General features: G+C 42.1%; 36 protein-coding genes (1 of these 36 only partly in view). 8 read left to right on the forward strand and 28 right to left on the reverse strand.

The genetic code is table 11. The features are described 5' to 3' along the window. The 8 genes from C0V77_RS06155 to nusB form a co-directional block, all read right to left on the reverse strand. Window positions 1-370, reverse strand: the beginning of a protein-coding gene (locus C0V77_RS06155; RefSeq protein ID WP_101725442.1) for an LD-carboxypeptidase. Its footprint begins 542 nt before the window's first position; only the first 370 of its 912 coding nucleotides appear in the window; its start codon is at window positions 368-370; its stop codon lies beyond the left edge, outside the window. A gap of 25 nt (window positions 371-395) precedes the next feature. Further along, window positions 396-1,355 (reverse strand): ion channel, encoded by a 960-nt coding sequence (locus C0V77_RS06160; protein ID WP_101725443.1) that lies wholly within the window; start codon window positions 1,353-1,355, stop codon window positions 396-398. A 77-nt stretch (window positions 1,356-1,432) separates the two neighbouring features. Then, window positions 1,433-1,738 (reverse strand): DUF721 domain-containing protein, encoded by a 306-nt coding sequence (locus tag C0V77_RS06165; protein ID WP_101725444.1) that lies wholly within the window; start codon window positions 1,736-1,738, stop codon window positions 1,433-1,435. A gap of 116 nt (window positions 1,739-1,854) precedes the next feature. Continuing rightward, window positions 1,855-2,508, reverse strand: a complete 654-nt coding sequence (locus tag C0V77_RS06170) for a hypothetical protein (protein ID WP_143706018.1) — start codon at window positions 2,506-2,508, stop codon at window positions 1,855-1,857. A gap of 77 nt (window positions 2,509-2,585) precedes the next feature. Beyond that, complete coding sequence (gene yajC, locus C0V77_RS06175; RefSeq protein ID WP_101725446.1) at window positions 2,586-2,864, reverse strand: preprotein translocase subunit YajC; 279 nt, start codon at window positions 2,862-2,864, stop codon at window positions 2,586-2,588. Window positions 2,865-2,905: 41 nt separating this feature from the next. After that, window positions 2,906-3,358, reverse strand: a complete 453-nt coding sequence (locus C0V77_RS06180; protein WP_101725447.1) for a DUF1573 domain-containing protein — start codon at window positions 3,356-3,358, stop codon at window positions 2,906-2,908. 29 nt (window positions 3,359-3,387) lie between these two features. After that, window positions 3,388-3,708, reverse strand: coding sequence for a YtxH domain-containing protein (locus C0V77_RS06185; RefSeq protein WP_101725448.1), 321 nt, complete (start codon window positions 3,706-3,708; stop codon window positions 3,388-3,390). 95 nt (window positions 3,709-3,803) lie between these two features. Next, entirely contained in the window at window positions 3,804-4,940 is a 1,137-nt protein-coding gene (nusB, locus tag C0V77_RS06190; RefSeq protein ID WP_101725449.1) for a transcription antitermination factor NusB, read from the reverse strand. Window positions 4,941-5,248: 308 nt separating this feature from the next. Here nusB and C0V77_RS06195 point away from each other — a divergent pair, with 308 nt between their 5' ends. From C0V77_RS06195 to C0V77_RS06210, 4 genes are all read left to right on the forward strand, one after another. Next, window positions 5,249-6,742 carry a S41 family peptidase gene (locus C0V77_RS06195; RefSeq protein ID WP_101725450.1) on the forward strand — a complete coding sequence of 498 codons (1,494 nt, stop codon included), beginning with the start codon at window positions 5,249-5,251 and terminating at the stop codon, window positions 6,740-6,742. 87 nt (window positions 6,743-6,829) lie between these two features. After that, the gene (locus C0V77_RS06200; protein ID WP_101725451.1) at window positions 6,830-8,284 is read left to right on the forward strand and encodes a S41 family peptidase; all 1,455 of its coding nucleotides are present in this window, start codon (window positions 6,830-6,832) and stop codon (window positions 8,282-8,284) included. Window positions 8,285-8,348: 64 nt separating this feature from the next. Further along, complete coding sequence (locus C0V77_RS06205) at window positions 8,349-10,850, forward strand: DEAD/DEAH box helicase (protein ID WP_101725452.1); 2,502 nt, start codon at window positions 8,349-8,351, stop codon at window positions 10,848-10,850. Window positions 10,851-10,900: 50 nt separating this feature from the next. Continuing rightward, window positions 10,901-12,403: a malate:quinone oxidoreductase gene (locus C0V77_RS06210; protein WP_101725453.1), complete on the forward strand. Its 1,503-nt coding sequence runs from the start codon at window positions 10,901-10,903 to the stop codon at window positions 12,401-12,403. A 14-nt stretch (window positions 12,404-12,417) separates the two neighbouring features. Here C0V77_RS06210 and C0V77_RS06215 read toward each other — a convergent pair whose 3' ends face one another. Beyond that, window positions 12,418-13,674 carry an alkaline phosphatase family protein gene (locus tag C0V77_RS06215; RefSeq protein ID WP_101725454.1) on the reverse strand — a complete coding sequence of 419 codons (1,257 nt, stop codon included), beginning with the start codon at window positions 13,672-13,674 and terminating at the stop codon, window positions 12,418-12,420. A 159-nt stretch (window positions 13,675-13,833) separates the two neighbouring features. Then, the gene (locus C0V77_RS06220; RefSeq protein WP_101725455.1) at window positions 13,834-15,120 is read right to left on the reverse strand and encodes a Gfo/Idh/MocA family protein; all 1,287 of its coding nucleotides are present in this window, start codon (window positions 15,118-15,120) and stop codon (window positions 13,834-13,836) included. Between the two features lie 259 nt (window positions 15,121-15,379). Between C0V77_RS06220 and C0V77_RS06225 the strand changes: the two genes are divergently transcribed. Next, window positions 15,380-17,161, forward strand: a complete 1,782-nt coding sequence (locus tag C0V77_RS06225; protein ID WP_101725456.1) for an ABC transporter ATP-binding protein — start codon at window positions 15,380-15,382, stop codon at window positions 17,159-17,161. Window positions 17,162-17,211: 50 nt separating this feature from the next. Here the strand turns inward: C0V77_RS06225 and folE are convergent, their stop codons facing one another. From folE to C0V77_RS06315, 18 genes are all read right to left on the reverse strand, one after another. Further along, entirely contained in the window at window positions 17,212-17,913 is a 702-nt protein-coding gene (gene folE / locus C0V77_RS06230) for a GTP cyclohydrolase I FolE (protein ID WP_101725457.1), read from the reverse strand. Next, the gene (locus C0V77_RS06235) at window positions 17,873-18,292 is read right to left on the reverse strand and encodes a 6-carboxytetrahydropterin synthase (RefSeq protein ID WP_101725514.1); all 420 of its coding nucleotides are present in this window, start codon (window positions 18,290-18,292) and stop codon (window positions 17,873-17,875) included. The genes folE and C0V77_RS06235 overlap by 41 nt, the downstream gene beginning before the upstream one ends. 301 nt (window positions 18,293-18,593) lie before the next feature. Beyond that, the gene (locus C0V77_RS06240) at window positions 18,594-19,085 is read right to left on the reverse strand and encodes a gamma carbonic anhydrase family protein (protein ID WP_101725458.1); all 492 of its coding nucleotides are present in this window, start codon (window positions 19,083-19,085) and stop codon (window positions 18,594-18,596) included. Between the two features lie 109 nt (window positions 19,086-19,194). Beyond that, entirely contained in the window at window positions 19,195-20,385 is a 1,191-nt protein-coding gene (locus tag C0V77_RS06245) for a DUF3179 domain-containing (seleno)protein (RefSeq protein ID WP_101725459.1), read from the reverse strand. Window positions 20,386-20,442: 57 nt separating this feature from the next. Then, complete coding sequence (locus C0V77_RS06250) at window positions 20,443-22,674, reverse strand: TonB-dependent receptor domain-containing protein (RefSeq protein WP_229236210.1); 2,232 nt, start codon at window positions 22,672-22,674, stop codon at window positions 20,443-20,445. Window positions 22,675-22,772: 98 nt separating this feature from the next. Then, window positions 22,773-23,306: a hypothetical protein gene (locus tag C0V77_RS06255; protein WP_143706019.1), complete on the reverse strand. Its 534-nt coding sequence runs from the start codon at window positions 23,304-23,306 to the stop codon at window positions 22,773-22,775. A gap of 231 nt (window positions 23,307-23,537) precedes the next feature. Then, complete coding sequence (locus C0V77_RS06260; protein ID WP_101725461.1) at window positions 23,538-24,107, reverse strand: carboxymuconolactone decarboxylase family protein; 570 nt, start codon at window positions 24,105-24,107, stop codon at window positions 23,538-23,540. A gap of 11 nt (window positions 24,108-24,118) precedes the next feature. Then, window positions 24,119-25,366 carry an MFS transporter gene (locus tag C0V77_RS06265; RefSeq protein ID WP_101725462.1) on the reverse strand — a complete coding sequence of 416 codons (1,248 nt, stop codon included), beginning with the start codon at window positions 25,364-25,366 and terminating at the stop codon, window positions 24,119-24,121. A gap of 21 nt (window positions 25,367-25,387) precedes the next feature. Beyond that, window positions 25,388-26,242, reverse strand: a complete 855-nt coding sequence (locus C0V77_RS06270; RefSeq protein ID WP_101725463.1) for a hypothetical protein — start codon at window positions 26,240-26,242, stop codon at window positions 25,388-25,390. A 35-nt stretch (window positions 26,243-26,277) separates the two neighbouring features. Then, entirely contained in the window at window positions 26,278-28,536 is a 2,259-nt protein-coding gene (locus C0V77_RS06275; RefSeq protein WP_158237892.1) for a CRTAC1 family protein, read from the reverse strand. Between the two features lie 70 nt (window positions 28,537-28,606). Next, entirely contained in the window at window positions 28,607-31,372 is a 2,766-nt protein-coding gene (locus C0V77_RS06280) for a TonB-dependent receptor (RefSeq protein WP_101725465.1), read from the reverse strand. A gap of 50 nt (window positions 31,373-31,422) precedes the next feature. Continuing rightward, the gene (locus tag C0V77_RS06285) at window positions 31,423-31,983 is read right to left on the reverse strand and encodes a carboxymuconolactone decarboxylase family protein (RefSeq protein WP_101725466.1); all 561 of its coding nucleotides are present in this window, start codon (window positions 31,981-31,983) and stop codon (window positions 31,423-31,425) included. A 98-nt stretch (window positions 31,984-32,081) separates the two neighbouring features. Beyond that, window positions 32,082-32,624, reverse strand: coding sequence for a carboxymuconolactone decarboxylase family protein (locus C0V77_RS06290; protein WP_101725467.1), 543 nt, complete (start codon window positions 32,622-32,624; stop codon window positions 32,082-32,084). 2 nt (window positions 32,625-32,626) lie between these two features. Then, the gene (locus C0V77_RS06295; RefSeq protein ID WP_101725468.1) at window positions 32,627-33,697 is read right to left on the reverse strand and encodes a hypothetical protein; all 1,071 of its coding nucleotides are present in this window, start codon (window positions 33,695-33,697) and stop codon (window positions 32,627-32,629) included. 49 nt (window positions 33,698-33,746) lie between these two features. Next, the gene (locus C0V77_RS06300; RefSeq protein WP_101725469.1) at window positions 33,747-35,285 is read right to left on the reverse strand and encodes a phosphatase PAP2 family protein; all 1,539 of its coding nucleotides are present in this window, start codon (window positions 35,283-35,285) and stop codon (window positions 33,747-33,749) included. A gap of 74 nt (window positions 35,286-35,359) precedes the next feature. After that, on the reverse strand, window positions 35,360-36,280 hold the full coding sequence (locus tag C0V77_RS06305; RefSeq protein WP_101725470.1) for a hypothetical protein: 921 nt from the start codon (window positions 36,278-36,280) through the stop codon (window positions 35,360-35,362). Window positions 36,281-36,536: 256 nt separating this feature from the next. Then, window positions 36,537-37,100 carry a hypothetical protein gene (locus C0V77_RS06310; protein WP_143706020.1) on the reverse strand — a complete coding sequence of 188 codons (564 nt, stop codon included), beginning with the start codon at window positions 37,098-37,100 and terminating at the stop codon, window positions 36,537-36,539. A gap of 38 nt (window positions 37,101-37,138) precedes the next feature. Beyond that, the gene (locus C0V77_RS06315) at window positions 37,139-37,750 is read right to left on the reverse strand and encodes a trimeric intracellular cation channel family protein (protein WP_101725472.1); all 612 of its coding nucleotides are present in this window, start codon (window positions 37,748-37,750) and stop codon (window positions 37,139-37,141) included. A gap of 72 nt (window positions 37,751-37,822) precedes the next feature. Here C0V77_RS06315 and dnaG point away from each other — a divergent pair, with 72 nt between their 5' ends. The 3 genes from dnaG to C0V77_RS06330 all read left to right on the forward strand — a co-directional run bounded on the left by dnaG (window position 37,823) and on the right by C0V77_RS06330 (window position 41,238). After that, on the forward strand, window positions 37,823-39,796 hold the full coding sequence (gene dnaG / locus C0V77_RS06320) for a DNA primase (RefSeq protein ID WP_101725473.1): 1,974 nt from the start codon (window positions 37,823-37,825) through the stop codon (window positions 39,794-39,796). Between the two features lie 19 nt (window positions 39,797-39,815). Further along, the gene (gene arfB, locus C0V77_RS06325; protein ID WP_101725474.1) at window positions 39,816-40,223 is read left to right on the forward strand and encodes an alternative ribosome rescue aminoacyl-tRNA hydrolase ArfB; all 408 of its coding nucleotides are present in this window, start codon (window positions 39,816-39,818) and stop codon (window positions 40,221-40,223) included. 118 nt (window positions 40,224-40,341) lie between these two features. Continuing rightward, on the forward strand, window positions 40,342-41,238 hold the full coding sequence (locus tag C0V77_RS06330) for a PE-PGRS family protein (RefSeq protein WP_101725475.1): 897 nt from the start codon (window positions 40,342-40,344) through the stop codon (window positions 41,236-41,238). The last annotated feature ends 104 nt before the right edge of the window (window positions 41,239-41,342 follow it).

The following is a 41,342-nucleotide window of genomic DNA, read 5'->3' on the forward strand; positions in this document are numbered from 1 at the left end:
ATTGAATATGGCTATGAACCGCAGTAATGTCAGAAAAACCGACAATCCATTTTGGATTCTGTTTGAAAAGACTGAAATCTATCTTATCAATAATTCTGGAACTGCCGTAGCCTCCTCGTGCCGAGAAAATGGCCTTGACTGATGAATCGTTAAGTGCCTGCTGAAAATCTGCTGCACGGATATTGTCATTACCGGCAAAATCAAAATATGCCGCTCCTACTAAATCGCCGGTTATAATATCCACTTGCCAGTTCTCGCGCATAAATTCAATGGCCTGCTGGATATCCGCCGGGTCAATCTTACTAGCCAGAGCTAATATGGCCACTTTATCACCTTTACCTAAAACCGGGGGAACAATTAAAGATTTCAAATATGAATGTCAATTTTAAGATATGCTAATAATTCAGTTCGGCCTGCTCATAATCACCGATTTTCTTAAGATCCAGTATATAGGCATCTTCTTCACCTGATTCAATCATTGATGCAAACCTGGCACCCCACACCATTTCATTAGCTGTGTATGAATGTCTGTAGTAAATAGGGTCTGCAAAGGTATCATCAATACCCTGAATTGCTATCATAAATTCGGCATCACCTGCCAATAAAGATTCAGGTGTTTCATTATACAGCGGGCTGTCTTCAGTAAGTGGGTGGACAATCGTCCAGTTAGTCGGGAAAAAATTTACTTTTGATCTTTCAAGCGTTAAACCAGAATACTTCCGGTTAGCCCTGCCTTCTTTTTGCTCAATTTTTGAAAATACTACGCTTACTTCCATATTAATTAGCTGGTTGCTTCGTTCGTTTACAATTCTGAACATCATTGCATTGGTATTCAGGTAAGGAGAAACAAGCAGGTTTTTACTGAACAATATCCGCGGATTAGGTTTTGAAAACCGCCCGTACAACAGACCCGTAACAATTGCAAAAAGCATAAGCCCCATCATAGACTCTATGCTTGCCACCCAGCTGGCAATGAATCCATCGGGCGAAATGCGACCATAACCTACGGTAGTTAATGACTGAGCGCTAAAAAAGAATGCATCCCAGAACTGCGAGTGCGTACTGGTCATGTTAACACCAATAAGGTGTTCTACCCCTATTAAATAATACGCTACCGCAAATAAAAAATTAAGTAAGATATATACCAGAAACACAATGAGGAAAAAGGTTTTCCATTGCATTGTAATGAAACGATTGTAGATATTGAGCCAGGCTTCAAAAGACTGTCCTTTTCGCTTTACGTTAAACTGGCCATCGCCCTTGAGAAGCCTTTTGCGGCGGTCAGTAAATTTGGTACCAAAGCCAAGGTCCTGACGGTTGCGCTCATTTTCGACAAGTATATTCTTTTTGCTCATAGCCTGCCTGCAGCGTGTTTTAGAGTAGTAATGTTTGCATCATAACATTAGCCAACTAAAAAAAAGTTTAAGCTATCCTATAAAAATATAACGTCATCAATAACCGACTCACCCACATCTTTATTAATGAGGTCAATGAGCTTGGTTTTTGCCATAAAAAGTTCCTGCCGGAGGGGGGAAGATTCAAGGCGAAGGTACAGCACTCTGTTTTTAACGTATATTTCTTTGGTTCTGGAAGCTATGATTTTACCCATCATGCGTTCCCAGAAAGCCACCAGATAAGTTTCATTGAATTTTGATTTCAGATTGAAAGTTTTAAGAAACCCTTCGATGGCATCTTTCAGAGGCGTTGATTGCGAGCGTCGAGCGGTTTCTGATGGCATTGTTCAATGAATTTTAAGACTTTAAACAAATAATTTACCGGATGCTTGTAAAAACTACAAACATCTGCTTAGTAAGTTGAAAAAAAATAACGGATTTTACAAGTGAGACAGCATAACTATTTAAGCAACTCGGCCACTTCAAAACTGACGGCAGCTTTTTCAGCACTGGCTTTTAGCATCGGATTCCGGGGAAGAGGAACTCTGATTTTATCATCATAATTAATGGCCAGATTTCTGGCAGGCACTTTCAGATAAAAAGTGTCTTTTAAATCATTAACAGCCGAAGCCGGGCCTTCAATAACAATCTCGGCTGGTGTTACATTTATCAGACTTGCTATTACGAAATTCTTCTCCAGGTCAACGGCAATACTGTCTACTTTCAATACTATGGTTTTTCTTATTTTCTTTTCGAAATTAAAAACCAGCGTATCTGTACTAACAAAATTTACCTTGGTATTGCGGAGTTTTTGGGTAAGTTTTTCTGTAAGCACTGCCGTGTCTAAATGGTTTTGAAGCTCGGGGTTTACGATTTCATATTCTAACGGAGATACATTAAAAAAGAAATTGTCTTTCAGCAGGTTCCATCCGGTGCTTGACACACTCACTTTAATGGTTTTGGGCAATGGGCTTACAGGAATATAGAGCGAATCGTTATACCTGATATCGATTGGGTAGTTAATTCTGGTTGTATAACCCGACTTGTTGAGGGCATTGAGCAGCCAATATACAGAGGCAGCAATAAAACACAAGACTAGTGTCTTAAAATTCATATAATTTAAGATTCCGGCTAAGTAGTTTTTAACCCAAAACCAGAACGGCATTCCGGTTTTGGGTTATATAACCTTTCTTATTTTTTTCTTGCAACTGACGATTTCTCAAAAGTAAGTCTGGCGCCACCACCGGCTGCAATAGTAACGGTTGTTTCATCTTTGGCAACAATTTTGCCGTGCAAACCACCAAAAGTTACAATTTCATCTCCTTCTTTCAATTCTTCAACCATTTTTTTCTGGTCGCTGGCTTTTTTCTGTTGCGGGCGTATCATGAAAAAATAAAATACCGCAACCATACCAACCATCATTATTATAGAAAACATTCCGTTTCCGCCTTGTGCTTGTAAGAGTACCATTTTATATTATTTATTATATTTTCTGTTGAATAAAATTTAGATTATTTAGCCTCTTTCGCCAGCACCTCTGCTGTAAATGAAATAGTTGATTGAGCCGGATTAGCGTTAGAGTAAACCGTAACAAACTTTTTATTTACACCCACCTTACCAGTACTGTTAAAACTTACAACGATGGTATCTTTCTGGCCCACACCTATAGCAGTTTCTGGTTTTTTTGCCACAGTACAACCACATTGCACACCCACATTGAAAATCTGCAAAGGGCTTTTACCAACGTTGGTAAATACAAATTTATGCTCTACTATATCGCCTTCTTTTAATTTGCCGAAATCAAAATTATCTTCTTCAAATGCAATTTTAGGCGCGTTAGCCAAGGCAGCAGCGGTATCAGCCGCAGCAGAGCCTGCTGACTCTTTGGAGTCAACCAGATTACATGAAAAATTAAGACCTGCCAGAATGACTACCGTGCAAACTGATACAAATATTTGCTTCATTTTCTGAAATGTTAAGATTTTCGAATCAATTAATTCTTTGCCTTTATCTGGTTCATTAAAGATTCAACGTCTTCCAATAGCTTCTCTGCTTTCTGGCGTGCCTCACTAACTACTTTTTGCCCTTCAGCCTTGGCGGTGCTGTCGCCACCTACAACTTCCATGGCTACTTCATCGCCTCTTTCAATCAAATCATTGATAAATTTCTGTAATTGCTCACGGTATTTCGACAATCGATACGCCAGTTTATCGCGGGTTATTTCTCCTTTGTCTGGCGCATATAAAATACCTAAAGCAGCTCCGGTTGCTACACCAACTAAAAATGAGATAAAAGTTCTTGATGAATTGCTCATAATATCCTTTTCCCTGAGGGTTTATTTAATGATGGATAATAATTTGATTTAGTTTTCCGCCCCAAAGGTAATCTTTTCGCAGCGGATTATTCAACTTATTTATTGTCTAACATTCCTCTTCCGCTCTTTCGTATTCTGCCAGACTCTTTCAGTTCTTTTGAAAGGCCGTCTAAAATACCGTTTACAAACTGGCCGCTCTTCGGCGTGCTGTAATCTTTGGCTATTTCAATGATTTCGTTTATGGTAACTTTAATTGGAATGCTCGGGTAATTAAGCATTTCAACAAGCGCCATTTTCAATAAAATCTGGTCGGTTTCAGAGATTCGCTCAATTTCCCAGTTTTTAAGTTTCGGAATCAGAATATCTTCCAGAGCTTTAGCTTCCAGAATGCTCTTGCGATACAAAGTTTGTAAAAAATCTTTTCTTTCTTCCCATTCCTGGTCTAAAACTACAATTTTAAGCCGGCCGTCTTCTACAAAAGACTGGAAAGTGTGCGTTACCGCAGCTCTAAGGGTTTCAACGTCATCAATCCAGTATAAATCCTGTTTTTCAAAATACTCCCAGGTAAGTTCATTTTTCAGAATTACATTTTTGAGCATGTATTTCAGAAACGAGAAATCTTCTTCAAGCGTATGATTTCTCTTTGAACAATATTCAATATAGTGAGCATTTTTGCGAAGAACCTCGCGATACAACTTGGCAGGAAGCACCTGTTCGCTACCCCAGCTTACGTTGCGTCTGATTGCCTGTGTTTCAAGTAATTTTTCCTGACGGAGTTTTTTAATAATCTGGTTGTCAGACAATTTAGATGGGGTAACTTCTCTTTCGTCTGCCTCTGCACGATTAGCCAGTTCAATAAAAAACAATAAAAGAAGCAGATATAAGTCGTACACTTTCTCGGCTTCCATAATCATCCGGCCGGCATAGTGTTCTACATCCTTTTTATTTTTTAACAGAAAAAAATCTTTTGCTTTTTCAACCGACATCACCACCTCTCGTGGGGCTGTGAAATCTTCTTCTTTCTGGCGTGAAAATTCTTCCTGAAGTAGTTGCTGACCTAGTTTTTTGTAACCTTCTAATTTTTCCCGGTCCTGAAACTCCATTGAGTTCAAATCAGGAGCAAAATCGTCTGCAATAAGGTCTAAAGATAATTGGAAATTCGCACCTTCTGCTTGTTTATAAGCATATAAGGCTTGCATCGCACGAATCCGTATGAGGCGTCTGTTAAGCATAGGTGTTCAAAGAACGAGTTTTATGAGCCACAAAATTAATAAAAAAACACATACGGTCTAAGCCGTAACGTTTGAAATAATATTTTTCTCATACAGGCACCGGTTAAAATTGTTCAGAAACCCTGACTTTCACCTCTCGTTAATATGCATTTCCCACGCAATAAATATCACGTGCCATTCAAAATAAACGGCAGCCATTTTCATTATATTATTGCATGAAGCTGCACAATTCTATAAAAGGCCAATGGCTGTAAATGCTTGAAAAATCAACTTTTTGAATTAGTTTTGAAAAAGAAAACAGGCCGCCAATGAAAAAGATATCCGGTTATATTTTTACGTGTTTACTGCTTTGCTGCTATGCAATTACCAGCGCCCAATCTTATTCTGGTGAGCAAATCAAAGAAGACCTGGCTGTACTGAAAAACGATATTGAAAAATACCACCCGGCGCCTTTTAAATACATATCGAAAGACCAATATAAACACCTTTATGACTCTATTGCGGCAACTATAAAAGGGAGGCTGACCTTGCGTGAAGCTTATTTTGCCTTTTTACCCCTGGTTCAGTCTATCGGGTGCGGGCATACCCACATGATGCTCGACAGACGACTTCTCACGAAAAGTGCATCAGCTTCAGAAAAACCCAAATATTTTCCGTTCAGCGTTCGGCTTATTAATAATCAGTTGCTGGTATCAAGAAATTACTCGGCAGATAAGAAGATTACCCGTGGCACTGAAATTGTGGAAATTGACGGCCAGCCGGTAAAGAAAATACTGGAGAATCTGGAACGAAATTCTTTTTATAGCGGCGATGGCATAAACCCAAACGCACGCAAGTATTATACCATCAGGGAGTTCAGAAAATTATACTACTTATGGAAAGGTGAACAGGATTTTTTCACGATCAGTTACAGAAAACCAGGCACCGACAAACCAAAAACCATAAAAATAGAGGCAAAAGACTCTTATTTTATGGAAAAGATGCTTGAAACCAGATACCCTGATGTAGACGAAGACACTACCGGTATGGTGTCTTACAAGGTTATTGACTCTACACGCAAAGTAGCGCTGGTTGATGTACGCTCGTTTATGTATGATTTCCAGAACATGAAACGGGCTAATTTTGAAGGAGAAACGAAGAAGATTTTCAGAAAACTACAGGAAAACAAAATTGAAAACCTGATTCTTGATTTGCGTGGCAATTCAGGCGGTTTACTTGAGTATTCAACATTTTTGTTACGTTACTTTACCAATCAGCCATTTGATGCTTATCGCCTGGGTTTCAGAGATGAAAGTCTGCAAAGATTGAAACAAGACTATAAAAAGTATGATGGCAAATTTGCAAGAGAGGCCGCCACAAGGCTAAGCGCCGAGTTTTCCGTGCGCGACTCAGATGGCTTCCTTGAAAGTAAATATTCTCGCAAACAACGCCCTCATGATGAGTTCCGTTACAGTAACAATGTATATGTATTAATGAACGGAGGCACGTTTTCGGCAGCGGCTTTGCTGGTTTCTAAACTACATAACATGGGCGTAGGCACCTACGTAGGCATGAGTTGCGGCGGAGCGTATGACGGCTGCTCAGCAGCCCAGTTTTCTACTATTCAGTTACCCAACACCTCGCTTGAAATCTCTCTTCCGCTGGGTAGGATTCTCTACAACATAGATTCAAAAAAATACGATAAACCTATTCTGTATCCTGACTTTGAAGTTAAGGCCAATCTGGAAGACTTCCTGAACAACGAAGATACGGTGCTGAAGTTTACATTAGACCTGATTAAGAATAAAATAAAAGTAAGATAATTGGCTGGCCTGATATGCATTAATCAGTTTCAGAGTCAAAAACCGCTTTTACCTGCTTATAGCTCCATAACCCCTATAAAATATTTAATGAGACGCCTTCTGACAGTATTTTTTATTATTCTAAGCATGAATTGCCACGCACAAAAGCAGGTATTTTCGGTAGAAGAAGTAAGAGAAGACATGGCTACCCTGAAACGCAAATTCGAAAAACTGCACCCGGGTATGTACTATTATCAATCAAAAGATGCCTATAACCAATTATATGACTCGCTCTATAACAGCATTTCAAAACCTTTAAGCTATCTGGAAGCCTACCAGATTATTGGGCAGCTGGTGACCGCCGTAGAAGACGGACACACCAACCTACGGTTCGACAAAAAGCGTTTCAATGCCAAAAAAGTGAAGTATGTTCCGTTTTATCTACGCAAAATTCAGGACAAATACTACATAAGCATTAATGGCTCGCAAGACTCAACTGTCATAAGAGGCTCAGAGGTTATCAGTATAAATAACGAACCTATCAGACTTCTCATTAACAAGTTAAAGATGATGGTTTCTGCCGACCGCAACAACCCTGAGGCGAAAGAATATTACGCTACCCATTTTTTTCCGGGTTACTATTTAAGGCAATACGGAGAAAAAGATTCGGTAAGCATTACGTACAGGTTGCCATTTGATACCGGTATCCGCACTAAAAAGCTGGCTTGCTTACCAACACCTGCCATAAATAAGTTTTCAGACAAACGCTACAAAGCATTTAAAAGACCAAATCTGGGTCTGAAAATTGTTGATAGCGTTAATCACATCGCTATGCTCGACATCACAGAGTTCAGCATGAGAGGCCACATGTTTGATTTAGGCCACCTGAAATTCAAGCGGGTTCTACGGCATAGATTCAGTCAGATAAAGCAAAAAGAAGTAGCACACCTGATTATAGATTTCAGAGCCAATGGCGGTGGGTATATACCCAACATTGCCCGCTTGCTAAAGTACCTTTCGCCCAAGCCCTTTACACTTATTGATACTATGGGCTTTAAAAAAGGGGCTTACTTTTCTATTGCCAAACCCTGGTATATCAGCCCTCCGCTTTTTTTATGGCTGGCGTTCAGAAAACAGAAAGATGGTTTTATGTATAGGGTAAACAAAGGAAACTCAAAAAATAAACCTGACCCGGTTTTGGGCTTTAAAGGCAAAACTTATTTTCTAACAGACCCCGGCTGCTACTCAGCCACCACTTTTACAATGAACGTGGCACATGATTTAGGCATAGGGCAAGTGATAGGCCAACAGGTAGGCGGAGCAACATGGGGGAGTTTTGCCGGAACCTGGGATAACTTTAGCCTGCCCAACACCAGATTTATTGTCCATACTCCGCTTTACAAAATTGTGCATCGCTTACCAAATAAAGTAAATAAAGGATTTTTTCTTGACCTTGACTACGAGGTAAACCGCAATTATGAAGAACTGATAAAGAATAACACAAGTGTAATTGATTTTACGGTAGATATGATTAGAAAAAGCAAAGAGGCCAGCAAGAGATAACCTCGGCCATAAAATTCATAAGTTGCAATTTGAATACTATTCATCTGTTTTTTACAATTTTGAAATGGCAATTAAAAAAACATCTCCGGGCAAGGATACGAAGAAAAGCAAGGTAGAAATACCTAAGAAAATATCCTATCATCGGAAACCGGATAATCTGACCCTCGAAGAATGGCAGGTGGCATTACGCAGGCAATTCGGAAAAGACAATGAACACGAATTCAGAATCATCAATGTGGGCAACCGGGAGTTCTTCTCCGATTTCCAGGTAACCAATGCCCTCACCAATAATACATACAAAGTTGCTATCAGAAGTGCAGATGACAGCCTGAACTACTGCGAATGCTTCGATTTCAAGACGAACCGCCTCGGTGTCTGCAAGCATATCAGTGTGGTTATGCACCATCTTAGTGAACTTAAAGGCTTCAAAAAAGCCATGAAAGATGGTTTTGAGCCAGCATATACCTCGGTATATGTTGATTACAGGCATGGCCGACTGATCAGAATCCGTATCGGTGCTTATAAGAAAGATGAATTTGAAGCGCTGGCACAAACCTATTTTTATGCTGACGGAACCTTAAAACCTGCTTCTTTTGCCGTATTTGAATTGTTTCTTGAAAAAGCCGCAGCATTAAGCCATACTTTCAGGTGCTACCCTGATGCCCTTGATTTTGTAATTGCCGAAAGAGATAAGATACGTCGACGGGATTACCTCTGGCGGGTTATTCCTGATGGTGAAAACGACGGTTATTTCAATAACCTGATAAAGGCATCGCTCTTCCCTTATCAACGCAAAGGTGTCTTTTTTGCGGCTCTGGCTGGTAAAAGCCTGATAGCCGACGAAATGGGGCTTGGCAAAACCCTGCAGGCCATTGCCACTGCCGAACTCTACAAAAAAGAACTGGGTATTAACCGGGTTCTGGTGGTATGCCCTACTTCGCTGAAATACCAGTGGAAGGCTGAAATTGAAAGATTTACCGATAGCAGTGTTTATGTAGTAGAAAGCAGCCTGCAAAAGCGCAAAGATCGCTACTGGCGCAGTACAGATGCCTTATATGTAGTGGTAAGTTACCATACCATGACACATGACCTTGACTGGCTGAACAGGATGGAGCCGGACCTGGTTATTCTGGATGAAGCCCAGCGCATCAAGAACTGGAAAACGAAGGTTTCGCAGCAAATTAAAAAGATTTCTACACCTTATGCCATTGTTTTGACCGGCACCCCCATTGAAAACAAGCTGGAAGAACTGTATTCAATTATGCAGTTTATAGATGTGTACCGGTTAGGCCCCATGCATCATTTTCTGAACGAACATCAGATAACTGATGAGTCGGGGCAAATTATTGGCTATAAGAATCTGAACAAGATTGCAGCAAACCTGAGCGATGTATTATTAAGACGGACAAAAAAGGAGGTACTTTCTGAATTACCCATACGGATGGATAAAAACCTGCTGGTGCCAATGACACCCCAGCAGACAAAAATCCATAATGATTTGGGAGACAATGTAGCCAAATTGGTAACAAGGTGGCGAAAGGCAGGATTCCTGAACGAAACAGACCGCAAACGCCTGATATTGACACTCAACCAGATGCGGATGATTTGCGACAGCACTTTTATACTTGACCAGAAAACAAGACATGATACCAAAGTAGATGAGGTAATGAATATTCTGGATGAAGTATTGCAGCATTCTGATGAAAAAGTGGTGGTTTTCAGCCAGTGGGAACGGATGACCCGATTGGTAGCCGAAGAACTCGAAAAACGGCATATACAGTTTGAACACCTGCACGGAGGTATTGAGAGCCTAAAACGAAAAGAGTTACTGGAGAACTTTCAAACCAACCCTGCAAGCCGTGTATTTTTATCAACAGATGCAGGAGGCGTGGGCCTGAATCTGCAAAATGCCTCTTTACTGATTAATCTGGATATCCCCTGGAACCCGGCAGTGCTTGAACAGAGAATTGGCCGTATTTACAGGCTCGGGCAAGAAAACAACGTTTCCATTATCAATCTCATTTCCGCAGGTACTATAGAACAACGTATGCTGGATGTACTGCAATTTAAAGGCGCGATAGCCAAGGGCGTACTTGACGGCGGAGAAGACACCATCTTTGTAGGTGAAGATGAGTTCAGGCAATTTATGGACTCGGTGGAGACACTTGTGCCTGAAGACAACCAGATGACAGAACCCGAAGAAGTTGCTGAAAATGCTGAAGAAAATATTAAATATGAAATTGCCGATGAAACTACCGCAAGCACAACCCATGAGTCGGCGGCTTTTCCGGGTGATGATGATGTAAATCAACCAGAGCCAGAGCCCGCCATCAATACTAATAGCAGCAAGCCAACGCATGAGGTAATTCAGACTGGCATTCATTTTTTAGCACAGTTAGGTAAAACCCTGAAAGACCCACAGGCAACCAGAGACATGATAAACAGTATTTCGCAAAAAGATGAGACTGGCCGGGTGTTTCTGAAAATAGAAGTAGAAAACGAGGAAGTAATCAATGATGCCGTGCAGGCATTAGGCACTTTATTTGGGGTATTTTTGAAACAGTAATGAAGGTATCTGATACCCATTTAAGGTTCTTTTAAAAACCGATTAAAAATATGACAAGTAATGATAGCATAAGTGATGTTATTCTGATTGGCGCCGGTATTATGAGCGCCACGCTGGGTACCTTATTAAAAAAACTGGAACCTGACTGGAAGATAAAAATCTTTGAGCGAATGGACAGGGTAACGGCGGAGTCGTCGGAAGCTTGGAATAACGCCGGCACAGGCCATTCTGCTTTCTGCGAACTCAACTATACGCCTGAAAAACCTGACGGCAGTATCAATATAGATAAAGCCGTTAAAATTGCTGCCTCGTTTGAAACCTCCAAAGAGTTCTGGTCTACTTTGGTACAGGAAGGCATCATCAATGACCCGGGCCAGATGATACGGCGCATACCCCACATGAGTTTTGTATGGGGTAACGAAAACACTGCTTATCTGAAAAAACGATATCAGGCGCTGCGTCAGCATCATTTGTTTAAAGACATGGAGTTTTCGGACAATTATGATGAAATAAAGAAATGGACGCCCCTGATTATGGAAGGGCGAGACAAAACACAACAAGTGGCAGCCACTTGCATGGAAATAGGCACTGACGTGAACTTCGGGGCTGTGTCACGTTTTTTGTTTGATTATCTTGAAAAATCTGATGGCGTTGAATTGAATCTCCACCATGAGGTAGAAGACATTAGAAGACTAAACAACGGCGAATGGGAAATAGAGGTAAAGAATCTGGATACGGACAAAGAGCAAAATCATAAGGCACGGTTTGTTTTTATAGGGGCCGGCGGGGGGTCGTTACCACTACTTGAAAAATCTGCTATTCCGGAAGGCCGTGGGTATGGGGGTTTCCCGATAAGCGGTAAATGGCTGGTTTGTAACAAACCAGATTTAATAGAAAAACACTGCGCTAAAGTATATGGTAAAGCAAGTGTGGGTTCTCCGCCTATGTCTGTTCCACATCTGGACACCCGAATAATAGATGGCAAGAAAGCCCTTCTTTTTGGGCCATTTGCAGGTTTTTCCACTAAATTCCTGAAACATGGTTCTTATATGGACTTACCGCACTCTGTTAAATGGAATAATATCTGGCCACTTATTTCGGCGGGCGCTCATAATATACCCCTTACCAGATATCTGATAGAACAGGTAACGCAGTCGCCACAAGACCGCCTGGAAGCATTGCTGGATTATATGCCCACTGCCAGACTGGAAGACTGGGAGTTGATGACCGCAGGGCAACGCGTACAAGTAATTAAAAAAGACGAAAAAGAAGGTGGCATACTTGAATTCGGTACTGAAGTAGTCTATGCCAAAGACGGCTCACTGGCTACTTTACTGGGTGCTTCTCCTGGTGCTTCTACTTCTGTTTCTATAATGCTCGATTTAATAAAAAAGTGTTTTCCGGCATTAGAAGCCTCTTCAAAATGGCAAAGCAAATTGCAAAAGCTTATTCCTTCTTACGGGCAATCGCTTGAAACCGATGCCGAACTCGCATTAGCTATAAGAGCGCGCACAACAGAAGCCCTACGCCTGAAAGAAAAAACTTTCTCCTGATAAACCAATGGTTATTATTTCTTAATAATTCCTTGTACTACTGTGGCATCGCCATCAATATTTGCAGGCACAGGTATCCCCAATAAGGTTACTAGGAATGGATAGACATGGATATTCTTAAACTCAGGAATTTTCATTCCTTTTTTAATATGTGGCCCCTGCGCATAAAAAATGGTTCCCATTTCGGGTACGGCCTGGGGGTCATACCCATGTACCCCCCAAACCTTTCTGACCTCGGGTTTTTTGGTAAGGCTTTCTTTTGAATAAAACCCATAGCCGGGTTCAGCCAGTAGCATTATATCACCGATTCGGGGATGGTTATTGAAATGCAGATGTGATGGCATATCTGCTCTTTTGTACACTTTAAAATGCTTCTGCCTGGCACCAATAGACCGGATAATAGCATCTTCACTACCTTTATTTTTCAGAAAAATACCGGCATGTGTACCACTATTCACAAAGACAAAGTCGTTTTTATCTAATCCCTCCAGCAGGTCTTCGGTATAAATAAAGGTTTCGGGCTGGTTTTTCATTTCATACATTCCATGGTCTGCTGTCAGTATTACATCCACAGGTAATTTTATCTTCTTTAAACCGTTCATAAGCATCCCAACCAGACTATCTGCCTGCATTACTGCGGCTTTGGTTTCAGGTGCATGGGGGCCATACTCATGCCCTTTTGTATCTACCATGTCAAAGTAAACAGTTATTAGATGTGGTCTTTGTGCCTCCGGCAGATTCAACCAGTCAAAAACTGCCTGAATACGGTTTTTATACGGCACAACTCCATCATATTTATGAAAATAAGATGGATATTCGCCCCCTACCGGTGCTTCTGAGCCCACCCAGAAAAATGAAGCCGCTTTCATGCCATGTTGCTGTACCAATTGCCAGATGGGCAGGCCACCGTAATAATATGGGTCCTCTACTTTGTCTCTCTGCCTGATGGTATAGTAGGCGTCTCTGCCTGCATCATAAAAACTATTGTCTACCAGCCCATGATGCTCAGGATACAATCCTGTTACCAGCGTGTAATGATTGGGGAATGTTTTGCTGGGGTACGAAGGCAGCATTCTGGTGGCAGCGGCTCCTTTTTTTATAAATTTCCTGATATTTTCTGGCTGGTATTTCTCTACATAATCATGTCTGAAACCATCAAACGAAACCATAACTACATAAGGCTTTTTCGCATTCTGGCTAAAAACTGATGCCGAACCACTGGTAAAAATTAATGCCAGCAGAAAAAATAAATTTTTTGAGAAGCGTAACATAAGGGTGTTGGCAAATAAAAACTATAAGAAGTACCAAATGCCTGCAATGTAGTATAAATCAGTAAAAATTCTGTCAAACTTACTGATATAAAATTGTTAAGAAAGAAGCTGCCTTGCAACAAGACAGCCCCTCTGCTAAAATGAAAAAAGTATGTGTACTTATATCAGGTCCCAACCTTTGCGATACTCTCTCGAAAGCATTGCATTGGCTTCAGAATCGTGTCTGAATCTTTCTTTTCTGGCATTCCAGTGTAGCTCACGGCCCAATCTGTACGAAATCAGCCCCAGGTGCATTGGCATAGTCATCTGCCGGGCGTATTCCAGGTGAGACTCAGGTAAAGAGCGGTTCTTTACAGCCGTAACAAAGTTTTGCTGATGCCCCGGAGAACGGACAATTGTAACCGGTATCTCTGGTATATCTTTCATGGCAACACCATTGATGGTGATAGTGCGAGAGCCATAATCACAAAGCAGGGTTCCTTTTTCACCTTCAAAGTACGCCCCTATCCCCATTTTTTCGGCTCCTGCTACATTGGCCGGTGGCTGAGATGTCCAGTGCAATTTCAGGCCATCAAACTGGTAATCAATGTCAATCCATTTGGGTGCATCGCCAATGCCCTCAGGCGCTTCTCCTTTGGCTTTTATAGTTGTTAGTCCTTTAGGTTCAATAGCCCACCAGACAACGTCAGCAATGTGGCACCAGAAATCCTGAAACACCCCGCCTGAATAATCAAGAAAATAACGGTAAGTAAAATGGCAGCGCTCAGGCGTGTACTGCGAATAAGGCGCAGGCCCTAACCACATGTCCCAGTTAAGGTTTGCAGGTGGCGTCTGGTAATTGGCAGGCCCTAAAACCGGAGGAAAGCCGGTTTTCCATAATCTTACAGTATGTACATTACCAATGGCACCTGCTTTAATCAGCTCCACAACCCTGTGGTAGTTATCGCCGGCGTGTATCTGGGTACCCAGCTGAAAAATTCGGTCATGCTTCTTCATGGCTTTCAGCATCTGCTGGCCTTCTCTTACGTTATAAGATAGCGGTTTTTCGCCATAAACATCTTTTCCGGCCTGAAAAGCCATAATAGCTACCTGGGCGTGCCAGTGGTCGGGGGTGGCGCAGGTTACGGCGTCAATGTCTTTACGGTCAAGAATATGTCTGAAATCGGCATAGCCTTGTGCTTTGGTATTGGGTTGCTTGGTTTGCAGGCTTTTGAGACTGGCGTTCAGGTGTTCAGAATCAACATCACACAGAGCCACTACCTCTACCTCAGGCAAAGCGGCAAACCAGTTCATGTGGCTGTTGCCCATTCCGCCAAGGCCGATATGGGCTACTCGCAGACGGTCGCTGGGAGCTACTTTGCGCATCATGCCGGGTAATAGTGCCATTCCTAATGCTGCTGCACCACCTTGCCGGATAAAATCGCGACGATTGATAAGGTTTTTCATTGTTAAGATTATTATAGTAGAGGGGTGAATATTTGAAGCATACAAGTTAAAAAAATACTTTGCAACAAACAATTTAATTTAGAAGTGGCCGGTTTACTACCTGCACGAGGCTATTTCAAATAAGACGGCTAAAGAATTGCCTCAGAATAATTTTCATGGGCTTTAACCGAAGATGCAACAAATTTCAAAAAATTGCTGTTAGCTTTATATAGTTTCTTAGGGTAAAGTATGCCTGCCGAGATAAAAACCTGTATTTTTTGTGAAGCATTTAGCCTACCTCAACAAGTTTCTGCTTAAATATAAATGGTACCTCATACTTGGTACAATTTTTACAATCATATCGAATCTTTTTGGTATCATACCAGCGCAGGTTGTACGCCATGCCCTGGACCTTGTAAAAGAAACGTATGATGTTTACCTGCTGTTCGACAACACCAGGGTTCAGAACGATATGTATGGTGTTTTCAGCACAAGCATAGGGGTTTATGGATTGCTGATTTTAGTAATGGCCATTCTGAAAGGCATTTTTCTGTTTGCTGTTAGGCAAACACTGATTGTGATGTCGCGCCATATTGAGTATGACATGAAGAACGAGATTTACGCGCATTATCAATCACTGCCCCTAAGTTTCTACAGAAAAAATAACACCGGCGACTTAATGGCACGTATTTCGGAAGATGTGAGCAAGGTGCGGGTTTATATAGGGCCTTCTATTATGTACCTCATGAATATGGTGGTGCTGGTTGTGCTGGTTATCAGTTATATGTTTTCTGTAAATGAAAGGCTTACCTGGTGGGTTTTACTACCTATGCCTTTGCTATCAGCCAGTATATTTTTTGTAAGTACATCTGTTAATAAGCGTTCAGAAGAAATTCAGCGAAGCCTTTCCCAATTGTCAACATTTGTTCAGGAAGCGTTTTCGGGCATCAGAGTGCTAAAAGCATTTGCCCGTGAGGATGACTCGGTTGAACGATTCAGAAAAGAAAGTAATGTATATAAATCAAAATCTTTGTCGCTTACCCGCTTTGATGCTTTGTTCTCACCTACCATTGCCTTGCTGATTGGTCTAAGTACAGTGCTTTGTGTTTATATTGGCGGGCAGGAAATTATTGCCGGCAGGCTTACACCGGGCAATATCACAGAGTTTATCATGTATGTTTTTATGCTTACATGGCCACTGACAGCACTGGGATGGACCTCAAGCCAGATACAAAGAGCAGCGGCATCACAACAACGCATCAATGAATTTCTGCAGATAAAAACCGACATTGTTTCTGAAAAGAACCTGACCAGAGAAATTGAAGGTGATATAACATTCAGAAATGTAGACTTCATTTATCCGGACTCAGGTATCCAGGCACTGAAAGGATTTAATCTGGATATTAAAGCCGGGGAATCAGTAGCGATACTCGGCACAACGGGCTCTGGCAAAAGTACCATTGCCAACCTGATTGCCAGAATGTATGACCCTACATCGGGCGATATTCTGATTGATGGTACTTCTATTAAAGATTATAACATTCAGCACGTACGCAGCCAGATGGGATACGTGCCACAGGAAGTATTCCTGTTTTCAGATACCATTCTGAATAATGCCAAATTCGGTTCGCCTGACATTACTGATGCACAAGTAGTGCAGGCAGTAAAAGATGCCGATTTGTATAAAAACATTATGGATTTTCCGGACAAGTTTGAAACCAAACTGGGTGAAAGGGGAATTACATTATCTGGTGGACAAAAACAACGCCTTTCTATTGCACGCGCCATAGCCCGCGAACCCAGAATACTGGTACTGGACGACTGTCTGTCGGCAGTTGACACCAACACCGAAAACATTATTCTGAATAACCTGGAAAGAATTATGAAGAACCGTACTTCGGTTATTATCTCTCACCGGGTTTCATCAGCCAAGTTGGCCGATAAAATTCTGATGCTGGATGAGGGAGTAATTGTTGAACAAGGCACGCATGAAGAATTAATAAAAAAAGCAGGCGTTTACAAAGAGCTCTACGAAAAGCAATTGCAGGGCGAAGAGGTATAAAAAATGTCCTTTACCCTATCGGCAAAGGACATTAAATGAACTGAACAAAACTATATGATATACTTCAGAAACTCAGCCTTAGTTGCTTCCTGCTGAAATTTGCCCCCATAAAAACTGGTAACGGTTGATGAGGTATCGTCTTGCACTCCGCGTGATGCTACGCATAAATGCTTGGCGTCCATCACCACTGCCACATCTTCTGTGTTCAGAATACGCTGCAATTCTTTAGCAATCTGCACCGTAAGTCTCTCCTGCACTTGTGGTCTTTTAGAAAAATACTGCACAATTCGGTTAAGCTTCGATAAGCCTATTACCTTACCGTTAGCGATATACGCTACGTGAGCTTTACCGAAAATAGGTACAAAGTGGTGCTCGCAATTAGAGTAAAACGAAATATCTTTCTCTACAAGCATTTCGTTATATTGATATTTGTTATCAAATAGCGTTACAGATGGCTTGTTTTCCGGGTTAAGACCCTGAAACAACTCTTTAACATACATTTTGGCTACTCTTTTGGGTGTGCCGTTGAGCGAATCGTCAGTCAGGTCAAGGCCCAGGGTATCCATTATCTGGCGGAAATAAAACTCAATGCGGGCAATTTTTTCTTCATCGCTTAGGTCAAAAGCATCGGCACGCAAGGGAGTATCCTCGGCTGTTCCTCTGTGGTCATCGCCCAATTCGTCTTCCATAAGGGTAGCATTGGTATCTTGTTCAAATAGAAGGGTATTCAACAAAGTTTCGTTCGGTTTCATATAATCTGATTCTAAGGTCTAAATGTTCTGGCAGTTTTACCCGCAACTTTTCGTAAATAACAATGGCAATGTTCTCAGCCGACGGATTTAAATCTTTGAATTCGTCTGTATCAAGGTTCAGGTTTTTATGATCAAACTTATCCAGTATTTCCATCTTGATTAAATCGCTGAGCAGCTTCATATCCATAACATATCCTGACTCCGGGTCTACCTCGCCGGTTACCTGCACAATCAGGTCATAGTTATGACCATGGAAATTGTAATTATTACATTTTCCATACACGCGTTCGTTTTTTTCGTCTGACCAGTTAGGATTATTCAGACGATGAGCGGCATTGAAATGTTCTTTCCTGAACACCGCAACTCTTTTAGAACTCATTATTTTTTTCTGATTTAATAACTTTGAGCACTTATTCTTAATGTCATTTCGGTGAGATGCCATAGATTTAGTCTCAAAGTTTAAAAGTCGTCTGAAAGGTTGTCAGCAACACTTTTAAACTAAACCTGCGGATATCTAAGTCTTTAATGAATTATATTCTGTTTAATATTTCTATAACAAAATAAAACAAAAAAAGTTACAGAAATTCAACAAATATACACTAATCAACTTACTATAAACTATTTACAAAAAAAACACAAACTATATAGGCTTCGTTTTTTGTTTTACTCAATGCACAAATTTATTCAGGTTTCATTAATGGGTAAGTACCTTTTTTATGTGCCAGCGCCATTTCAACGTAGTGGTCGGCGCTCATGGCAAGTTTTTCGGCTATTTCAGGAGGCAAAGTTTTAATTACCCTGGCAGGGGTACCCACGGCCATTGAATAGTCCGGAATCTCGGTTCCCTCAGTTACCAGTGCATTGGCGCCTATAATACAGTATTTGCCAATTCTGGCTCTATTCAAAATGGTAGCTCTCATGCCAATCAGCGAGTAATCGCCCACACTGGCTCCATGTACAATGGCGCCGTGCCCTACAGTTACGCTTTCGCCAATTATGGTAGGCTCGCCAAAATCTGCATGCAGAATGGCACCATCCTGAATATTACTTCTATTGCCCACCACAATTTTTTCTACATCTGCTCTTATTACAGCCGAATACCAGACAGAAACATCGTCTCCCAGCGACACATCGCCCATCACACTGGCACCGGGCGCTATAAAATTAGCCATATCATTTTTGTTTAATCTTTTACGAAGAAACACAAATGCGATGAATTTTCACTAATCAAATTCGCAAAAATTCATCGCATTTAAAATTGACACCAGCTAGTGCCTTTTATCAGGGCCAGATTTCTGTAGGCTGATGAAACTGTTTCCAGGCTCTCAGATATTCTTGCCTTGCGTATATCTTTGTAAGTTTTTTACCTTTCCATTCCCCTTCGGTACATTCACCCTGCCAGTTCCAGAGGCTATGGGTTTCTTTGTCTCTTATACCTGCAGCGTCAGGCACAAAATTCAGAATTTTACCTTCAACGGTTCTGGTAAAAACATGAAACGAGTAGTTATCGGCCTCTATGGCTATAACCAAGGGGGTATTGCCCACTTTATCGTTCAATGTAGTTACATTTACCAGATTCTTCCAGATGTAAGCCTTGTTTTTTCCATCTGCATTAATACCCACAACCCAGCTTTTATCCCATACTTTACCGGGGTTGGTAAGAGAGTCTTCATCTTTTTTCTCACGGCGGTCATAGGTTTTTAAAACTTCATATTCATCTTTGAAAGTATTGTCTGGTTGAAAAACCAATCCCTCCGGATACTGCTCAAAAAATGCTTTCAGGGTTATCTGTTCTGACGGAATGATATCCAGTTGTTTCCCTGTTTGCTTACCCGCAACGGCTTCTCCGGTTGCCTGATACCACCACGATCTGGTGTCTGAATCCTCTATCACAGCATTATAATGTCTGGCACCAACCAAACGAAAAGTCTGCAGTTTTCTATCAACAAGCGGGCTGAAAACCAAACCAGTGCGGCACATGGTACAATAGGTAACTAACACGGGCTTACCAGCTACATTGTCTTGTATTTTGTGGTGGTACCCAACATATTGAATCGGATATGCCTTTGCCACACCACCGTTAACTACTGTCATTACCAACAGGCTGTCAGGTACCCGATTGTCCTTTTTACCGGCAAATTGTATTTTTACAGGTTCTTTGAACATTTCCTGAGCGCGATACGCCACATCCGTGAAATAATACAAACCTATACTTATGAGCGCAACGACTCCCAGCCAAACCCTCTGCTTTATTGTCCCGTTTGTTAAATAAGACCAGGCCGGAACAATCAGTAACAACAAACCTATAATTCTTGACGGCAGAATAATTTTCTCAAGAAAATAGGTTATTTTAATGGCCTCTAAATCCTGGCTTCCGGGAAAAGGCATTAATAAATAAGCCTGCACCAGTGCAGGTAAGATAAACACAATTGCGCCTATCCGGAACAAACGGTTTTTGAGTGTAAGGTTCATTGCTTTGTGATTAAATTGAATTTTGTGGCCCGGATTGGGCTACAAAAGGTAATTCGTTTATAATTTCAATCCTACGGTGAGGTTTATACTACGACCGTCTGATGACCATACTCCCGGACCCGGATAAAAGCCCGGGCGTTTGGTAAAGTATTGTTTGTTGGTCAGGTTATTAATATTCAGCTTCACCATCAGGCCTTTTGTTAATCGGTAGCTGGCGTTTATGTCAAGCAGGGCATAAGAAGGTACTATACCTACCGCACCATTGGCAGACGGCTTTACGGTATTCAGGGCATCGGCATAACTTTTTGCTGTATAGCTATGCAAAACAGTTATGCTGAGTTTCGTATAACGGAATGTTATTCCGTTGCGGCTTATCCACTCCGGGGTACTTTCTACTTTGTTGGTCTTTACACTCACATTTTTGTCGCCAACACGTATGGCGGCGTCCTGATAACGGGCATCCATATAAGAAGTGGAAGTAAAAACTGACATTGACGATTTAGACGAAAAACGGGTATCATACTCAATAAAAGTTTCAATTCCATTCGTTCTTGAATCGCCAATATTGGTACGCAAATAATAAAAGTTACCGTTGGCCTCGGTTCCGTAGGTCATACCCATTCGGTTATTATACTGAATCTGAAAAGCGCTGATATCCCACTTCCAATGTTCGGTATGGCCTCGGTAGCCAATTTCAGCATTGTATCCTGAGGCATCTTTCAGGTTTTTATCTATCTTCTCATAGGTTGCCGATGGGATAATATCCTTGAAAACCACCGGACGATATGCCTGAGCAAAACCCGCATAAATGCTCTGGTGTTTATTTAACTCATAAGTGGTGTTCAAGCCAAACAAAGGGAAATGATGCGAAATAGTGGTAGGCAATTGATTAGCATCATAATAGGCTATTCTCCCGCTTAGCCTGGAGGCTCCGGTTTCTAACCTCAGACCCGGCGTTATTGCCAACCTTGATGTTATGGCAAACCTGCTTTCCGCAAAAAAAGCCACATTTTTTGTTTTAAGGTGCATATCTCTCACCCAATCTCCGGTTTTTGATAAATCAAAGTCGGTTCCTGTTGTGCCTTTACCCAATTGCTGGCGATTCAGGTCATTACTCATCAACTGCACACCAGTTACCAGCACCGACGACACACCGCCTAAATTATAATGATGTAACAAACGTGCTTCAAGCGTGTAACTGTTAAAGTTATCAATATCAACCTGCCTGTTGGCATACTGCAAAGTAGTTGGGTCAATGGCATCGGCTATGTTTACGGTCTTATCAAACAATACGCTGTTTCTTACACCCAAAACTGCCGATGCTACCACTGAAGCCCGCGTGCGCGAACTCAAACGAAAATCGGCAGATACAGACGGAATATAAATTGATGGGTTAAAATAGTTGCGCGACCGACTTGACTGACGCGGATTTGCATAAAACATACTATCACTTAAAGGCCCGGGTACATGGTATAGATATTTTGAATGTTTAAAATCGGCCTTTAATATTAAATTTTTAGAGACCTCATAAATTAACCCGATGGCTTCGCCATTATAATCGCTCTGCGAGTTATTTCTGTAACCATCTGAATGTCTCTTTGAAAAATACCCATAATACTGTAATTTACCTATTTTACCGCTTACACCGTTGTAGCTGCTCAGCAGACCAAAAGAGCCTATAGAGCTAATGGTTTCAAAACTGAAGGCTCTGGTGGTATCCGGTTGTTTAGATATATAGTTGAGCATACCGCCAAACTGGGCTCCATATTGTAACGAGCCCGTGCCTCGTACCAACTGTATAGTCTGGATAGCCTCCATCGGTAAACTGAAATGGCTGGCCGGATAAGCATACATATCAGAATTGGTAATGACACCATCAGCCCGGATATTGAATTCCCAACCACGGTGCGGGTCTAAACCACGGGTTGAAATATTGGTCTGGTTACCGGTACCATCCATGTCATAAACAAATACGCCCGGCACTTTGGCAAATATCTGGCGCGGTGTCTTTTCTGCAATGTTGGCATCCAGACCCAGCACATTAATTACTTCGTTTTTCTTACCTCCTAAAAGATACGTACCTTGGGTAAGCGGTAGCCTTTCTACATTGTTGCGGTAGCTTTGGTCTATTATGTTTACCTGCTTTAATTCTCTTACTTTGACGGTATCCGGCTTCTGGGCATATAGTGGGGTGATACATACCAGCAGTATGCCTAGTATTTGCATTGATTTCATAACGTGTTTTACCGAAACAAAAAAGCCATACCAGTTACCACCTGTAACGCTCATTTGTTTCGTTCCTTTAAATTAATACTGATTTTATTAAACAGAAAAGAGGTATGACACTCCGAAGTCGGAACATTATACCTTTGTACTTGTATATAAAATCAGGTTAACTCAGGAGGGGGTGTATGCAACAGATTGATTACGCTGGCATACCGGTTTTCTTGCTCATTAAATGGTTGTGAAGGATTAGAAACCAAACATGGTTTAATAAGTTGAAGGGCTGTGTCGTTTAACAGATACACTTTAAGCAAACCACTATATAACTTCATGGCTTTACTCAATGGGCTTTGTGGCGTGTCAGCGTCAAACATTCCCTGAACCAGCGAAGTCAGTTCATCAAATCGCTCCTGTGCATTCTGGTTCGACTTCAGTATTACATACAAAGTATCGTTTTCCTGATATTCGTGCATTACGTTATAAAACTCATTGCCACTTCTTATTAAACCTTCTTTTATGGTATTGTCAATACGGATGGTTTTGCTTGAAGCCGGCAATTTTATCACCTTCCACTTGTCTTCTATAATTGTATTTGAATGTGTCTGATAATTATCTTCAAAAAACAGCATGGCAATTGTAAGCCCGAACAAATGATTGAGCAAAAGCAATAAGAGGCCTATGGATGCTATTCTTTTCAATATACAAATCTGAGCTAAAGAGGTATTTTAAAAGTTAGTAAGATACTCTGCACCTCTAAAAGAAGTGCAGAGTTGAAATTATTTAACTAAAAACAAAACACTAATTTCTTTGTCAGGCAATGGTTGTTCTGGGTGCAAACCCAAGGTTTAAAGCTAAACACTGTGCATCAAAATAATGCACAGTGTATGAAAACTACGTATGTAAAAACAAAACCACAAAGTACCGATTTTCTATTTTCCTATGCTTTTCATGGCATCAAAGCTGGCATAACCTTCAGCCGCTATGCGCATACCTCTGGGTGTATATACCTGTGGGTCGGAGGGCGCCCATGTTCCCAGACCGTCAACGTAACGATTAAACATACAGAATGAAGCGGCTATTAAAACGGCGTCATGAATCTCTTTATCGGTTGCGCCTGTGGCTCTGGCAGCTTCAACCTGTTCAGTAGTCACGTTTTTTCCTCCTTTCTGCACGCTGCCTGCAATGGCCAGCAAAGCTTTCAGTTTGTCTGAAATGGGTGCCTCATTGAAATTTCTCTTTATCTGGCCAATCAGCGTGCCGTCGTCTTCCAGATAACATTGAGCAGCAGCGCCATGCACATGCTGGCAAAAGAAGCAGTCGTTCAGGTAAGATACGTAAGTGGCAATGGCCTCGCGTTCTCCCCTTGACAAACTATTGTTTTCAACTCTCAGCAACACCTCAGCCAAAGCATTAAGTGGTTTGGCTGTATCTGGCCTGAAAGCCATTAACCCGCGTATGCCGGGCAGTAAATCTTCTTCAGGTAATTTTATATGTGCCATTGCTACAAATATTATGAGTTAATCAGATTCGACTTCTTCTCCCGGGTTAGGTATGCGGCCAGCAGGGCCACTACAAATGTTATAGAAAAGGCAAGCAGTGCGTTTCCAAATCCACCGAATAGGGTAACCAGGCTACCTACAAAAAACACAGCTGTGGCAGTAAAGAAACGACCCACATTGAAACAAAAACCTGTTGCCGTTGCCCTTATGCTGGTAGGAAATAACTCAGGAATATAACTTGATAATGCACCCTGACTGATACCAAAACATAGAGAAAGCAAACCGGCTTCGGCATAAACAATCGTGCTGAATACCTTATTGGTTATAAATAGCAGGCAGCAGGCACCTACACAACCCACAAAGGTCAGCATCAGTGTTTTTCGGCTTCCAAAAGCGCGTATCAGAAATCCAGACATCACCCCTCCAACAATACCACCCATACCCAGCAGCATCATCGTTATTCCTCTTTCTTTCTGGCCGTCTTGCCCGGCAGGTAACAAAGACTGAACCCAGGTAGGCAACCACGAGAAAATGCCCCACAGGCCTATCAGCACTGCCCCGAAAATAACTGAACCAGTAACCAGATTCGGGCGATAAGCTTCATTAAACAAATCATTAACTGAAGTAGCAGGCCCATTCTGGATGTTTTTCCACTTAGGAGACTCAGGCAGCAATAATGCTATTAGTAATGCCGTAATTAAAGGAATAAGCCCAAGCCAGAAAGCCTGACGCCACTCTGAAAAAAGTACGTTTAACCCTCCTGATGCCACAATGCCCAACGGAAAAGCAACTGCCAGCACACCCACCATAATCGGACGCGTTTTCTCAATCCAAATTTCTGAAATATAAATAGTAGTTACCAATAACACCCCACCCACACCCATGCCGGAAAGAAAACGATAAACCAGCAGCATATACCAGTTAGGCACAAAAACCGTAAGCAGTGTTGCGGCACCATATAGAGCAGTAACAAAAACCAGAACTTTTTTGCGACCGATTTTATCGCTTATTATTCCAAATAGTATTCCGCCTGTCATCCAGCCATATAACGATACTGCACTAATGTAGGCTCCAACTTCGCCAAGCCGGGCTTCAGTTATTGTGCCGTTCAGCAGTTGTGGTACCGCAACCGGTAAGTACACCGACATCAGCGTTGAAACCGTACCTCCGAAAGCATAGCTGATTACACAAAGAATAAATGCCATTGCTCTAATTTTAGGAGACAAAATTGTTTGTGTCGGGTTAGTTTTCAATTTCATTCAGGTTTTTAGGGTTAGTAATCAGGCTTTCGGCGCCATTGTATGTTGCCGGCTCTGGTTAAAATGTTTTGATTGATAATACTCAAAAAGTATAATGGGCAAAACGTAATCACCCATGCGTTCAATGGTTTCAAAAATATCTATCGGGTTGCCCACAATCGGAAAAAGTAACTCATAGCCTAACTTATATAAGCAAATAAAGATTAACAGACCAGGTATGCGAGGCTTGAGCAAAACCAGAAACGCCAGCGATATCTCTACCAGACCAAAAATCTGCAGGTTTACTCCGGTCATCGGCAACCCTACCCCTGTCATATTCTTAATTAGTGTTGGGTGGTTCATGAATACCGCCAACCCGCCATGCCCGGCCAGTAAGCTGAACAGACTCAGCCTTGATACCCACTCAATTACACTTGCCTGCATATAGGATACCGAGCCCAAAGGTTTCAGTTTCTCAAACCATTGCTTAGCAGTAGCAGGCAAGCCATGCACCAGCAAAAACAGAATGGGTATACCATAATTACCAGCTCTTTCAAAAAACTCAGACATACCCATACTGGCCGAAGGGCGCAGCATGGCCGTAAATAATGTCCAGAAAGACGCCCATAACAGGAAAGCTCTGTTGGGATAAAAAAACACAACCAAGCCAATCAGAATATCCATAGTGCCAATGACAGGCATAAAATTGTAAGCTATGGGTTCATTAATAAAGAAAACCTTAAAAAATGGAACCCAGCCTTTCTTTAATACAAGGCCCCAGAATCCGTGCCCTACAAAGCAGCCTAAAACGCCAAAGCGCAACCAGAAGAAAAGTTTTTCTTCATAAGAATACCGCCCCGAAAATGGATTAATCAGAATTAAACTTTTAGTACTCATCAGTCTTTGAATCTTTCAATCCTGCCATTGAGGCGCTAAATGGCTTTAACGGCAGGTGTAATACAAATGGGAATATTTTTATTATCTCCTCCAAAATTAAGGGTTTTAATGCTAATTTCTTTGGGTTTATTGTTTCCCTCAGTAATTTTAAGCAGCTGATTTGGCTTTATATTTCTGAAAACCTGCTTTGTGCCAGAACCCGGCCAGATGATCGAAATTTCATCAATTATGTTGGCCTCTCCGATGCCTATCTCTCTTCTGAGAGAAGATGAACCAAAACTTCCCCCTGAACTCAGGTCCTGATAAACTGACCTGCTTATTCCATTTTCTTTAAACGTAACTTTTATTCTGGCACCGATTCCTAAACGGTTACTGATTTTGCCTTCCAGTATGAGTTTAATCCAGCGGTTATTATTCTGACCGGGGTTCAGATACAATGAATTATTGTAGGAGTCACCGGGATAAGCCCCACCCACTTCAATAAAAATATCCTGGTCGCCGTCATTATCTAAATCAGAGATACCCACACCGTGTCCTTTTTGCAGATTACCCACACGCGCTGAAACGGTGGCATCAGCAAATTTTTTACCACCGATGTTTCTGAAAAGCTTATTAGGAACTAACGACTGGTAATCAGGATTTCCGGTACCGAGATACATATCCGGGTATCCGTCATTATCTATATCTCCGAAATTAGACCCCATCGCAAATATGCTATGGCTGATGCCCGCTTCAACCGATACATCCCTGAAAGTGCCATCATGGTTGTTTTTGAAAAGATACATTTTACTTCCGCGGTTAGGTATGCCCAACGCATCAGTAGCTACTGAATAAGCCATTGAGTGGTCTGCCTGGTATCCGCAAACGAATATATCAAGCCAGCCGTCGTTATCGTAATCCCAGAACCAGGTCGGGAAAGTAAAATTTCTTAGCTCACTCAAACCAGAGGCCTGCGTAACATCTTCAAATTTTAGTTTTCCATTCTTTTGCACTCCTTTATTCTTTAAAAGCACTTTGGTTTCCTGATGGGTTGAAATAAATATGTCCTGCCAGCCATCATTGTCGTAGTCGCCTGCAGTTACACCTTTAATAAACAGATTCAGGTCACAGCCGGCGTCAATGGTTATATCGGTAAAAGTGCCGTTTTTATTATTTATATACAGCTCGCAACCGTGCATTTCGCCCATATTGGCGGTTTCGTTGCCAATGAATAAATCCAGCCAGCCATCATTATTAAAATCTCTCCATACCCCTGCCTGTGTTGGGTGCAACGAATACAAGCCGCTGTCAATCGTCACATCAGTAAAGGTTCCATTTCCATTATTCTTTAATAGCGAATTCGGCTGTTTACCAAACGGGTCGGGCATCCAGGCCCCTCTTAAAACAAAAATGTCGATAAATCCATCATTGTTATAATCGGTTTGCATAATGTTCAGCCCACCTTTAAATCTCGATAGGCCCGACTTCTCCGACACATCGCTAAAAGTGTTGTTTGCATTGTTTTTAAAATAATGCATAGAACCATCAAGCCCCAGGTCTGAAATTACTATATCCAGATATCCGTCATTATCGAAATCCTCCAGGATAGTTCCGCCTGCCTTGTTTTTTAAATTCAGGTTGAGGCCCGGAGCTACATCAGTAAAGGGATTCAAATTATAGCCTGACTTGTCTTTATCTAAATCAGGAATCAGATATTGAGCTGGTACTTTAGCCGGATATTCTCCTATGGTCATGTAGGCAATGTTTAATAGCCACTGTGCTTCATAATCATAAGGGTTTCTTGAAAGAATTGTCTCATAAACCTCTATGGCTCTGCGAGACCCGCCTTTTATTTTATGGATACCTGTATTAATTATGGGTATCACGCACGATTCTGCCGTATGATTATTCACACAATTCTGGCGTTCGGCCAATCGCAAACTGGCAATTCCCAGGCTGGTCAGGGTTCTTTCGGCATTACCCTGAAACTTGGTTAAAGCCATAGGCAATATGGTTTCCAATAAGGTTACCGCTTTTGTTTCTTCACCGTTTTTCAGATAGGCATTGGCCTTATAAAAATCTGTAATAAAGCTTTTGTATGGATTCCCCTGAGCCAGTGTACTCATCGAATCATAAAAGGCAATTTCTGCCTTTGGCGAAAAGGGATTCGTTCTTTTAAAACTTTCCTGATGAATCTTCGCCAGTATTTTAACCATTTCTTCACTCTTATCACTTCTGCAGGCAAAAACCATCAAGCCCGATACCAGCAAAATCCAATATTTAGCTCTTCCTGATATTAATTCAAAAAGTTTCATGTTGGTGAAATTTAAGTATGTCTTTAAAGGGGTCATTAAGCAAAAGTTGTTTTTACCCCTTTTATTAATTTTATCGCATTAACTCATCAAAATTCAGACTAACATAATACAACCCACCAACGGCCGGAGAGCCATAAGCCTGCACAATGTATTGGTTAGTAAGATTTGAAGCACCCAGCTTGATAACCGATTTGATGGCAGGCAGTTTGTAGCTCACCTGCGCATCGAGCAAGCTATAAGCATTAATTTTGCCCGGATACATCGTCGTAAAGGTACCGTACCAGTCAAAAGCACTTTGCCAGTGCCATGCTACGTTAAAGCCGAATTTATCTGTCAGTTTTGGATTACCGAACACCACGTTGGTTTTCCAGGTTGGTGTATTAAAGGCAGGAATATTGCTCGGATTGGCATCCATGAGGTTGAAGTCAATCCAGGTTAGATTCGTATTCAGGCGGTAGTTTTTCGGAAACAAATAAGACAAACCTGCACTTACCCCTTGAATAGACACCTTATCGGCGGCATTGGTATAAAGTTGAAACGCCTGTGTTTTGCCTCCCAGAATATCACCTGCTGCAGCAGGGTTAATAGAGCCATCTGGTAACAGCACGTTATTATCAGGGCGGATAACCACCGTATTAATGATGAAGTCTTTGTATTGACTGTAGTAATAATTGATATCAAACAGTATTTTCTGACTGAAAACTCCCTTATAACCCACCTCAAAACTCTGAACTTTCTCTGGCTGGATGTATGGCACCTTCGATTTCACCAGTTTGTCTTTGTTGTTGGCAATAGCGGTCGGGAACGGAACACCCTGCCCAAGCTGTGCACCCGCCGCGCTGGCAAAAGCCCCTACTGATGCCGCCGTAAAAGAGTTTTCATAGGCGTTCATGCCAACAGAATTAACCGGTGCACCGCCCAGAATAATGATTGGCCCGACGTTCAGCTTAATATACTGGTCGCCGATAACCGGGTTGCGGAAACCCGTCTGATAGGAAGCTCTGAAATGATTGTTGTCGTTTGGTGAAAATACTGCCGAAGCCCTTGGTGTTATACGGCCATCGAAGTTCTCGTTTTTATCGTAGCGACCTGACAGTGTAATTTTCAGTTTATTATTTACCAATGACTTTGAAGCCTGAATAAACGCTCCAAACTCGTCGTTTGTGAGGTTCTTGCCTTTGTCATCAAATAAGGTTCCCTGAGTATCCAGATAATATCTTCTGTAGTTGGCACCTACCTGGATGTTTACTACTTTCAGTAATTCACTGAAATCGTACATACCTTCCATGTGTTTTAAACCACAACGGCTGAAAATACCTGCTCCGCTTAAGCCCTGGGTATGAATCAGCTGGTCTCTGGCAGCATCAAATGCGGCAGTTCCGGGTAGTAGCCTTCCCTGGTCGGCAAATGCCCGGGCGGCAGAATGGTTTTGCGCAGAAACTCCATTGATGTTTCCGTTATAAGCCGCCGAATAACGCTGAAACCAGGTGGCATCAGCCTGAGCCGGAGCAACCGTGTTACCATTCAGGTCTTTTACCCACATACGGTTAATGAGCTGCCCTAAAGAACGGCTGTTGTAAGAATCCTGCGAATCTTCCTGATTTGAATAAGCTCTCACATAAAAATTGCTGCCTTTCAATTCAAGGCGATGCTGCATCAGGTAAAAATTATTAATTACAAAACGGCTGCTACCGGTGTACTGTGCAATACCCTGACTAAAATTTGCCTGATAGATGGCTTCCAGATTATCTGTAATACGGTAATGCAATGCTCCGTTTAACTTCAGGCTATATACACCATACTGGGCCAGGTCTTTTTCTTCATAACCCGTTCTTGACACCCGCCCAATTTTATCAATTGTCTGTGCAACCTCGTCGCCGTAAATATTCAAGGCATTTTTGCCCGGGTTATTTGGCCCACGGTTAGCTGTAGGCGTATTGGGGTCTATATCTGTATAATCATTTGCATACCAGTCGGTACCGCTTAGGTAAGCGACATTTGCCTTGAAAGCAAATTTGTTTTTAAATGCTTTGGCATATCGCACGGCCAGGTCATAATATGGTTTTGCCCCCATTCCTGTGCCGTCACTCAAATGGTTTACGCCGACTTTGGTTTGCGCGCTTAGCCCCTGATAATCAAATGGATTTTTTGTGCGCATCTGCAACATTCCGTTGAATGCAATAGGGCCATACAAAGCTGAGGCAGCTCCCGGAATCAGCTCAACGCTTTCTATATCAATGTCGTTGGGGCCATGCAGATTACCCATGGCAAAACCCAAACCGGCTGACTGGTTATCAACGCCGTCTACCAATTGCAAAAAGCGGCTGTTACCGGTGGTATTAAAACCTCTGGTGTTGATTTGCTTGTAGGTAAGGCCACTGGTAACAATATCTAAAGACTTCATGTTGAGCAAAGCATCGTAGAAGTTGGCTGCCGGAGATTGCTGGATACTTCTTGAGTCCATCTTTTCAATACTCACCGGCGACTTCAAAATGCTTTCTTCAATTCTGGAAGCAGAAACAACCACCTGATTTAGGTCTTCAGAGGCGGTTTTCAAGGAGATACTCAATGTGGTTTCGCTGGTCACCGCAATTTCCTGGCGCTCATAACCCACCATTGAAATTACCAATGTGGCCGGAAGAGAGGCATTCAGTTCAAAATGTCCTTCGGCATTAGTGATGGTTCCTGAAACTTTTCCTTTCAGAAAAACCGAAACACCTATCATAGGTTTTTGATTTTCAGCATCAGTCACTTTGCCTTTGATGACACTTTTCTGGGCAAAAGCTCCTGCTGAAATCAACAATAAGGAGATTATACAGGTAAAAATATTTTTCATTCTAAAGCTCGGTTAAAATATAGGATTAGATTAATTAATCCTCATCATACTTATTTCTTCAGGTGGTCATAGCCCTGCGGCAAACGCGTGTAGCCGTGGTTCACTATTCTTTCACCTAAGTACTGATAAAATGAGGGGTCGCCTGGCGTTACACTGGCCAGGCCGTCAACATAGCGGTTATACAAACAAAAAAGTGCAGCTATAAGCACAGTATCATGTATTTCCATGTCGGTTGCGCCTTTTGCCTTAGCATTGGCTATAGCTTCAGGGGTGACGCTCTTCCCGCTTTTCTGCACCATTCTGGCAATGGTTAGTAAGGCCTTCATTTTATCGCTCACCGGAGCATTCTCTAAATCATGTTTTACCAATTCGCAGGTTTCGGTTTCACCCAATAGCAAATCGGCAGCGGCAGTATGAGCAGCCGTACAAAACCGGCATTCATTATTGTGCGATACTATGGTGGCTATTAACTCTCTTTCGCCCTGGGTCAGCGAACTGTCTCCTCTTAACAAAATTTGTGTCAGTTCACGAATAGGCGCTGCGGTATCCTGGCTATACTCTAAAAGCCCTGTAATACCGGGCAGATGGTCAGGAAGTGATATATGAGGCATAATTCAGGCAATAACAAGGCTTACCGGCTGTTTGCAGCCGATGCCAGAGGTGGTACAATAAATAATCAGGGAAAAACAGACAGGTTAAACCTGTTTTCTTAGCGAGGACGATTATAACCGGCAAAGGCCATTCTCTGTCCCATTTCACGGTAGGCTTCGTTTTCTTTCGGCGCCCACGTGCCTAAGCCATCTACATAGCGATTAAACATACAAAATGCTGCCGCAATCAGTACCGAATCATGAATTTCTTCGTCGGTTGCTCCTTCATTTCTGGCTGCTTCAATCTCCTTTTCTGTTACATGCCTGCCACCTTTTTGCACTTGTGCAGCAATGTTAAGCAATGCTCTCAGCTTTGGAGAAATAGCAGTTTCGGCAAAATTTTGTTTGATATCATCTATTATATTCAAATCACAACCTAAATGTGCTGCCGCCGCTGCTCCGTGCGAAGTATGGCAAAAATGGCAGTTGTTCAGGTGCGAAACATAAGAAGCAATCAATTCGCGTTCGCCACTTGTTAAGGTTGACGGCCCCCTTAAAAGGGTTTCAGCCAGGTTTAACAAGGGTATGGCCGTACGCGGATTATGATTGAGAAGCCCGGAAATACCCGGAAGCTCCTCGTTCAACAATTTGATGTGTGCCATAATCAGAACCTGTAAGCGTAAGTTGCTGTAATCAGGTAGTCTGCAAATGCTGCATCGCCATGCTTTTTACCGGTTGGGTCTTGCATGTCGCTCCATGATTTTATTCTGTTACGAACAACCGCATAAGGAACACCAAAAATAAACGAATGATGATGCGTATTAATAATGACACTTGGCTCAACAGAGATAATGTATCCGGGTCTGCGGCTGCCCTCGCTATTACCAATGCGGTCTATAGCAGGCAAGCCTTCTACCCTGCCACCCAATGCTAATGAAATACCCTTTTTAGGCGCAACCGAATAGCTTAAACCCGCACGACCTGCAAACTGGTCAGGTACTGAAAAGCCGGTAGCCGCATTAACTGTTTTAGGGCTGAACATATAAAAACCATTGTAGTAAACAGAGGCATTTTTGAATACCGACTGGTAACCCTGCATTTCAATGCTGTATCCCCAGCCCCTATCGCCCAATTGCATTGATTGGTCAAGGGCTTTGCGCTGTATGTATTCTTTTTTGTTTTTATCCAGTTTATGGAAGTCTCCCTGAACGTTGGCATCACCGGTTGGAGCTTTGACTCCCACCCCTATAGCCAGATTACCTTTCAGATGAGTAAGCGGATTGAACAACCAGTAGGTAGCAGATAAACGCATATCGCCCACCCCTTTAGAATACGTATGAAAACGTTTCTGCTCCGGGTTAGCCTCAATTGAGTTGCCGTAGTGTTCATAAAGAGAAGAACGGTCGTTGTCCAGATACGGTAAATTCAATGAAAAGCTCAGACGCGGATTAACAGCGTAACTCAGGCCAAAATCAAAAGCATGAGAAGTATTAATAACCTGAGTACCGTTTTCTATACGTTCTTTTTGCTCTTGGGTACCAACAAAATGGCGGAAAGAATGCAAAAATCTGTATGAAGCCGTAAATTGAAACTGGCCGCCTTTCATCATAGAGGCTGGGCTGTTAGGGTTACCCGTTGCCGATGCCATGTGGCGTACGGCAATACAACCTTGCGAGAACCCCTTGATTGATCCCAAAAGCATGGCTAGTGAGAAAAAATAATATATTTTTTTCATTGAAAATACGTTTGAATAAATCTTAGCAAGCTGATTAAACCATTAGTTTTTATAAACCAGAACCATCGGCCTTTCCACGGGCAATGGCATACTGACCAATTTTTTTACCGTGTTCAAGACCCTTAACGCAGTCGAAACGATAATGAATCAGTCCATAAACCCTTGAATTGGATGCTTCCTGAGCCATCGCATTCAACTTTTCAGCCTCTGTCGGGAAGATAGAGCCCAATACTGTGGCAGCGGCACCTGAAAAAGTAGAGTGCCCCGAGGTATAAGACTGAAAATTGGGCAAACCAACAGAGGTTTTGATACCAAATTGCTGCGGGCGCGGATAATAATAATAGTTCTTGGCGTCCCAGCATGCAATACCTGCATCCATCTCGGCCGTACCCAGCAATGCCAGCGTGCGGGCTGTTGCCAACTCACTGAACTTATTCTGGAAACAAAGATTGGCAGCAGCACGATGCCAATGACCAGGAGGCGTGTAGCTGCCGGCACCGTCTGACCAGTAATTGGCAATACGTGCCTGCTCACGCGTCTGATTTTTATCAATGGCCTTAAGCTCGTCAAGGTCTTTTTTAAACTCGTCACTATCTAATGCTGGCGGAGGGCTTGGGCGCATGGCCAGCATAGCTGCTTTATCAAAATTCCAGGTCTGCACGGTACCATAGTTAGGCAACATTGGCGGGCGGGCAGGAATCTCCTGGCTTAACCACTCCGACTTCAAGCCTTGGGCTTTGGCATTAGCAATGGCAGCAGCATTAACTGTCTGATTATTGGCGGCACCCATGCCGTCTGTTTTTGCACGACCCATTACTTTGGCAGCTACGGCTTTGCCCAGGGCATCGCCTGCTGAAATATCAGAATCAACGTTCATACCACCCCAGATACGGGCATTTTTGGCTTCGGCCAGCTTGGCATCCAACAAAGGTACCTCGCCGGGGAACATCGCCACCAATATGGTATATGAGGCCGCAGCCACAACTGCATCTTCAGACGGGTAAGACGGTAAATCAGAAACCGGTAACAATGCAGAAACTGTAGCATCTGTTTTTGAAGGAGCCTTGCGGTTATATTTAAACTTGTAGTTCCACGCGGCCACCAGTGCGTCATACTGCGCTACACTTAAATAAGCAAGTGCACGGGCTGTATATGGCGGATTGGCAAACGGAAACTTAGGGTCAGCCAACGGGTTGGCAGCATCAGGAACCGGATACTTGCCCTCTGCATTTGAAGCAGGCGGAAGGTTATATCTGGCTGCCAGTTCACGAGCTATTTCGTTCCAGCGATACACGGCACCTGCACCCCAGTAAGCTACTGCTTTTTTGTTTTCCGGGGTAATGGTCGAAACCGTGGTTTTCAGTTTTGCTATTTCAGCCTGATACTCTGCCGAACCTGCCGCTTTTGGCTCTGCCACCGGAAATTCATCAGCACTGGCGAGTACATAAGTTTTCCAGGTTCCTCCTTTTTCATCTAATTTTGCTGGGATATAGGCCTCTTTCAATGATTCTTCCAAATCTTTATTGCAAGACGAAACAACCAGACTCAATATTACTATTACTAAAAATGATACATGTATTTTTTTCATATTACGGCCCCGTATTCAATTGAGCGAATTGCTCGGGGAAGCAAATTTTCTGTTAGAAATCTTTTCTGCAAATTTTATTTTTTTGATACCTGTTCAGACTTACTCTTGAAGTTTATCTGATACAGAAAACCGGCTGATATTGTAGTAGCCTGACCCATGTTTTCGCCATCGATTACCCTTCTGATCATTACATTGAACCCTACATTTTTTGGCTGAAACTTACCATAGAAACCTACGCCCGATGATTTCATGTTATTCGTCGGAAAAGGCATATCGTTTCTCCGTATGTAGTCTCCGCCTACGCAAGTGTTTTTATCGATGAATAATTCGGCCTGAATCCCCTTTTTGTAGTAACCCATCCGGGCGGCTACATCAGTAGCATTAGGCATACTTATTTCATTGGTGTTATAAACTTTGTCGTAAGCGTAATAGGCATCTCTGTCTACCTTTATATTACTGCGGAAAACGTAGCTTCCGTGTGCGGTAATATAAAATCCAGAAGTATGCTTGTAGTGAGCAATTAAACGTGCAGTAGCTGTTTTGGATTTAAGGCCAATTGACATCGGGAGAAAATCTGGTACATAGTTGCTTACCGGTAATGAGCCACCCAATACTCCATGTAAGGAAAGGCCGTTTGCCGATTGCACCATATTGTATTTTAACCATACTGATACATCCTGAAAACCCTGCTGCCCCATTAGGTTACCTGCGCTGGTTTTTGTCCACACATAAGGTAAGCCGGCAAGAACATTCAGTTTTTTGGTAATACCGTAGGCTATCATAGGCATAACACTTTGAGTAGTGTGCGTACCTATATTGAAATTTTCGCGTTTTAATTTATTCTCCCAATATTCGCTCCACTGGCTATTTGAATAGGTTGTAGCTATACAAATAGATTTTTTGTTCATGTAAATGGCGTCATGAGGCATTTGGGCTTGCGCATTGAAAACCGCACCACATACCAGCACAAGTAAAAACTTGTAAAATAATTTCATTTTAGAATAGTAAGTTTTTAGTTAAAAACAGTCATGTAACCCATGTGCAAGTCAATACCGAACCCCATCCCAAACGCACAGACAGATTACTATGAACGACCAAAGAGGGCGTTCATGAACAATGGTCTATGTTTAGTGCCGGGCATAGGCACAACTTACCACATAAGAAGTATAGATTTGAGCGGATGCATTCATACATTGCGCTTTGGGCAAAAACCAAGGCGGCAAGGCATAAAAATTTGTAGAAAAGACTGTATTAAGCTAAATCGGGAGGTGGAGAATTTACAAATAACGTTGAAGCAGGAATAAACTCCTGATAGGTGTAGATTTTTAACGGGAGGTCTTCAACCCAGAAGTAGGCAATTGTGTTACTACCGAACTGAGTATAATCTTTAGTGAGGTTCTTAAAAAAATTGAGCGCCTTTTTACCCGAGTCGGTGGGTTCATCGTTTACCTGTTTTTTTACCTGTTGAAGCAAACTAAAAACGTTCTCGCGGCTTGCATTTTCTTTCTTGCAATAAGTATAAAGGGTATCACTTTCAAATTTGCGCTGATAAGTACGGAAAAAATCGCCTTTGAAGATAATGAGACCGTCTGTCTCTTCAGACTCGTTCCAACTGGCCATATACGGAATGGCCATTGGCACTTTCATAACCAGAAACTCTCCTTTTTCCTGAAAAGACACATTTGCGTGTACTACGCGCTCCTCCTGCCATTTGTCCAAAAGCATGACAAACGTAGAGCCCAGCATATTACACACCAGCAATGCCAGAAGCGATATGGAAGCGACTTTTTTCAGTAGTAATTTTGGTTCATGCAACAAATAAATCAATTAAATTGAAATTTTCCAACAACTTTTTACATTTTATTGATTTTTGGCAACGATATATTTTTGCTGATAGCCAGTGTACGAATCCCAAAAATACATAAAACGGTTATGATATCTATTACTTCAACAGATAGGGTTAACTTGTGAAGGGCAAAGTAGAAACTGCCCCCAATTATACAAACAGTGGCATACAACTGGCCTGTTCTGAAAAGCGCAGGTATTTCATTAAGCAAAATATCTCTTATTACACCCCCAAAACAGGCAGTAATGGTACCCAGAATAATACAGGAAGGGACATTAAGCCCTGCAGATATACCTTCTTGAATGCCCCTGAGCGCAAAAAAGCCAAGCCCGAGGGAATCGAACAAAGTAAGGGTTTTATCAAGATGTGCTATCCTGTGTCTGAAAATAACCGTAACCATTGCTACCATTACAATCAGTATAATTATTGTAGAATCCAGAATCCAGCGCACAGGCAGATGCCCAATGAGCATATCACGTATGGTACCACCGCCAACAGAAGTAACAAAGGCAATAACAACCAGGCCGAAGATGTCTAGGTCTTTGCGCATAGCCGCCATAGTGCCTGAAGCCGCAAAAGCAATGGTGCCACCAATATTTATAAATGTAAAAAATTCCATTAGTTTTAGTAATTTTGCAACAAAAATAGCAGTAAAAACGTCATTTTTATGTTTTTACAGTAAATTTGGTATATGCGAATAGATCAGGATACCGTACAGCAGATTATTCAGGCCGCCGATATAGTTGAGGTTGTGGGCGATTATGTTTCTCTCAAAAAGCGGGGAGCAAACATGATAGCCTGCTGCCCTTTTCATAATGAAAAAACGCCATCATTCTCGGTGTCGCCATCAAAAGGCATCTACAAATGCTTTGGTTGCGGCAAGGCCGGTGATTCTGTAAGGTTTGTGATGGACATTGAAGGTATAGGATACCCCGAAGCACTGAGACACCTGGCTAAAAAATATGGTATAGAAGTAGCCGAGCAGGAATATACCAGCGAAGAACAGCAGGTTCAGAACGAAAAGGAAAGCCTTTTTATAGCCCTGGATTTTGCCAATAAATTTTATCAGGACCAACTTTGGCAAACCCCTGAGGGCGAGAGCATCGGGCTGAGCTATTTTAAAGAACGGGGGTTTAACCACCAGACCATCAGGAAATTTGACCTGGGCTATAGTTCTGACGGGCGGGACGTTTTTACTAAACATGCGCTTAAGAACGGTTTTACACTGGATATACTTGAAAAAGCCGGCCTGACTATTCTGAAAGAAGGTCGTGAACCGATAGACCGTTTCAGAGGACGGGTAATTTTCCCGATTCATAATGTAGCAGGCAAACCTATTGCATTTGGTGCCAGGATTCTGAAAAAAGACCCAAACGCCCCCAAATATCTTAATTCGCCCGAAACGGCTGTATATCATAAAAGTAATATAGTATATGGTATAGCGCAGGCGAAGAATCCTATCAGGCAGGAAGAGAACTGTTATCTGGTAGAAGGTTATACCGACGTTGTTTCGTTAAATCAGGCAGGTTTTGAAAACGTAGTGGCTTCGTCCGGCACTTCGCTTACCAAAGAGCAGATTCAGCTAATCAGAAGATTTACCGAAAACATAACCGTTTTGTATGACGGCGACGACGCCGGTATCAAGGCATCTTTAAGAGGAATAGACATTATTCTGGAAGAAGGCCTGAATGTGAAGGCCGTAGTTTTTCCGGATGGAGACGACCCCGACAGTTTTGTTCAGAAAGTTGGTAGCCAGGCTTTTAAAGAATACGTAAAGCATACCCAGAAGGATTTTATCAGGTTCAAGACCGAGATTTCATTGAAAGACGTGGGCACAGACGCCCTTAAGCGTGCTGAACTGATAAAAGACCTGGTAGAAACCATCTCCAAGATTCCGGACTCCATCAAACGTTCGGTATTTTATAAAGAGGTGGCCTCTTTGCTTAGTATTGATGAGCACATCCTGATTACTGAAGGCAATAAAATATTCCAGAAAAAGAGGCAGGATTCAGACCGCGACAGACAAAGGCAGCAGAGGACTAATCCACTGGGTGATATCAACGCATTTGTAGCGCCCGAGCCTGATACCTTTGTGCCGGGTATGGAAGAGACAGCCAGAACCGTGAATCGGAGTGCCTTGTCTTATCATGAAGAAGAATGTGTAAGGCTGCTGGTATGTTACGGCACCCATGTTTTGGAGAAAAACGTGGCAGAAAACATAGACTTTACTCTTACCGACTATATTTTTAATGAAATTCAGGATATAACTTTTGAAACGGCATCTTACCAGAAAATACTGGATATATGCCGGGAGTTTCATCAAAGAGGCGAAATTCCGGACACTTCCTACTTTACCAGCCATCAGGATATTGAAATTCAGACCCTAAGCATTAACTGGCTTTCGTCTCCACATCAGCTGAGCGAAAACTGGGAGAAATTTGAAATATACGTGCCATTAGAAAGTGATAAACTAGACGAAATGGTTTACACCAATGTGCTGAGGTTAAAAAAAAGCCGCTTTGAAATAGAGATGGAAAAACTAAGTAAGGAGCTCATTGAAACGGAATCTTTTGAAACGCAAGAGCAAATACTGGTAAAAATGATGGAACTGAAAGGAATCATTAAAAAATTGGCTGCACTTTTGGGCACGGTGGTGCAGGGCTAATTATACAGAATATAAAACCATGATAAAAGATATAGATTTTTCGCCTGAATTTGAGTTCGCTACTGCCAGAAGTGGCGGCCCGGGCGGACAGAATGTAAATAAGGTGGAAACAAAAGTAGAGCTTAGATTCAACATTGCTACCTCTGCCTTACTGACAGATACCCAAAAACAAAGGCTTTATGAAAAGCTTCAAAGCCAACTGGTACAAGAAACCGTTTTGTTGATTAGCTCGCAGGAAAAAAGAAGCCAGTTGCAAAACAAAGAACTGGTGGTGCAGAAGTTTTACAAATTACTTGAAAAATCTCTGCATGAAGCCAAGAAAAGACGAGCCACCAAACCCTCGCTGGCTGCAGTAGAAAAAAGGTTGAAGACAAAAAAAATCGATTCAGACAAAAAAGCAGCCAGAAACCAGAAAATTGATTTTTAATTGTCCGTAGAATAATAATTTGTGCACCGGTGGCGTGGTTAAGCCATTAAATATTTATTAAACCTGATAACTTAGTGGCATAATCGTTTTCTTTGCATTGAATGTTGCCGGTAACAGAATGAGAAAAACACTGATTTACGTATTAATTTCGTTATTTATAAGTTCTTGCGACTGGTTTAAAAAACCAGACCCAAACCCCGTAACAGAGGTAATACCTGAATATGAAACTGTGCCGGTAATGGCCAGATTGCCGGAAGATATAGCCAATGAGGCCTCTGGTGTATGCGACAGCCGCAGTATGCCGGGGAATGTCTGGGTGCAGGAAGATGGCGATAACCCCAATAATATTTATTTGTTTTCGCATGGCGGACAATACAAAGGGTCTGTAAAAATGCCTTTCCCTAACCGTGACTGGGAAGACATATCTATTGGCCCCGGCCCTGAGGCTGGCAAAACCTACCTATATCTGGCCGAAATTGGAGACAATGATGCGGTTTATAATAACCAGTATTACATTTATCGGTTCGTTGAGCCACAATCATTACAAGCCGTTACCAGTTTTGACCGCATAGCCTTTCAATACCCTGACGGTAGCCGCGACGCCGAATGTATACTGATAGACCCTCAGACCAAAGACATTTATATTGTTTCGAAAAGAGAGTTTAATGTACGCCTCTACAGGCTAAAATATCCTCAGTCTGTTACAGAAAATCAAACGGCAGAGTTTTTACAGACTTTACCCATTACCTATGTTACCAGTGGCGGGATATCATCAGACGGTAAAGAAATTGTTATCAGAAACTACTTTACACTTTTTTACTGGTACCGTAAAGATGGAGAAACCATACCTCAGGCGCTTTTCAGAACTCGCGACAAATTACTGCCTTACGTGCAGGAGCCGCAGGGAGAAGGTTTCTGCTTTGATAAAGACGGGAAAGGCTATTTTACCAACAGCGAAAGGCCAGACGGCCAGAACGGCATCTCTTATTTGTATTATTACCCAAAGAAAAAATAACCATTTAGGCCATCCTTGATAATTGCATCAAAAAGATGAGATGCTTAGGAAATCCAGTCTGTAAAAGATTGGATTTTCTATTTTCAGGTATCGTAGTCTTTGTT

Origin of the sequence: Emticicia sp. TH156, assembly GCF_002855535.1 — a bacterium.
In the GTDB taxonomy this organism is placed as follows: domain Bacteria; phylum Bacteroidota; class Bacteroidia; order Cytophagales; family Spirosomataceae; genus Emticicia; species Emticicia fluvialis.

Bases quoted from the DNA above. Each gene is read 5' to 3' on its own strand.
- C0V77_RS06160 (WP_101725443.1), bottom strand. From the start codon at position 1,355: ATGAGCAAAAAGAATATACTTGTCGAAAATGAGCGCAACCGTCAGGAC.
- C0V77_RS06165 (WP_101725444.1), bottom strand. From the start codon at position 1,738: ATGCCATCAGAAACCGCTCGACGCTCGCAATCAACGCCTCTGAAAGAT.
- C0V77_RS06170 (WP_143706018.1), bottom strand. From the start codon at position 2,508: ATGAATTTTAAGACACTAGTCTTGTGTTTTATTGCTGCCTCTGTATAT.
- yajC (WP_101725446.1), bottom strand. From the start codon at position 2,864: ATGGTACTCTTACAAGCACAAGGCGGAAACGGAATGTTTTCTATAATA.
- C0V77_RS06180 (WP_101725447.1), bottom strand. From the start codon at position 3,358: ATGAAGCAAATATTTGTATCAGTTTGCACGGTAGTCATTCTGGCAGGT.
- C0V77_RS06185 (WP_101725448.1), bottom strand. From the start codon at position 3,708: ATGAGCAATTCATCAAGAACTTTTATCTCATTTTTAGTTGGTGTAGCA.
- nusB (WP_101725449.1), bottom strand. From the start codon at position 4,940: ATGCTTAACAGACGCCTCATACGGATTCGTGCGATGCAAGCCTTATAT.
- C0V77_RS06195 (WP_101725450.1), top strand. From the start codon at position 5,249: ATGAAAAAGATATCCGGTTATATTTTTACGTGTTTACTGCTTTGCTGC.
- C0V77_RS06200 (WP_101725451.1), top strand. From the start codon at position 6,830: ATGAGACGCCTTCTGACAGTATTTTTTATTATTCTAAGCATGAATTGC.
- C0V77_RS06205 (WP_101725452.1), top strand. From the start codon at position 8,349: ATGGCAATTAAAAAAACATCTCCGGGCAAGGATACGAAGAAAAGCAAG.
- C0V77_RS06210 (WP_101725453.1), top strand. From the start codon at position 10,901: ATGACAAGTAATGATAGCATAAGTGATGTTATTCTGATTGGCGCCGGT.
- C0V77_RS06215 (WP_101725454.1), bottom strand. From the start codon at position 13,674: ATGTTACGCTTCTCAAAAAATTTATTTTTTCTGCTGGCATTAATTTTT.
- C0V77_RS06220 (WP_101725455.1), bottom strand. From the start codon at position 15,120: ATGAAAAACCTTATCAATCGTCGCGATTTTATCCGGCAAGGTGGTGCA.
- folE (WP_101725457.1), bottom strand. From the start codon at position 17,913: ATGAAACCGAACGAAACTTTGTTGAATACCCTTCTATTTGAACAAGAT.
- C0V77_RS06235 (WP_101725514.1), bottom strand. From the start codon at position 18,292: ATGAGTTCTAAAAGAGTTGCGGTGTTCAGGAAAGAACATTTCAATGCC.
- C0V77_RS06240 (WP_101725458.1), bottom strand. From the start codon at position 19,085: ATGGCTAATTTTATAGCGCCCGGTGCCAGTGTGATGGGCGATGTGTCG.
- C0V77_RS06245 (WP_101725459.1), bottom strand. From the start codon at position 20,385: ATGAACCTTACACTCAAAAACCGTTTGTTCCGGATAGGCGCAATTGTG.
- C0V77_RS06250 (WP_229236210.1), bottom strand. From the start codon at position 22,674: ATGAGCGTTACAGGTGGTAACTGGTATGGCTTTTTTGTTTCGGTAAAA.
- C0V77_RS06260 (WP_101725461.1), bottom strand. From the start codon at position 24,107: ATGGCACATATAAAATTACCTGAAGAAGATTTACTGCCCGGCATACGC.
- C0V77_RS06265 (WP_101725462.1), bottom strand. From the start codon at position 25,366: ATGAAATTGAAAACTAACCCGACACAAACAATTTTGTCTCCTAAAATT.
- C0V77_RS06270 (WP_101725463.1), bottom strand. From the start codon at position 26,242: ATGAGTACTAAAAGTTTAATTCTGATTAATCCATTTTCGGGGCGGTAT.
- C0V77_RS06275 (WP_158237892.1), bottom strand. From the start codon at position 28,536: ATGAAACTTTTTGAATTAATATCAGGAAGAGCTAAATATTGGATTTTG.
- C0V77_RS06280 (WP_101725465.1), bottom strand. From the start codon at position 31,372: ATGAAAAATATTTTTACCTGTATAATCTCCTTATTGTTGATTTCAGCA.
- C0V77_RS06285 (WP_101725466.1), bottom strand. From the start codon at position 31,983: ATGCCTCATATATCACTTCCTGACCATCTGCCCGGTATTACAGGGCTT.
- C0V77_RS06290 (WP_101725467.1), bottom strand. From the start codon at position 32,624: ATGGCACACATCAAATTGTTGAACGAGGAGCTTCCGGGTATTTCCGGG.
- C0V77_RS06295 (WP_101725468.1), bottom strand. From the start codon at position 33,697: ATGAAAAAAATATATTATTTTTTCTCACTAGCCATGCTTTTGGGATCA.
- C0V77_RS06300 (WP_101725469.1), bottom strand. From the start codon at position 35,285: ATGAAAAAAATACATGTATCATTTTTAGTAATAGTAATATTGAGTCTG.
- C0V77_RS06305 (WP_101725470.1), bottom strand. From the start codon at position 36,280: ATGAAATTATTTTACAAGTTTTTACTTGTGCTGGTATGTGGTGCGGTT.
- C0V77_RS06315 (WP_101725472.1), bottom strand. From the start codon at position 37,750: ATGGAATTTTTTACATTTATAAATATTGGTGGCACCATTGCTTTTGCG.
- dnaG (WP_101725473.1), top strand. From the start codon at position 37,823: ATGCGAATAGATCAGGATACCGTACAGCAGATTATTCAGGCCGCCGAT.
- arfB (WP_101725474.1), top strand. From the start codon at position 39,816: ATGATAAAAGATATAGATTTTTCGCCTGAATTTGAGTTCGCTACTGCC.
- C0V77_RS06330 (WP_101725475.1), top strand. From the start codon at position 40,342: ATGAGAAAAACACTGATTTACGTATTAATTTCGTTATTTATAAGTTCT.